This window comes from Bacillota bacterium (assembly GCA_012842395.1).
GTDB lineage: Bacteria > Bacillota > SHA-98 > UBA4971 > UBA4971 > UBA6256.
Genome location: DUSX01000027.1, coordinates 1 through 57,671, shown reverse-complemented (window position 1 = coordinate 57,671; position 57,671 = coordinate 1). Strand labels below are relative to the sequence as shown.

Annotated in this window: 43 protein-coding genes and 1 rRNA gene (1 of these 44 running past the window's edge); 9 read left to right on the top strand and 35 right to left on the bottom strand. The window is 64.3% G+C overall.

Going from position 1 to position 57,671, the window contains the following annotated elements:
* The 4 genes from GX515_08175 to GX515_08160 form a co-directional block, all read left to right on the top strand.
* Window positions 1-640: the end of an ATP-binding cassette domain-containing protein gene (locus GX515_08175; protein HHY32975.1), read on the top strand. It extends 764 nt beyond the left edge of the window; 640 of the gene's 1,404 nt are visible here — the last part of the coding sequence; its start codon lies off the left edge, out of view; it ends in the stop codon at window positions 638-640.
* Entirely contained in the window at window positions 637-1,527 is an 891-nt protein-coding gene (locus GX515_08170; GenBank protein HHY32974.1) for an ABC transporter permease subunit, read from the top strand. Before GX515_08175 ends, GX515_08170 begins: the two co-directional genes overlap by 4 nt.
* Before the next feature lie 819 nt (window positions 1,528-2,346).
* Window positions 2,347-3,009: a SatD gene (locus GX515_08165; protein HHY32973.1), complete on the top strand. Its 663-nt coding sequence runs from the start codon at window positions 2,347-2,349 to the stop codon at window positions 3,007-3,009.
* 72 nt (window positions 3,010-3,081) lie between these two features.
* The gene (locus GX515_08160) at window positions 3,082-3,867 is read left to right on the top strand and encodes a DUF3307 domain-containing protein (GenBank protein ID HHY32972.1); all 786 of its coding nucleotides are present in this window, start codon (window positions 3,082-3,084) and stop codon (window positions 3,865-3,867) included.
* A gap of 246 nt (window positions 3,868-4,113) precedes the next feature.
* On the opposite strand, the gene GX515_08155 is transcribed toward GX515_08160, so the two are convergent.
* The 14 genes from GX515_08155 to GX515_08090 form a co-directional block, all read right to left on the bottom strand.
* The gene (locus tag GX515_08155; GenBank protein ID HHY32971.1) at window positions 4,114-4,827 is read right to left on the bottom strand and encodes an ABC transporter ATP-binding protein; all 714 of its coding nucleotides are present in this window, start codon (window positions 4,825-4,827) and stop codon (window positions 4,114-4,116) included.
* Window positions 4,820-5,587, bottom strand: coding sequence for an ABC transporter ATP-binding protein (locus GX515_08150; GenBank protein ID HHY32970.1), 768 nt, complete (start codon window positions 5,585-5,587; stop codon window positions 4,820-4,822). Before GX515_08150 ends, GX515_08155 begins: the two co-directional genes overlap by 8 nt.
* Complete coding sequence (locus tag GX515_08145; GenBank protein HHY32969.1) at window positions 5,580-6,530, bottom strand: branched-chain amino acid ABC transporter permease; 951 nt, start codon at window positions 6,528-6,530, stop codon at window positions 5,580-5,582. The genes GX515_08150 and GX515_08145 overlap by 8 nt, the downstream gene beginning before the upstream one ends.
* A 106-nt stretch (window positions 6,531-6,636) precedes the next feature.
* On the bottom strand, window positions 6,637-7,512 hold the full coding sequence (locus GX515_08140; protein ID HHY32968.1) for a branched-chain amino acid ABC transporter permease: 876 nt from the start codon (window positions 7,510-7,512) through the stop codon (window positions 6,637-6,639).
* A 299-nt stretch (window positions 7,513-7,811) separates the two neighbouring features.
* Window positions 7,812-8,951, bottom strand: a complete 1,140-nt coding sequence (locus tag GX515_08135) for an ABC transporter substrate-binding protein (protein ID HHY32967.1) — start codon at window positions 8,949-8,951, stop codon at window positions 7,812-7,814.
* Window positions 8,952-9,017: 66 nt separating this feature from the next.
* A complete protein-coding gene (gene aroA, locus GX515_08130) occupies window positions 9,018-10,304 on the bottom strand; it encodes a 3-phosphoshikimate 1-carboxyvinyltransferase (GenBank protein ID HHY32966.1) in 1,287 nt (428 codons plus the stop codon).
* Window positions 10,305-10,429: 125 nt separating this feature from the next.
* Entirely contained in the window at window positions 10,430-11,359 is a 930-nt protein-coding gene (locus GX515_08125) for an IclR family transcriptional regulator (GenBank protein ID HHY32965.1), read from the bottom strand.
* 555 nt (window positions 11,360-11,914) lie between these two features.
* Complete coding sequence (locus GX515_08120; protein HHY32964.1) at window positions 11,915-12,622, bottom strand: hypothetical protein; 708 nt, start codon at window positions 12,620-12,622, stop codon at window positions 11,915-11,917.
* Between the two features lie 177 nt (window positions 12,623-12,799).
* Window positions 12,800-17,128: a hypothetical protein gene (locus GX515_08115; protein ID HHY32963.1), complete on the bottom strand. Its 4,329-nt coding sequence runs from the start codon at window positions 17,126-17,128 to the stop codon at window positions 12,800-12,802.
* Between the two features lie 267 nt (window positions 17,129-17,395).
* Window positions 17,396-18,259, bottom strand: coding sequence for a conjugal transfer protein TraF (locus GX515_08110; protein ID HHY32962.1), 864 nt, complete (start codon window positions 18,257-18,259; stop codon window positions 17,396-17,398).
* 48 nt (window positions 18,260-18,307) lie between these two features.
* Window positions 18,308-22,300 carry a S8 family serine peptidase gene (locus GX515_08105; GenBank protein HHY32961.1) on the bottom strand — a complete coding sequence of 1,331 codons (3,993 nt, stop codon included), beginning with the start codon at window positions 22,298-22,300 and terminating at the stop codon, window positions 18,308-18,310.
* Between the two features lie 980 nt (window positions 22,301-23,280).
* Window positions 23,281-24,069 (bottom strand): TatD family hydrolase, encoded by a 789-nt coding sequence (locus GX515_08100; protein HHY32960.1) that lies wholly within the window; start codon window positions 24,067-24,069, stop codon window positions 23,281-23,283.
* 904 nt (window positions 24,070-24,973) lie between these two features.
* Entirely contained in the window at window positions 24,974-27,058 is a 2,085-nt protein-coding gene (metG, locus tag GX515_08095) for a methionine--tRNA ligase (GenBank protein HHY32959.1), read from the bottom strand.
* A 270-nt stretch (window positions 27,059-27,328) separates the two neighbouring features.
* Entirely contained in the window at window positions 27,329-27,520 is a 192-nt protein-coding gene (locus tag GX515_08090) for a hypothetical protein (GenBank protein HHY32958.1), read from the bottom strand.
* A 450-nt stretch (window positions 27,521-27,970) separates the two neighbouring features.
* Between GX515_08090 and GX515_08085 the strand changes: the two genes are divergently transcribed.
* Window positions 27,971-28,216, top strand: coding sequence for an AbrB/MazE/SpoVT family DNA-binding domain-containing protein (locus GX515_08085; protein HHY32957.1), 246 nt, complete (start codon window positions 27,971-27,973; stop codon window positions 28,214-28,216).
* A gap of 108 nt (window positions 28,217-28,324) precedes the next feature.
* Here the strand turns inward: GX515_08085 and rsmI are convergent, their stop codons facing one another.
* The 7 genes from rsmI to GX515_08050 form a co-directional block, all read right to left on the bottom strand.
* The gene (gene rsmI / locus GX515_08080) at window positions 28,325-29,215 is read right to left on the bottom strand and encodes a 16S rRNA (cytidine(1402)-2'-O)-methyltransferase (GenBank protein ID HHY32956.1); all 891 of its coding nucleotides are present in this window, start codon (window positions 29,213-29,215) and stop codon (window positions 28,325-28,327) included.
* 42 nt (window positions 29,216-29,257) lie between these two features.
* Window positions 29,258-31,309, bottom strand: a complete 2,052-nt coding sequence (locus GX515_08075; protein HHY32955.1) for a hypothetical protein — start codon at window positions 31,307-31,309, stop codon at window positions 29,258-29,260.
* 142 nt (window positions 31,310-31,451) lie between these two features.
* Complete coding sequence (locus GX515_08070) at window positions 31,452-32,762, bottom strand: hypothetical protein (protein ID HHY32954.1); 1,311 nt, start codon at window positions 32,760-32,762, stop codon at window positions 31,452-31,454.
* Window positions 32,763-32,769: 7 nt separating this feature from the next.
* Window positions 32,770-33,099 carry a hypothetical protein gene (locus GX515_08065; GenBank protein HHY32953.1) on the bottom strand — a complete coding sequence of 110 codons (330 nt, stop codon included), beginning with the start codon at window positions 33,097-33,099 and terminating at the stop codon, window positions 32,770-32,772.
* Between the two features lie 74 nt (window positions 33,100-33,173).
* Window positions 33,174-34,943 (bottom strand): AAA family ATPase, encoded by a 1,770-nt coding sequence (locus tag GX515_08060; protein ID HHY32952.1) that lies wholly within the window; start codon window positions 34,941-34,943, stop codon window positions 33,174-33,176.
* Window positions 34,944-35,177: 234 nt separating this feature from the next.
* Window positions 35,178-36,965 (bottom strand): aminotransferase class I/II-fold pyridoxal phosphate-dependent enzyme, encoded by a 1,788-nt coding sequence (locus tag GX515_08055; protein HHY32951.1) that lies wholly within the window; start codon window positions 36,963-36,965, stop codon window positions 35,178-35,180.
* 84 nt (window positions 36,966-37,049) lie between these two features.
* The gene (locus GX515_08050) at window positions 37,050-37,223 is read right to left on the bottom strand and encodes a hypothetical protein (protein HHY32950.1); all 174 of its coding nucleotides are present in this window, start codon (window positions 37,221-37,223) and stop codon (window positions 37,050-37,052) included.
* Between the two features lie 521 nt (window positions 37,224-37,744).
* Here GX515_08050 and GX515_08045 point away from each other — a divergent pair.
* The gene (locus tag GX515_08045) at window positions 37,745-39,088 is read left to right on the top strand and encodes an MFS transporter (GenBank protein ID HHY32949.1); all 1,344 of its coding nucleotides are present in this window, start codon (window positions 37,745-37,747) and stop codon (window positions 39,086-39,088) included.
* A gap of 88 nt (window positions 39,089-39,176) precedes the next feature.
* Here the strand turns inward: GX515_08045 and GX515_08040 are convergent, their stop codons facing one another.
* The 3 genes from GX515_08040 to GX515_08030 all read right to left on the bottom strand — a co-directional run bounded on the left by GX515_08040 (window position 39,177) and on the right by GX515_08030 (window position 40,289).
* The gene (locus GX515_08040) at window positions 39,177-39,749 is read right to left on the bottom strand and encodes a manganese catalase family protein (protein ID HHY32948.1); all 573 of its coding nucleotides are present in this window, start codon (window positions 39,747-39,749) and stop codon (window positions 39,177-39,179) included.
* A gap of 19 nt (window positions 39,750-39,768) precedes the next feature.
* Entirely contained in the window at window positions 39,769-40,029 is a 261-nt protein-coding gene (locus GX515_08035; GenBank protein ID HHY32947.1) for a spore coat protein CotJB, read from the bottom strand.
* Window positions 40,030-40,091: 62 nt separating this feature from the next.
* Window positions 40,092-40,289 (bottom strand): spore coat associated protein CotJA, encoded by a 198-nt coding sequence (locus GX515_08030; protein ID HHY32946.1) that lies wholly within the window; start codon window positions 40,287-40,289, stop codon window positions 40,092-40,094.
* Window positions 40,290-40,523: 234 nt separating this feature from the next.
* Between GX515_08030 and GX515_08025 the strand changes: the two genes are divergently transcribed.
* Complete coding sequence (locus GX515_08025) at window positions 40,524-41,102, top strand: reverse transcriptase-like protein (protein ID HHY32945.1); 579 nt, start codon at window positions 40,524-40,526, stop codon at window positions 41,100-41,102.
* A complete protein-coding gene (locus GX515_08020; GenBank protein HHY32944.1) occupies window positions 41,090-41,524 on the top strand; it encodes a PaaI family thioesterase in 435 nt (144 codons plus the stop codon). Before GX515_08025 ends, GX515_08020 begins: the two co-directional genes overlap by 13 nt.
* Before the next feature lie 50 nt (window positions 41,525-41,574).
* On the opposite strand, the gene GX515_08015 is transcribed toward GX515_08020, so the two are convergent.
* Together GX515_08015 and GX515_08010 are read right to left on the bottom strand one after the other, a co-directional pair.
* A complete protein-coding gene (locus tag GX515_08015) occupies window positions 41,575-42,351 on the bottom strand; it encodes a tRNA 2-thiocytidine biosynthesis protein TtcA (GenBank protein ID HHY32943.1) in 777 nt (258 codons plus the stop codon).
* Window positions 42,352-42,772: 421 nt separating this feature from the next.
* On the bottom strand, window positions 42,773-44,170 hold the full coding sequence (locus GX515_08010; GenBank protein HHY32942.1) for a tryptophanase: 1,398 nt from the start codon (window positions 44,168-44,170) through the stop codon (window positions 42,773-42,775).
* 329 nt (window positions 44,171-44,499) lie between these two features.
* On the opposite strand from GX515_08010, the gene GX515_08005 reads away from it, so the two are divergent.
* Entirely contained in the window at window positions 44,500-46,896 is a 2,397-nt protein-coding gene (locus GX515_08005; protein ID HHY32941.1) for a hypothetical protein, read from the top strand.
* A 141-nt stretch (window positions 46,897-47,037) separates the two neighbouring features.
* On the opposite strand, the gene ruvB is transcribed toward GX515_08005, so the two are convergent.
* The 9 genes from ruvB to rrf all read right to left on the bottom strand — a co-directional run.
* Window positions 47,038-48,063, bottom strand: a complete 1,026-nt coding sequence (ruvB, locus tag GX515_08000; GenBank protein HHY32940.1) for a Holliday junction branch migration DNA helicase RuvB — start codon at window positions 48,061-48,063, stop codon at window positions 47,038-47,040.
* 59 nt (window positions 48,064-48,122) lie between these two features.
* Window positions 48,123-48,815 (bottom strand): Holliday junction branch migration protein RuvA, encoded by a 693-nt coding sequence (locus GX515_07995; GenBank protein HHY32939.1) that lies wholly within the window; start codon window positions 48,813-48,815, stop codon window positions 48,123-48,125.
* Between the two features lie 28 nt (window positions 48,816-48,843).
* Window positions 48,844-49,365 (bottom strand): crossover junction endodeoxyribonuclease RuvC, encoded by a 522-nt coding sequence (gene ruvC / locus GX515_07990; protein ID HHY32938.1) that lies wholly within the window; start codon window positions 49,363-49,365, stop codon window positions 48,844-48,846.
* A 391-nt stretch (window positions 49,366-49,756) separates the two neighbouring features.
* On the bottom strand, window positions 49,757-52,252 hold the full coding sequence (locus GX515_07985; protein HHY32937.1) for a glycosyl transferase: 2,496 nt from the start codon (window positions 52,250-52,252) through the stop codon (window positions 49,757-49,759).
* 114 nt (window positions 52,253-52,366) lie between these two features.
* Window positions 52,367-53,632 carry an extracellular solute-binding protein gene (locus GX515_07980; GenBank protein HHY32936.1) on the bottom strand — a complete coding sequence of 422 codons (1,266 nt, stop codon included), beginning with the start codon at window positions 53,630-53,632 and terminating at the stop codon, window positions 52,367-52,369.
* Between the two features lie 342 nt (window positions 53,633-53,974).
* Window positions 53,975-54,757, bottom strand: a complete 783-nt coding sequence (locus GX515_07975) for a carbohydrate ABC transporter permease (protein ID HHY32935.1) — start codon at window positions 54,755-54,757, stop codon at window positions 53,975-53,977.
* A gap of 148 nt (window positions 54,758-54,905) precedes the next feature.
* Complete coding sequence (locus tag GX515_07970) at window positions 54,906-55,751, bottom strand: sugar ABC transporter permease (protein HHY32934.1); 846 nt, start codon at window positions 55,749-55,751, stop codon at window positions 54,906-54,908.
* 212 nt (window positions 55,752-55,963) lie between these two features.
* Window positions 55,964-56,983 carry a LacI family transcriptional regulator gene (locus GX515_07965; protein ID HHY32933.1) on the bottom strand — a complete coding sequence of 340 codons (1,020 nt, stop codon included), beginning with the start codon at window positions 56,981-56,983 and terminating at the stop codon, window positions 55,964-55,966.
* A gap of 579 nt (window positions 56,984-57,562) precedes the next feature.
* Window positions 57,563-57,671: ribosomal RNA gene (rrf, locus tag GX515_07960) — 5S ribosomal RNA — on the bottom strand; the annotation flags it as partial.

The window sequence follows — 57,671 nt, the reverse complement described above, 5'->3', positions numbered from 1 at the left end:
CGATGAGGCAGAGCGGATCTTGCTGCTGGAGGTCGGTGTCCAGGCAGGCACCGCCGCCAGCGACGCGGCGACTAGAAGCGGTGAGAGCGGCAAGAGCAGCAGCGGCCTTGGCGAGAGCCGCTTGGGTGCCGGGGTCGATGGGACGAGTGCGAGGGGTGCTGAGTGTGTCGGCGAGACCAGCGGCGAACGGCCGACGCCGCGCGTGCGCAGCGTCCGACGCGAGGGAGAGCGGATCATAGTTGAATATGAGCCATGCAACCGCCCCGGGCCGTCCCTGGGCGGAGCGGCAGCCCCGTCCGTCGGCCTGCATGGGCAAGCGGGCCGCAGCGGCGGGAGGGGCGATCCCGAGGGCCTTTTCGCGTACCGGGCCGTGGCGAGCCATCTCAATGCCAAGCTCGCCGCGCATAACCTGTTTGCTTACGAGATCAGGCCACGCCGCGCGGTCCTGGAGGATGTGTTCTTCGACGTGCTAGCAGAGGGCCACGAGGGGGAGAACGACAGCGCACGGGCAGTAGATGACGAGGCCGGGGCTCATGGCAGCAGTGGCCGCGGCGGCACCGTCAGCGAAGGGGAGCGTGCTGCCGGGCGGACGCGCTGCGCGACGGCACGGAACGACATGAAACGAGGTGAACGGCTGTGAGGTGGCTTGCCGTTGAGGTTTTCAAGCTGAGGCGGATGCGCGTCACCTGGGTGCTCCTGCTGATCATGGTGGCTTTCGAAGCCCTCATGATCGCAGCAATGGCCTACTGGGTAGAAACCTCGCCGGACGCGCGCAAGATCGCGGCCGAGGAACGGGAGCAGGCCGTCGCGGCCACGTCGTTCCCAGGGTCTATCCCGTCCACGCTCAGCTTCATCGCCTCGCTCGGGCCGCTGTTCGCCATCATCCTCGCCGCGCGGCTGGCAGGTGACGAGTATGCTTGGGGAACCGCAAAGCAGCTCGTGTCCATGGGCATGGGCAGGCAGGCTTACGTCGCGTCAAAGCTCGCGGGCGCGACGGCAGGATGCCTGTTCCTCCTAGCGGGCGGGCTCCTCGGCGGAGCCGTGGTATCGCTGATAGTCACCGCAGCCCTCGGGCGCGCGGCTGACCTCGACGCGCTCACGTTGAGTTTCCTCGCGCAGGTGGCCCAAGGGGCCGGCATCGCTTGGTTCGTTCTCGTGCTGTACTCCGCGCTCACCGTGTGCGTGGCCGGGGCAGCGCGATCGTCTGCCACCGCGACCGCCATCTGCATCCTGGTCTTCCTGCTCGAAGGCAGCCTGGTGGGCTCGCTCGCCACTCGGTTCGCCGCCGTAGCAAAGATAGCACCTTACACCATTGGGTACAACGTGAACAGGCTCGCGGCAGTGATCGAGCGCGGAGGCTTTTCCCAAGCAGCAGAGGCTACCCAGGCGCAAGGACAGGCGGCCGTGACGTCCGCGGCGTCGGCCGCAGGGGTCGCAGGCGCGTTCGTGGTGCTCGGCGTGTGGCTCGCCGTGTTCGTCTTGTGCTCGTTCCGGATCTTCAGCCGACAGGAGCTCGGCACGGACTAAGTATGGTGCTGTGGTTTTCGTCTCCTTTCTTGACGGCGCCACGGTTGCCGGTGCTTGCACGACGAGGCGTGCAGGATCGGGCTCCCCCGCGCGCCAAATCCGAGCGAGGCGCGCCGCAAGCGCCCCGTCCCCGGAGGGCAACGCCGGCAACCTTGGCCATGGCCCCCCGCGCCCACAAGTAGCGCGGACTCCTGGCGGAGCCTGTTGGATTTCCCCAGTAACTGCCGATCCGCGCAACCCCAGCAACGGTGTTTCGCGGGCTTCAGCGGGGCCGGGATGGCATGTGGACAAGTCGAGCATCCAGCGAAATGCGGGGAAGGCAGAGGAAGGATGGAAGGAGGTCGGGGGAGGAGGAGGCTCGCCACAGAACGTCGAAGATTTAAGTTAGGGGTCGAACATCCGGCTTACGAACGGCGCGGAACTTCTGCCCGCTTGCGACCCCCGGGCATTCGGAGGCCCGGGAGTCCGCGGGGCGGGGAATGGCGCAGGAACCCTATCCCAGGAGGCTCGTAGCTAGTGCGCGGCCGGCGCGCCGCCGGCCCTAAGTATGGCGCCATAAGTTTTCGTCTCCTTTCTTGACGGCGTTAGGGTTGCCGGTGCTTGCACGACGGGGCGTGGAGAATTCGGCTGTCTTAAGCGCCGAATTCGAACGAGGCGCGCCGCAAGCGCGCCGTCCCCGGAGGGCAACACCGGCAACCCTGGGCAGGACCGCCCCGCCGAAATGTAGCGCGAACTTTTGGCGACACACTTAGGTAGGGCTCGCGCCCCGGGAAGCCTCACCGGTGCCAAGGTGAAAGCAGGTCGGTCGCGTCGCTGGGGGTGAAAGAGCTGGAGCTGGTAACCGTCATCACGGCCGACATAATCCGGTCCAGGGGGGCCGGCGATCTCCTCGCTGCCCTGCCGAGCAAGGTCGCAGCGATCACCCATCCCCTCCTGATGACAACGTTCTCGCTGTCTCGCGGCGATGAGATTCAAGCAGTCTGCCGCGGGCCGCTTCAAGCACCCGAGCTGGTGCGGCAGCTCAGGTTCGCATGCCTGCCGCTGCGGCTCCGGATAGGGGTCGGGGTCGGCGAGATTGAAAGCAGCGAGCCCGGCATGCCCGGCGTGGCGGGCGCGCGTGACGGCTCCATCACCTCGTGGGACATGAATGGCTCCGCGTTCACGCGGGCCCGCGAGGCGCTGGAGTCCCTCGGCAAGGGCACCGTGCCACGCACCGCGGCGCGCTGCGGCGACCCGCTGCTCGATGAGGCGGCCAACGCTATCTGGGCTCTCAGCGACGCTATTCAGCGACGGTGGACCCGCGCGCAGTGGGAGGCCATTGACCGCTACGAGCGGCTCGGCACGTACGAGGCCGCAGGCAGGGCGCTCGGGATCGCCCTGCAGAACGTCCAGAAGCGGTGCAAGGCCGCGAGCTGGCCTGCCGTGAGACAGGGCGAGGAGGCGCTCCGGCGACTCGGTCAAGTGGCGTATGCCAAGCAATAGTTCACCTGCGCGAGGGCGAACCGGCGCGTTTCATCCCGGGCGGGGTTAAGCGGGTTAAAGGGGTTGATGTGCGTGACGTTCCTGCTCCTGGGCCTCCTCGCCCATGTGATCGCCGACTTCATGCTTCAGCCGAGCGACATGGTTGAGCGAAAGGAAAGGCGCAGGATCAGCGGATACCTGCGCCACGGCATGGTCGTGCTTGCGTGTGCGGCCGTCGCCTTCCACCCGTACGGCTTGGCCACGGCGGTCTTTCTGGCCGCGGCGGTAGCCGCCGCTCACACCATCATAGATTGGTGCAAGAACGCTGCTGACCGCGGCGCCTCCCCAGGACGCGCGTTAGGCCTCTTTGTGGCCGACCAGTGCGCGCACGTGGCCGTGCTGCTTGCCGTGCTGGAGCTCACGCCTGCGCGCATGATGCGCCCTTCCGAAAAGGTAGTGTGGTTCTATAAGGGCCTGCTCCTCCCCAAGACAGTGGCGGCCCTCGGCGCCGCAGGGCAAGCCGTCGCCATATCGCTTGACCGCGTGCTGATCGTGGCGATCGCGTACGTCGTCGCCGTGTTGGCGGGGGCGGTCTTCGTGCGGCGCGTGCTCGACGCGTTCTCCATCGGCGTGGAGCCACGCCTCGCCACGAGCGCCGGCCGCTACATCGGCATGGTGGAGAGGGCTCTCATGCTCACGCTCGTGCTCGTGGACGCCCTCCCGTCGATAGCGTTCGTGCTCACGGCGAAGTCGCTCGCGCGCTTCCAGGAGCTCAACGACATGAGGTTCGCGGAGTACTACCTCGTGGGCACGCTCACGAGCGCGTGCATCGCCCTCGCTGTAGGCATTGTTACGAAGGCGCTCATACCGGCGCTCTAGTCTCCGTGTACCTCCGTACCGCTGCGAGCTTTGGCTCCGCTTGCGCGCTATTGTGATGCTCGGCAGCAAGCCAAACGCCCGCGCGATCGGCGGGGGCGCCAGGATGTGACGGGATGTCCTAACAACTGGAGGGGAATCGTCCAGCCGGCCAGCGGGCTGCTACCGCCCGGTCTGGACCTCCCAAGCACTGCGACTGACTCGGCCGGCGCGGCGTGGCCTGCATCCCTGTCCGTGCGCTCGGCGTTGCTATTGGGAGGCGGAGACTCCGAGGTAAGCCTCGCGCACCGCTGGATCGTTGGCGAGATCCGCCGCATCGCCCTCCGCCGTAACGCGCCCGGTCTCCACGACATAGCCCCGGTGTGCCACGCTCAGGGCAACATTGGTGTTTTGCTCCGCCAGGAGCACGGCGATGCCGAGTTCGTGGAGCTGCCGCACGATGTCCGCCACCCGGTCCACCATCACGGGCGCGAGACCGAGCATGGGCTCGTCCAGCATCATCAGTTTGGGGCGGCTCATGAGGCCCCGGCCTATGGCGAGCATCTGTTGCTCTCCGCCTGACAGCGTGCCCGCGAGCTGCGATCGGCGCTCCCCCAGGACCGGGAAGTACCCATAGATCCGCTCTATATCCGCTTCGACCTCCCGGTCATTTCGGGTGAAAGCCCCTAGGATGAGGTTTTCTCTGACGGTGAGATCGGGGAAAACGCGGCGTCCCTCTGGCACGTGAGCGATCCCGGCTTTGACTATCTCGTGGGCCGAAAGCCCGTCGATTTTTCGGCCCAGGAAGACGATGCCGCCGCCCGCAGGCCTCACCAAGCCGGAGATGGCCTTCAGAAGGGTGCTCTTCCCGGCGCCGTTCGCGCCCACAAGGGCTACGATCTCCCCTTCCCGCACCGTCAGGCTCAACCTGTCTAGGGCCCGCACGCGTCCGTAATTCACAGTGAGATCGCGAATCTCAAGCATTGGCGCCTCTCCTCCCAAGATACACCTCGATCACGCGCGGATCTCGAGCTACCTGTGCCGGTGGGCCCTCGGCTATCTTGCGCCCGTGCTCGATGACGTGCAGGAAGTCGCACACACCCATCACGAGGCGCATGTTATGCTCCACGAGAAGCACGGTCACGCCCAGACCTCGCAGCCGCTCGATGGTTTCGGTGAGCCGCTGGGCCTCCTCGGGATTCATGCCTGCCGCGGGCTCGTCGAGGAGCAGCAGCCGCGGCTTCACCGCCAGCGCCAGGGCGATCTCGAGCTTCCGCTGTTCCCCGTACGGCAGGCTGGCCGCGGTCTGTTCCGCGCGGTCCCGAAGCTCAAGGAGATCAAGGATCTCGTCGACCTGCCTCTCGATGGATACAGAGCGCCGGGGCAGGCTCGCGAGCACTTTCCATAGAGTGTCGGGCAGCCTTAGGTGCATGGCTGTCCATATATTCTCGCGAACGGTGAGGTCCGGAAAGAGGCTCGTATGCTGAAAGGTTCGAACCATGCCCAGCGCAGCGAGCTGGTGTGGTTTGCGCCGCGTGACGTCCTGTCCTGCGAAGACCACGCGCCCGCCGCTCGGCACAAGGAAACCGGTGAGCGCGTTAAATATGGTCGTCTTCCCCGCTCCGTTGGGACCTATCAACCCGGTGACGCTTCCCTCCGGAACGGAGAAGCTGACGTCGTCGACTGCGACTAGGCCTCCGAACCTGACTGTCAAGCCGGTTACCTGGAGAAGCTGGCTAGGCAAGTTGCTCGCCCCCTCGTTTGCGGAGCGCGGCGCGGGCCAGACCCACCACTCCCGACGGCGCGTAAATGATGGTCAGCAGGAGTATGAGCCCGAATATCACGAGGCGGAAGTTGTCGGCCACTCGCAGGACCTCGGGGAGGAGAGTTACGAGCACGGCCCCGAGGATGGGCCCGATGAGCGTCCCTTCCCCGCCAATGATCACCATCGTTACGACGTTTAGGGTGATATAGGACTCTAGCGCCTTCGGGCTGATGAAATTGGTGTAGTGAGCGTTGAAGGCGCCGGCGACACCCGCGAGGACTGTCCCCAAAACAAAGGCGAGGAGCTTGAAACGGAAAGTGTCGATACCTACGGCTTCGGCCAGGTCGAAGTTCTGGCGCATGGCCACGAACGCCCTCCCTATCCGGGAGCTCGCCAAGCGCCAGGTAAGATACATCGTGAGGGCCAGCAGCGCGAGGGCCACGTAATAGTACGGCCGCTCGTCGCGGAAAACAAAACCGGCGAAGGCCAGAGGCGGAACGCCGGGTATGCCCATGGGCCCTTTGGTGAGAGACGTCCAGTTAGTCGCGACCAGTTGCAGGATGGCACCCAAGCCGAGGGTGGCTATGGCGAAATACGGGCCGCGAAGGCGCAGGGTCGGAAAGCCAACGGCCACCCCGAAGATGCCCGCGACGATCCCCCCGCCCAGGAGGGTGGCCCACGACGGAAATCCCAGGTTCAACGAGAGAAGGGCGGCCGTGTAACCGCCGATCCCGAAGAACGCCGCGTGCCCCAACGATTTCTCCCCCACGTAGCCGAGGATGAAGTTAAGAGAAAGCGCCAGGACAGCGTTGATCATCATGGCGATGCCGGTGTGTAGGTAATACGGGTTAGCAACACCTAGCGGCAACGCCACGGCGACGACTGCGATCGCCAGGATAGCGACGATGTGGGAAAGCTTCATGACGTTTCACCCTCGTTTCTGCCTCAACTGCCTCGAGTTCATTCCTGAACCCCGGTCCGCGTCAGGGTCCGGGCGCAACGCCCTCCCCTCGTCTCCTCGGCCTTGGCTACGCGCGCCTCATCCTGCGGCCCAACAGGCCCTCGGGCCGGAAGAGAAGCACCAACACCATGAGCGCGTAGCCGATGGCGTCCTTGTAGGCTGCGGAGATGAACCCCGCGCCCAGCGCCTCGGCCACGCCCAGCACCAGGCCGCCGAGGATCGCACCGGGGATGTTCCCGAGCCCGCCCAGGATCACCACGGATAGCCCCTTAAGGAGAGCCATGCGCCCCATGAACGGGTCGACCGTGGCCTTCGGTGCCACGAGCGCCCCGGCGAGCCCCGCGAGCGCAGCGGAGAGGCCGAACGTCAGAATGTAAACGCGATCTATATCGATGCCCATCAAGGCAGCGGTCTGCCGGTCTCGCGCCACGGCCCGCATGGCGAGCCCGTATTTCCCGCGCTTGATGAACACGGTAAGCAGCAAGGTTGCAAGGCCGGCCACGACTGCGATGAGGATATCCTGCTTTGTAATCACGAGCCCCGCCAGGACGATAGGCTCGTAAGCGTAAGGGGAGCTGAGGAGGTACGGGTCCGGACCGAACACCGCAAGCGCGCCGTTCTGGACGACGAGTGAGACGGCCAGGGTGGCGAGGAACGGGGCCCAGATGGATGCACGGCGGTTCCTTAGTGGCCGCAGGACCAAGCGGTCTGTCATCACTCCGGCTATGGCCATCGCCACGAGAGCAACCGCTATCCCGCCGAGATAGCCGACCCGTTCAGCTGCGAGATATGTGAAGAACGCACCGAGCATGTACAGCTCCCCATGGGCGAAGTTGATGACGCGCCCAATGCCGAAGCTGATGGTGAGCCCCAGCGCTAGGAGCGCATATACGAGCCCCATGACCAGGCCGTTCAGTGTCTGTTGCGCCAGGAGCCAAAACACAAAGGATCCCTTCTTTCACACTTTCGCATGGTCCGCGCCGCTGCACTGTTGGCACGGAGGCAGCCCGGAAAGAGCGCCGGCCGGGACACGATACGGACCACGATACGGACGAGGACAGCAGCGCCGGGCAGCAGGGGGCGCCGCACCCGCCCGCCGCACCCGCCACGCGGCCCGCCACGCGGATGCGGCCCCCCGCTGCTTCATCCCCTGCCCCCCGCCCGGCAACAACAATGCGGTCCCTTAGATTCGGTGAGGTCGCCTCCAGGCCTTCCCCTTCCCTGAGATCGCCTTCACCGTGTTCACTTGGAGATGACGAACTTACCGTTCTTCACCACGGCGATCCGGCTGTCGATCTGGACCTGACCCTTCTCGTCGAACCAGAGATGACCGCGCGGCCCATCGAAGGTGGCCTTGCTCAGGGCGTCACGCACGCTCGCCGGCGTGTAGTCCTTCGCGCCCTTGAGCGCCTCGATGACGAGCCATGCCGCCTCCCAGCCCTGGACCGCGAACTTGGTCTCGGGCAGTTTCTTGTATTCGGCTTTGTACAGCTTCAGGAACTCCACCGACTTCGCATCGTCGAAGTCCACGGACCAGTCCAGCGGGAAGTATATTCCCTCGGCCGCTGGGCCTGCCAGCCGCAGGAACTCATCGGTGGCGGCCTCAGCGGACGCTACTATATTACCTGTGAGGTTGAGCGCCCGGAGCTGCTTAACTATGATCGACGCCCGCACCGAGTCGGCCACGATGTACACAACGTCGGGCTTGAGAGCCTTGATCTTCACGAGCTCCGCAGAGAAATCGGTGGCCGTGGGCTCAAAGAACGCGGTGTACACGGTCTTCGGGTTTCCGTACTTCGCGTATTCCTGCTGCGCCGCCTCGACCGTGGAACGCCCAAGGTCTTCGTTGCTTGCTATGAAAGCCACCGTCTTGGCGTTGAGCTTGCGGGCCACGAACTCGGCAAACACGGTCTCTCTCATGGCCGCGGTTGCGGTCGCGCGGAACATGTACTTATCGCCGATCTCCGTGAGCTTCGGGGTCATGGAGACTGGCGTTATAAGGGGCACGTGCTCCCGCATTGTGATTTGCTGAACGGCCGCCGTTGGAGAGGACCCGACGGCACCGATGATCACCGGGACCTTGTCGCCCGAGATCAACCTCTTGGCCGCAGAGACGGCCTCTTCGGGCACGTTTCGGTCGTCGTACACCACGAGCTCGAGCTTGTTGCCTTTGACGCCTCCGGAATCGTTCGCGACCTTGACTGCGAGCTTGATGCCTTCGGCCACCGCGTTACCTATGGAAGCCAGGTTACCGGTAAGGGGTGTGATCACGCCGATCTTGATCGTCCCCGCGGCCCATGCGCCGCTGCCCATAGAAAGCGACAGCGAAAGGAGCATCACCAGGAACAAGGGAAGCAACGTCTTCTTCAGCACTCTCGACATCTCCTGCACACCTCCTGCTTTGATTCGAGCCTGCGGCTCTTGCTCGATGACTTGGCATGTTCGGCTTCAGTCTTCGATCTTCTCCAGAGGATGTCCGAGCCCGGTCATGACCTCGTAGAACGTCGGGAACGATATGGCGTAATACTCCGCTGTATCGATCACCGTCTCGCCCTTGGCGACGAGGCCGGCGACGGCCGTCGCCATGATGATACGATGGTCGTGGTTGCCGAATATCTCCGCGCCGTGCAGCTCAGACCGCTCGATGATGATGGCGTCCGCCTCTTCCGTGATGCGCGCCCCCATCTTTCGGAGCTCTCTTGCGATGACACGGCTACGGTCTGTCTCTTTCAGGCGCGAAGCGCCAAGGTTCCGAAGGACGGTCCGTCCGCTGGCTTGGGTGCCAAGGACGGCAAGGATTGGCGGCGCGTCCGGGATGTCGCGGCAGTCGATCTCAACCCCGTGGAGCTCGCGGCCGCCCTTGACACGGATCCCGTCGAGGCCGTAGTTGCGCACCTCAACCTCCGCGCCCATCTCTTGGAGAATGTCGATGATCACCTTGTCACCTTGATAATCACGGGTGTCCATGCCGAGGATCGTAACGTCCGAGTCGGTTATGGCCGCCGCGACCAACGGGAAGCAAGCCGATTCCCAGTCCGCGGGGATTGTCTCGTGGAAGGGGCGGTACCGCTGTCCGCCGTACACCTTGAACCAGCGCATGCCATCCATTTCAAACCGGATGCCCTGCCGTTCGAGCCACCCGAGGGTCATCGCGATGTATGGCCGCTCTTGCAAGTTCTCCACTATCACCTCCGTCGCGCCGTCGGCCAGTGGCCCCGCGAGAAGGAGTGGCGTGAGCCACTGCGAGTTGATCCCGGGAAGCGTGGTGCTACCCCCCTTTATCCTGCCCCTTACCACCAACGGAGCGCTCCCGTTGCCGCGGGTTGAGAACGCCGTCGCGCCGAGGGTGACCAGGCTGCCAAGGAGCGGGCCGGCGGGGCGATAACGGATCTGGTAGTCGCCGGTGATCACCGTGTACCCGTCTGGGATCAAGGCGGCCATGGCCGTCACGATGTACAGGGTGGTGCCTGAGTTGCCGACATCCAGCACATTGGAGGGAAGGCGCGGGGTTCCTACGCCAGTAACGATCCAGCGATCGGGGAGGTTCTCGATCTGGGCTCCAAACCCGCGGCAGACCTCACATGTCGATAGGCAGTCCCGGCTTGGCACCGGGTTCTCGATGACCGAGGTTCCCTCGGCCATTGTGGCGATGGCTACGGCACGGGTGGTGTTGGACTTTGATCCTGGGATTCTTGCAGTGCCTTTAAGATTTCCTGGAGTGACCCGAAGCTTCATCGTACATCCCTTCCTACCTGCGACTCTTTCAACAATCTCTGGGCCGTCCATGTGTGTGAATGTAGCGCGGTTCGAGCGCGGCGTGCGCGGGGTGCACGGAGTGATTGGGACGCAGACAGGCGCCCTCACCGCGCCGGCTGACCGTGATATCCCATGGATTCGGATATCCTCGCAGCAGCCCGGCGGACCGCCTCGAGGTCCCGCTCGGGCGCTTCGCCGGTCCACATCACCGTGGGGACCAGCACCGCGAGCCCGGCTATGACCCTTCCCTCCATTCCAAAGACGGGCGCCGCTGCTCCCGATACCCCGTCCATGGTCTCATCTATCGCCGTGGCGTACCCGTTGCGTCGGATGCGCGCGAGCTCATCCAGAAACTCCTCCTCGGAAACAATGCTCCGGCTGCCCCGCTTTTCGAGGGGGGTCTTTGCAAGCACTCCCCTGACGTATTCCTCGGGCATGTACGCGAGGAGCAGCTTCCCAAGTATGCCGTAAGTAACAGGCCTCACCTGACCGATAGCCGATACAACCCTTAGCTCAGCCCTGCTGTCGCGACGGTCTATGTACACGAGCCGGTCTTCATACACGGCACCCATCAGCACCGTGCCAGACGTTTCGGAGGCCAGAGCGTCAAGGACGGGCTGGGCCTTTTCCCTAAGCGTGAATCCGGATAGAGCAACCGCGCCACCCTCAAGGAGCTTGAGCCCCGGTTGATAGCGGTTGCCCGTTCCAATGCTTCTCACCCACCTGCGCCGTTCCAGTATCTTCACCAGCCTGTACGCGGTAGCCAAGGGCAGGTGGGTGCTTTGGGCGATTTCAGTGAGCGTGAGCTCGCGCCGGTCAAAGTTGAAGCACTCCAAAATGTCGAGAGCGCGTTCAACCGCACGCACCGTCTTCACGCTGTCGTCCCTGTCGCCCTTGCTGGCGTCGCCCCTGGCGACCGTGCCGCCCGTGCCGGCATCGCCGGGTTCGCGGGCCGCTCCGCTCGAAGCACCAGCACGCTCCGCTTCAGCCTGGCGGTTCGCGTGAGCGTCCATCGCATTCACCTCTGCTTTCACGCTGTGAAAGCTGCTCTCATGCCGTGACAATGCTTTGCTTCTACGTGTTTCGGGAAAATCCTCTTTGAATTTTAGTTCCTGCGCAGCCATATGTTCCCATACAAGTCGTCTGTGCCGGCTTGCGCTCGGCGCCATCGAGAGGACGACAATGGCAACGGACTGCTGTTTTCAAAGTAGTTCTCCATGCCGGCCCGCGGGCGGCCTCATCCGACCACATCGAATGGAGAGGATGAAAACGGCAACCACCAACTATTCTCAAGGCAGTCATCCGTGGCGGCCAGCTGCCGCCGCCATCGAGGGGACGAAAACAGCACCCCACTCCCATTCTCGGAGCAGGGAATTAATACCGACGGCGGCCGCTGCAAGAGACTCGACCAAGAGAGCGTTCGGTAAGTGCGGACAGATGACGCAGGCCGGGGGTCCGGGCTGGCTGAACGTGGGTCAAGGGCATGTTGACGAGACGACGCGGCGCGAACGGGCGGGCGCGTTGTCGGCCGACCATGCGCCGACCGCGGAGGCGGCCCGTATTCTGGGGAGGCTAACGTGCGGCGCAGGCTAACGTGTAGAGGCGGGGCGGCGCGCGGGAGCGGACCGAGCTGGACGGGGAGGCCGAGCAGGCTTGGCCGGCTGAGCGGGCTCGGCGGGCTGCGCCGGTTGCGCCGGTTGGGGCGGTCGGGCTGGTTGAGCAGGGTGAGCAGGGTGGGCGGGTTTTGCCGGTCCAGTCGGCTTGGAGGACTTCGCTGGCCTTGAAGGCTTTGCAGACGCCGATCCTGAGGCCTTCGCGGGCTTCGCCGGCCCGGAGGGCTTGGACGCGGGCGAGGGCGATGGCGCGGGCGAAGCCGTCATCGCTACCGCACGCGTTCGGTCAGCCGGCGCCGCGGGCGCCGCCGACACGGGCCGCGCCTGCGCCACGACCCGGTGGACGATCGTCACTTTCCTTGCCTGCTCCACGGCTGCGGCGTCCACCTTGCCCTCGCCGGCGAGCTGGGACAGGATGGAGTCGTTCACCGAGACCTTCGTTACTAGCTCGAAGAGGTGCGGAGGCAGCACCCGTCGCAGCGACGGTATGTCGTACTCAACTCTCTTGGACTCGAGGTAACTGACCGTGCCGCGGTCCGTATCGAGCTGCCTCTCGCCTGTCTCCTCGAAGTACCGGACGAGGACCTCCTTGAGGCTGTCCTCCCTCTTCTCCAATTCTTTCCTGCGCTCGTTGACCTCGATGAACTCCTCCGCCACCACGCGGATGTCAGCGGCATCGTCCATAAGCGCCCGCCTCCGGTCGGCTCGTTCTCGCGGGACTAGTCCGCTACTACATATGAGCCGCCTCGACGGGATATTCCGCCTAGACTTCGAGAGCCCGGGGTTGCCACTTTGCGCGACCCCAGCGACTCTTTGCGAGCGTCGACAGGGCCGAGACAGCTTGCGGCCGCAAGGTTGCGGTCAGAAGGTGGCGATGACCTTCAGCGTGCCGGTGTAGGTATTGAACCCCTCGCTCATATCGCTGCTCACACCGCGGATGTACCCCAGGCTGAGCGAGGCCCGCCACGTGTCGCTGAACCGCCAGTCAACCCTCACGTCGGCTCTGGCCTTCGTCTCGTAGAAGTCCGCGTCGTTTTTCGTGCCGGACGTGCGCTCCAGTGACGAAGTGAGCGTGGTGGAGAGCTTTTTCCCCGGCGAGTATGTGAAGTCGTTGCCCACGCCGTACGTCACGAGGTCCGACCCGGCGTCACGCGTCGCGTTGCGCCAGCCGCTCAACACGTCGGTCGAGGCCTCGCTGACCGACCAGCTCAGCCGCATCGCGGACGCCAGGGACGTCGACCTCCTCTCGCCCAGGGTCGGGCTGGTGTGGGAGGAGTCGCGCCACGTGGTCTCCGCGCTCGGCGTAAGCCTTGGGAGGCCAGTGTACGTCGCGGTCGCCGACACCTCGCTTGCAGTGCTGACCTTCTCTGACTCGCGATAGGCGGTCTCAGTCCGCCTGAGCCTCAAGTCCGTGCGCCAAGCGGCTAGCTCCCCGCGCAATCTTGCGTCGCCCGCGAGCACCGTGCGCGCTTCCCCGCGGATGGGCTCGAGGTAGTCCCAGCTCACGCCCCCAGACGGTGTGAGCTTCAGCGCACGGACCTGGAATGTATCGAAGGTCGCCCGTGCCACGGCGCGCCTCTGAACCCGGGTCTCATCCTGCGGGACGTCGGTGCGCGAGTACTGGGACAGCTGCACGTTCAGCCGTGCGGGCCCCAGCTTGTCGGCCCATGACAGCGTGCCGCCGACGTCGCGACTCCCCTTCTCGCGCCCGTCCGAAGCGACCACACGCACGGGAAACCGATAGTACAGCCTCAGCGTGACCGTCTCAATGGGCGTATAGGTGACGTCGCCTCTGACGCTGTGGGCGACGTACGAGCTCGCGGGCTTCTCGTAATCGTCGTAGATGGTCTTTTCGTACCCGGCGCCGAGGGTGAGCCGCGTCGCGGCGAGGCTCTCACGTACCGTGACGGAGTAGGTCGTCCGCTGGGCCTCCAGCCCCTCCCGGACGGCCCGATCCATCCGCTCAAGGGTGTAAGCCAGGTCCACCTCGGGACCGAAGTCCCAAGAGATGCCCGCCGAGTCCGTCGTTACCGTGAGAAGACCGTCGTCCCCGGCCACGGACCCCGAACCTGCCCCGGATGCGGACCCGGCATCGCCATCGTCATCGTCGCCGGGGGTGATGTCCGCAGGGCGCGTGGCCCGGCTGGCGTGCTCCACGCGTGCGGTGAGATTCGGCCACACCGGGTACGAGCCACCCACCTTGAACTGGGTGAGGTCCTGGCGCCCCCGTCCCCCCACCGGGAGGAACGTGGGCTCCACCCGCTCGTAGCTCGCGTAAGCCTGCCCCACGCCGACGTCGAATGTCGCCCCGAAGGCGCCTGCGAAACCCGTGTAGGTATGCTCGCCCGCAGGGACGTCCGCGTACCTGTGTTGGTCCTCGCCGGAGATGCCCGTAGTGCTTTGGGGATACTCGGCAAAACTCTCGTACGGCCGCGCGGCTCTCCAGATGGAGAGGCGATAGAATTCGTCGGCCTCCTCCCCCGCCCAGACCGCGTCTTCCACGGCGGGCACCCCACCCGCGCCCGTCACGGCCGTGATGACGCGGCCGGCTGTCGCAGCCACGCGCTCCGGCACAGAGCCGCCGTCGTCACCGTTGCCGCCATTGCCGCCGTTGCCATCGTACCGGTAGAGCCCGTCCGCCCCGCCCAGCCACAGCGCACCGCCGGCGGCGCGGACCGCATTCCACTCCATGCCCTCGGTGCCCGCAAGCACCCGCCACTCGCCGTCGGGCTCGCGTCTGAAGCGGACCCCGGAGTCCGTCGCGACGTACACGTCCCCGTCCCCTACGGGGGAGGCCAGCGTCGCGATCTCCATGACGGCCGCACCCTCAAACTCCCTTACAAACCTCCCGGTCGTCACATCGAATGACATGAGGCCTTCAGGGGTGCCCACGTAGAGATCGCCTGTAACCTCGGAGACCGCAAGGTCCGTGATGACCTCGCTTATCATCTCGGGGTTCGACCCCTGGTCGAATACCTCCCAGCTCTCGATGGTCCCTGTCGCGGCGCTCGCCATCGCGAGCCCGGCGTCGGTGCCCACCCACACCCGGCCACGAGCCGCGTCATCGTCCACCGCGACCGATAGCGTGTTCGAGCTGGGCAGGCCATCGCTCTCGTAGTAGCGGCGCCAGTTCTCTACGCGGTCGAAGGGCGCCTCGTGCCCCGGCCCGACCCTGGCGTCGAGCGTCGTCAGCCCCGACTCCGTTGCGAAGAACCATAGCCCGGACGATTCGGATGCGGCCATGTCGAAGACGGTCCAGCCCGCAAGGCCCGACGCGGGCGAGTACTGCCGCCACTTGCCGTCCGCGAGGCTGTACGAAGTAAAACCGTTCTGATGCGCGAAGAGCACGTATTCGCCGCCGGCGTCATCAGTGGCGAAAAGCGCGTCGTTTATGCGGTTGGACGTGTTCCTGCGGCTGTTGTCGTCGTATGGAAAGACCTCGTGGCTGTACGCGAGGTCCGCGTCGACGCTCAGCCGCCCGGCTTTTAAGTCGGCGGACACCCCCGCCACGGTGTGCGTCCCGGGCATGGTGCGCGCCCGGTCCGACCCGACGAGAGGCGTCGCAAGGTCCTGCGCCCGTATGACGTCCGCCGCGAGCTTGAGGCCGGGCGAAGGCTGCCAGGCAACGGACCCGCCGTAGAAGATGCGCTTGTATTCCACGGGCACCCCGAGCCCGCCCACGAAGTACTCATAGTCGACCTTCACGACGTCCTGGGGACCCACCTCGCGGAGCATGAACAAGACCCCGGCCTCGTAGTCGATGGTGTAGTCCACGTCCCTCGTGAGAAGCTCGCCGTTGAGGTAGACCCGCTCGCTGCCCTGGGCTACGGAAATACCGAGGGTGTAGACGTTGCCAGTGACAGAGTAGGAGTATCCAACACGGATCTCATCATAAGCCTCGGGCGCGCCCGCGGGGAAGGAGAACTCCACTACGCCCTGATCGTAGTAGACCGTGTAGGAGAGCCCCGGCACGGCGTCGGCGTCGGTGTACGTCCCAGAGGCGAGGACGTCGACCCGGACGGACTCGATATCTATCCGCTCGTGGCCAAGGAGGTAGAACCTGCCGGTCGAGTAGCCCGCAAGCGCATTATCGAGCACCTTCGTGGCGGACTCGGGGAGCCCCGCGACGAGCCACGAATGGTCGCGGCAAAGCTCTTCGAGGAAGGCTTCCTCGGAGTCGCTGCCCACCACGAAAGGATACACCTTCTGGTCCACCCCGGTGAGGCGGTTCTTCGTGTTGTACTCCCCGATGAGGTCGCGGACCTCGTCGCGAAGCACATCAAGAGCCTCGCGCCTCAGGACCAGGTGGTCGCCGTCAGCGGCGGTCACGACGGTGTACTTGCCTCGGTCGAGCTCCCTCAGATCGCCCGAGGCTACGACGCCGTCGTCGTCATCGGACTCGCGGTAAAGGTAGGCCATGTCATAGTTCGTAAGGAGATCGAGGAGGGTGCGCCGCGCGCCGGGAACCGCGTCGTCCAAGCGCAGCTCGACCTCCATGAAATCGGGATCGAACGAGCCGGACAGGCGGTACGATTCCGCGCCGCCCATGGAGGCCACGAGCACGGCGCCCTCGCGAGTAGGAGCGTAGGGACCGTCGTGCCTGAAGACGGTGGTGTCGCTGCTGGACGCGCCCTTGAACGTCTTCGAGGCCGGGATGCCCTTGACCTGCCCGACGATGGCCCCGAGGGTGAAGTCGTCGAGCTTCGCGGAGACCTGCACGCCACGCAGCGTGAGGCGGCGCGCGACGTAAGGGTTCGCGGTCGCGTAGGCGAAGTCGCCGAATCGCCCGGAGATGGTCTCGTTCGAGAAATCTATGCGCACGAGCTGGAGGTTGCTTGAACTATAGTTGTCGAGGGATGCGGTCACGCTGAAACCGCCAGGAAGCTGGCCTGATATCGAGAGCCGCAGGGTCTGGGACGCGATCAGCGTGTTGATGGCGTATCCCTGCAGGCCCTTGAGGCCCTCCGGATCGCCCGCGGCGTAAGTCGCGGACCAAACGGCTTCGCCGGACACGTCGAGGCCCGCGCCGACCTCGGCCGCCGCCGCACCGCACCCTCCCCAGGCCCACGCGCACGTCCAGGCCCAGGCGGCCGCCGTCATCAGCGTCACCAACACGGCGCGGCACGCCAACGTGCTTAACCCCTTTGTCGCCCCTGACTCCTTCATCGCGGCGCGCTCGATCCACCTCATCCAGCCCCACCCCCACATGAGGCCGCGGTCTCCGCGGCGCCCTCGGTCCGGATCTGCGGTCGCCCGGTCATCCCTGCGTCCCTGGGCTTCACTGGGCGCAAGCCCCGTTTACGGCCCCCGCTCGGTTGAGAGATCGCCGAGCCAAATCGCAGCGCGTCTTCGGTCGCGCAGGAGGACACACCGGCACGCTCTACCTAGGGAAGGCGGGGGCGTCTTGTGTGAGCGCCCCCGCCCGCTGCGGCAGCGGAGACTCAATGCCGCCGCGCGTCAGAACTTGATGCCTATGGACAGCCTGTGCATGTCCTGGAGCGTCTCGTGAGTCTGGTACGCGTAGTCAAACTGGAACATCTGGTACTTGAACCCGAGCCCCGCGGTGAACGACATGTGTCCTTCCTGGAACACCGCCCCGGCCCTCAGCGCGAACGGCGACAGGAGGTATTCTCCTCCCAGGTGGAACGCGCCGCTAGTGTCGTAGTCCGCGGCGACAGTCACGTTTTCTTGGAGCGTGGCAGCCGCCCCGACGGCGAACGTCCTCTCAAAGGCGTCGCTCGTGCTGTTGGAGTACCTGACCGATCCAAGGAGATTGCGGCCGACGGCACCGACGCTGAAGCCGTCCGCCTGGTAGAGAACTCCCACGTCGCACGTCAGCCCCGACCCCGTGAGGTCCGGCAGGGACTGACTGTAGTACTTGACGGTCCCACCCAGGTGAAGGCCGCGATATGTGGTCGCGGCAGAGGCCATGAGCGCGGTCTCGCCCACGGTGTACACCTCGGTGGGGTTTGCATACTCGTCGGTCCCCTGAACGCTCGCCCTCAAGCTGAGTAAGGCGGCGCCGAACTTAGGCTGCGCGTACGCCAACCCCAGGTAGCCTGCGACCCCGAGCTGGTTTGTATAGAAGGAGGTCACGTTCTTGCCGTCCAAAGCGGCAAGGCCTGCGGGGTTGTAGTAGACGCACGTGGCGTCGTCCGCAACTCCGACGAACGCGCCGCCCATGCCCATGGCGCGCGCGCCCAAGCCGATATCCATGAACGCTGCTGTGCCCACAGGCTCGCCCTGGGCCATGGCCCCCGAAGCGGGGACCACGGCCAAGAGGCAAGCGAGGATAACCGTTGCTAGTCGCGATCTTCGCATTTCCTCGCCCCCATTCGGCTGAACTTCTTTACGTGATGTGACTGTGACCTACCGCCTTATGATGAGACGTATGGGGTCTGACTTGAGCCCGCGCTCCGTGACCAGGATCGCGACGTACAGGCCGTTCGCCAGATCCCTCCCTGCATCGTCCACAAGCGACCATTCGGCAGCGCCGGACCCGGCAGCAAGGTCTGCACTGTACACCAGTCTCCCGGCGATGTCGTATATGAAGAGCGTTCCGTCATCCGGGATATTGTAGTAGAACGTCACTTTGCTCGACGCAGGGTTCGGGCCCGCCAGGAGCATGTTTGTTCCTACCACAAGGGTGGTCTCTTCGGCGGCTACGCCTGTGGCCCCCTGCGGGTCGGTCGCGCTCACCCTGATGAGTGCCTTGCCGCCCTTCTTGACCCCGGCGCCATCCCAAGCGTACAAGCCGTCGTTCGCCTCGCCATCGGCTATGAGCGTCCAGGTGGCCCCTTCATCCATCGAGTACTCAATGCGGATCGTGAGCCCATCGTCGGGACCGTCGGGATCATGAGCGGTCCATCCGATGTCGACGCCTCTGCCATCAGCGCATACCGCGCTCTCCGGGACGCTCACCGTGACGACCGGGACCTCGTTCAGGAGGAGCCAGTTGTACGCCCTCGAAAGGAGCGTAGCTGCCACGCTCTGCTCACCGGCATCCTGCCTAGAAGCATCGACGGGTATCAGCGCGCTGCCGGGGACCACCTCCAGCGGGAACGCGAGGAAGACCACCTTGTACCCATCGCCCGTCTGGCGCAGCGCCCTGTAGGTGCCGTCTGGCGCGGTGAATATGCCGACGGCGTCGGCGTCAGGGTATATCTCGTCGATCCAATTGTAGTCGGACGGGATATCAGCAGCTTCGAAGTTCACCTCGAACGACAGGCCGTCGGTGATGGGGTCTCCCTCGACTCCGGTGAACACGTCCTCAGGCTCGCTCTGGACGTCGGAGTTCGCGTCGGCGACGTGGAGGTACTTGATGACGAAGTCGTCCGGATTGGTGAAGTTCATCCCCACTCCGTAGATGAGCTCCTGGCCCGCGATGAAGAGCCTTCCGCCCTTCTTCAGGTACTGCTTGAGGGCCGCAACCTGACCGGGCGACGGGTAGTCGACTAAGCCGCAGTTCCAGACGATCATGAACTGCTCAGCTCCGGGAGCAAGCAAGCCGCCGCTGATGACGTCATCGGGCAGGACGTAACGGTACGGCACCCCCGCCTCCTGCATGACCGGTTCGATATAGTCCCGGGTCGTGTCCAAGTCAAAGGCATTGCCATCGCCGTCCACAAGGAGGACGGTCTCGCGTGACTCAACCGCCACGACGGTGAGCGAACGCGACGCCGACTGGCTGGCGCTGTCGGTTGCCGTGAAGGTAACGGTGTACACTCCCGGCTCGGCGTACACGTGAGTGGCGGACATGCCTGCAGCAGGCGGCGTGCCGTCGCCGAAGTCCCACTCGCCGGCGATATCGCCCTCAGCATCGTGCGCAGCGGCGGTGAAGGTCACCTCGAGAGGCGCCACACCGACCTGGACGTTGGCGGAGACGCTCGTCACGGCCGGCGGGAGGTCCTCGCCGGTATCCTCGGCGGTGAGGAAGCGAAGGATCCTGTCCATCAGAACGGTGGAGTTGTTGGGCTCCGGCGCGTCCGAAGGCACCGCCTCAAACGGGAATCCCAGGAACACCACGCGGTACACGCTGTCCGCGTATCTCACGGCTACGGGGATTGCGGGATCCCCCTCCGCAGCAGGAGGAACCTCGAAAATGCTGACCGCACCGTTGCGGGGTATCACTCCATCGACGAATCTTCTATCGTAGGAGCCTGGATACTCGAGGGTGATATCCATTCCATCGGACACCGGGTCAGCCGCCTTGCCCAGGACCTCATTCACTCCGCCCGCGTAGTACCAGTAATCTAGCAAGTCCTCCGAGGGCTCGACGTGGAGGTATTGGGCCACGAAGTCGGGGCCCTTGTCTCCGGAGATGAGGTCGTAGAGTATGTCGTATCCGGAAAGGAACAGCCGGCCGCCGTTATCAAGGTACTGCGAGAGGAACGCCTGGTCGGCTGCGAGCAGGGTTCCACTGTACGCCTCTCCGCAGTTCCAGATGATGGGGTTCGGAATGTCAGTTGGAAAGCTCGCCACAGTGGACGCGGTCGCCCGCAGAAACGGCCTTTCCAGACCCGCCAATGCCTGCGTGAAGAACTCGTCGTAGTCCATGCCCTCGTCATCGTCCACGAAGAGGACGGTGTCAGGGTTCGCGGCAACGACACCGATGGTAGCCGTGGACTCGTTGCCGCGGCTATCCACCACGTGGAAGGTCGCAGTGTACGAGCCTTCCTCAGTGTACGTGTGCGTCGCGGTCGCCGCATGGACCGGCGCGCTTCCGTCTCCAAAGTCCCACCACTGGTCCGCGATGGGCGCAGCGTCCAGCGTGCCTGGCCTGGAGCTGGCTGAGGCGCTGAACGTCACCGTAAGGGCCCCCGGAGCGCCGTACATCCGGTCCGCGTGCACCTCGTGGATGGCGGGCGGCCAAATGCCCATCAAAGCGTTGTAGGCGTTCAGCCGACCCCCGGTGAGCACCTTGCCCACAAAGGCGGGACGCACGTCTGAGGAATTCAGGATCATGTCCTTGATGGTGATATCGCTCTCATGCCAGCCAACCGCCCCCTTGTACTGAGGAACGTTGGGATACTTCCCCACAAGAAGTGCAACTACTCCTGAGACGTGCGGTGTTGCCATCGACGTTCCACTTAGCCAGACATACGCCGAACTAGCGAGGTCTGCAAGGCTGGGGCTGGTTGAATAAATCAACGAGCCAGGCGCCGCGATGTCGACGGACTCGGCTCCCCAGCAGGAAAATGATGCCATCTCGTCATTCCAGTCAGTGGCAGCCACAGCTATTATGTTCTCGGAAACGTACGAAGACGGGTAATGCGGTGTCACATCATTGTCAGTAGCGGAGTTACCGGCTGCACACACCGCCAATATACCTGATGCCTCGATGGCCTCTCGGAGCGCTTTGCCGTAACCGCCACCGCCCCAGCTGTTGCTGGTCAGACTGGCTCCCATGCGGGCGGCGTAATCGAAGGCTTTGATTGCGTCAGAGTCGTAACCGTACCCGTTCTCCCCGATAAACTTCAGGGCCATGATTTTCACGTTAGCCTTCCATGCAACGCCCACTACCCCTACCCCGTTGTTGCCTAGAGCAGCAACGGTGCCGGAAGTGTGGGTCCCGTGCATGTCAGCAGGATAACCGTATGGATCAACTAGCTCATCATAAACGGTATTGTCATCATGGACGAAGTCCCACCCGTGGATGTCGTCCACAAACCCGTTATTGTCGTCATCCTCGTCATTATTAGGAATCTCTCCCTCATTAACCCACATGTTTTCTGCGAGGTCCGGATGATAGTACTGGACACCTGTGTCAATGATGGCTACAACAACTGGCTGGTCGCTGTCAAATGACGCCCACGCTTCAGGCGCGTCAATATCTGCGTCGGGACGGCCGGCATAGCCGGCTCTGAAAGTCTGCCCAGTGTTGTGTAGACCCCAGAGACGACCGAAGTACTCATCGTTTACTGGTGGCTCGTCGCCCTGATAAGCATAGCGCTTCCAGTTCGGCTCCGCGTACTCGACGCTGGGGTTCTTCTCGTAATACGCAACCGCCTCTTCAACCGAGATTCCCTTCGAGGGGTCGAGCTTGACGCGGTACACAGGCACCTCGTTGGGAAGAGTGATCGTCTCCGCCACGACCGCGCCGATGCCTCGCGTGAGTGTCTCGACGGCTCGAGATGTTGCCTCCAGCCTCATCTTCGAAGGAAAAGCCTCGATCCTCGGGCGCACCAGCACCTCGCCCTCGGCGTACTCAGCCTGAGGCGCGATTTGCTTCACCTCAACCACAGGAAAATCGGGACCCTGCCGGTCTCCTGGCCCCGCCGCTTGGGCGCCCGCTCCCATGACAAAGCAGACGACAAGAGCGCAGACCAGACCCATGTGTGCCAATCTGTCGAACGGTCTCAACACACGTCCCCCCCTTTTCGCTCATTCGACCGGCGCGACGCCAGGCTCCCCACTTGAGACCCCGGTTCTCTCTCGCGTCGCAGGCACTAATGCACCATGCCATGTTTTGCTCAGAGTTCTTACCCGCAGTATCCCGGCGCCGCACATCGGGTCGCGTTGCGGTGGCCCCGCACAGGCATCACTCGGCATCACTCGGCATCACTCGCCCCTTGTAGCATGGACGAGGACGAGCTTAGCGAGCTAGCGCTACGCGAGCTAGCGCCACGCGCGAGGCACGAGATGAAGCTGCCTGTGGTCCATCCGCCTGAGCGCCGTCCGTCCGTTCCGGCACACCTGCACACCTGCGAGAGGGGCTCCGCGGGACGCTCGCGGTACGCGTAGGTCGCACTGGCAGTAAGTGGCCGAAACATTCGGTCGCTGCGGCACACCTCACCCCCTCTCAATGAAGCATGCGCACGTCATCCCGGAGGTGGCTTCCCCTCGGCGGCAGGTTCCCCCCTTGAGGATCCGGGGAGAGGCCACGTGACATGACGCCACGTCGCATGACAGCGTAGGATACACCTAAGCCGCTTGCGCCTCGGGGAACCCTGGCGCCTTGGGGAACATAGGATCGTTGAAAGCTGATTCACTCGGAGTGTTAGGGAAAACTCCTGCGAAAGCAGGTGCAGAAAGGCAGAGTCCACTGGTAGTCTGAGGCGAGACCGTTGACCTTCCCTGGCAGCCGCCAGAATTTGCGACCCCGGTGGCCGCGTCGGTAACCGCGTCGGTAACCGCGTCGGTAACCGCGTCGGTGACCGCGTCGCGGACCCCAGCCGCGCTGCAGCGACATTATGTAGAGCAGTTCAACAGCCTCTTTAGCTGACGCTTACCACCACGACGACGAATCAATCGTTGTCATGTCTGAAAGCCACTATTCGACGCGGCCCGCTCTCTTCCTTCCAATGTACAGAAATTTCCGAAATGCGCAGCTTGGCCCCGGTCTACCGCGAGAGCGGCATCTGGGGTCGTCCGGTTCCGAAGAGCGCTTCCGCGTTCCGGCTGGTGGCAGCGGCGACTTCGCCGACGTCGAGGCGCTTCAGCCTGGCAAGCTCGCGGGCCACGAGCACAACGTACGCAGGCTCGTTTCGCTTACCGCGGTGAGGGACGGGGGCGAGATAGGGGCAGTCGGTTTCAAGAAGGATCCTATCCAGAGGGAGACGGGCGACTAGGTCGCGCAGGGCCGTGGCATTGGGGAAAGTGAGGGTGCCGCCCACTGAGATGTAGAAGCCCATATCGAGGACGGCGCGGGCCAGCTTCCAGTCGCCGGAAAAGCAGTGCATGACTCCACAAGCCTCCTCGGCTCGCTCGGACTTGAGGATGGCAAGGGCGTCCGCGTGGGCCTCGCGGTCGTGGACTACGATCGGAAGGCCGACCTCCTTGGCAATTGATATCTGGGCCGCGAAGGCCCGTCGCTGTTGGTCGCGGGGGGAGAAGTCGTAGTGGTAGTCCAGGCCGATCTCGCCGATGGCGACCACCCCTGGCTCGCGCGCTAAGGTCCGCAGCTCGTCGAGCGCCGCGTCCGAGGCATCTTTAGCCTCGTGGGGGTGGACGCCGACGGCCGCGAGAAGGCCAGGGTATCGCCGCACGAGCTCCAGCGCGGTCCGGGAGGTGGGGAGGTCGGAGCCAACCTCCACGACAGGCCATACGCCCGCGGCTTTCGACCTCGCTATCACAGCGTCGAGGTCATCGCGGAACCGCTCGTGTTCGAGATGGGCGTGAGTATCGATCATCTGGATGACACCGGGTTCATGAGGCAATCACGTCACCTCCACGCCTGTTCTGGACGGCCGCCAGCTCCGAAAAGGGGCGACAAGGGAAAAGGCGGCGATTAGCACCTTCATCCATTGAGTGTGAGTGGTCGGAGTGGTCGCGGCAGCAGGCGTCCGCGGACGACAATGCGGCACGGGTGCGCGGCACCCAGCATCGGGCACACGGCATACTGCATTTAGTGAGGCGCCTCCCGTTCCGGGCGTCACGCGCGCGATGCGGCGCGTGACGTCCATCACTTGTGAAGCCCTTCCCCTTCCCGACGTCACGCATCAGGGAGCCATTGGTGACGGACAACATCCTTCTGGCTTCACACATTCCCAGCGTCACAAGTCTCTCCCGCGGAGTTCTGAGCGTCACGCCTGGCGCCCGATTCGTGACCAGTGTCACCCGGCGGATCGCACTCGCCACCCGTGGCAATCGTCCCCCGCAAGGTGTTCCGCATAGCACCCGTCGACCTGGAAAAGGTGATGAGCATCACGCGCCCGTCCAGAAGTGCGTCCCATACCAACCTTCCGGCCCGTCGCGTGCCGCACATCACGAGTCCAACCTCATCCTTTCCACACATCAGCGGTCCGAGATGACGTGCGCCACAGGTCACACTTTGTGCCGCACCTGTTCTCCACATCACGTCACGCGCCGCTCTTGCGCCTTCCCCTCTCGCCGCCCTGATAGCCCCCTGATAGCCCTCTCACGGCCTTCACTGACCTCAAGCTGCTCCGCGGCCTTCACGGGCCACGGGCGGGCTTGACAGCCCTCGGAACCTCTAGGCCGTCGCCGCCTTGGCGACTGCGCCCGCCAGGGGATAGGGCAGCGATTGACTCACCCTCACATGGCGCCCCAGCGCACCTTCCTCACATACCGACCCTAGCGCACCTTTGAGCCTAGCGGCAACTCCCGGTCGGTTGTGACCACCGCCAGGCGCGATGTGTCGGGCGTGGACCCGGCGAGCAGCATGCCCTGGGAGACTATGCCGCGGATCTTCGCGGGCTTGAGGTTAGCCACCACGACTATTTGTTTGCCTACGAGCTCTTCAGGAGCGTAGTGCTTGGCGATCCCCGCCACGATCTGGCGCTTCTCCGCCCCAAGGTCTATATCGAGCCTGAGAAGCTTGTCTGCGCCCTCCACCCTCTCCGCCGCCAGGACTCTCGCCACGCGCAGGTCGAGCCTGGCGAACTCCTCTATGGACACCAAGTCGCCCGGACCCGCAGGTGGCGCTCCGGCGCCTTTCCCGGTTTCTTGGTGCTGTTGCTGTGGCTGCGGCTGTGGTGCCCTCTGCGATGTCGTCCCAGGCCCTTCGGCTTTCTGTTCTTGTCCGGTCATGCCCGCGACCTCCTTCTCGCCCTCTTTTTTCTTATCCCGGGCAAGCTCCGCGAGGCGGAACTCGCCCCGGCTCAGGTCCGAGGTCTCCACGTCGAGCCTTGGGAAGAGCGGCCCGAGGCGCTTCACCCGCGCGCCCTCCACGAACCGTGCCACGTCCAGCGTGCCCGTCTTCCACCTCACGCTGTGCAGGGGCGCCGCGTCCTCCAGGCCCAGTGACATCCAGATCCGCGCCGCCGCGCCCGGGATGAACGGGCTTGCCATGACCGCCACTCTCGCGAGCGCGTCCGCGAGCCCGAACATGACCGTGGCGAGCCGGCCCCGTCGCCCCTCCCGCGCGAGCGCCCACGGCGCCGCCTCGTCGATGTACTTGTTGGCCCCGCCCACAAGGCTCCATATCTCGCCCAGCGCGCCCGTGAGATCGAGCGACTCCATGAGCTTGTAGGCGCGCTGCGCCGCGCGCGTCGCCAGGTCCGCCAGCTCCCTGTCGTGCGCCTCGTATTCCCCCGGAGCCGGCACGCGGCCCTCGAAGTACTTCTCCACCATGGCGCACGTTCTATTGAGCAGGTTGCCGAGATCGTTGGCCAGGTCTGCATTGTAAGTCTCGGCGAGGCCTTCGTACGAGAAGTCGCCATCCTGCCCGAACGGGACGGCCTTCATGAGGTAGTAGCGAAGCGCATCGGCGCCAAGGCTGTCGGCGAGCCTGACCGGGTCCACCACGACTCCCTCGGACTTGGACATCCGCGCGCCCTTGACCGTCACAAACCCGTGGCCGAAGACCGTCTTCGGGAGCGGGATGCCCGCGGCCATGAGCGTAGCAGGCCATATCACGCAGTGGAACCAGGTGATGTCCTTGCCGATGAGATGGAGGTCGGCGGGCCACCACTTCCCGAAGTGGTCGGTCCCGGGCACGTACCCTGCCCCGGTGAGGTAGTTGATGAGGGCATCGAACCACACGTAGACGACCTGGTTCGGGTCGATCTCCTCAGGGAACGGCACCCCCCATGCCAGGGTTGAGCGGGAGATGCTCACGTCCTGCAGCCCCTCGCGGATCCTGTTCACCACCTCGTTTCGCCTGGTTTCCGGGAGGATGAACTCCGGATGCTCCTCGATATGACGCAGGAGTGGCTCCTGGAACTTCGAGAGGGCGAAGAAGTAGTTCTTCTCTTCAACCCACTCGGGCTCGCGGCTGGGATGGAGGGGACAACGCCCGTCTACAAGGTCCTTCTCCTCCACGAACCTCTCGCAGGACACGCAGTAATGGCCCGAATAAGTGCCCTGGTAGATGTAGCCACGCTCGTTGGCCCGACGCACGATGTCGCGGACCGTGGCGATGTGGTCCTCGTCGGTCGTTCTGATGAAGCGGTCCGGGCGGATATCCAGCTTATGCCAGGCTCTTTCGAAGAGCCCGGCCATCCTGTCGCAGAACGCCTTGGGCGCCATGCCCTGCTTTTCGGCCTGCCGAGCCACGTTGAGGCTGTGTTCGTCGGTGCCGGTGAGGAAGAAGGTATCGTACCCGGCCAGCCTCTTGAAGCGGGATATCACGTCGGCCGCGATCTTCTCGTACGCGTGGCCGAGGTGCGGCTCGCCGTTTACGTAGTCTATGGCTGTGGTAAGATAGAACTTTTCCACGTGGAACACAACACCCCCTATAGCAAAATGCCTCTCGCCCCGTTCGGAAGGCGGATGCCTTCACGTGGGGCGAGAGGATATCATCTCGCGGTACCACCCAACTTCGCCGGGGCCTTGCGGCTCCGACCTCAAGAGGCACGGCGGCAAGCAGGTAACCATGTAAGGAGATCCGCGGTCTTGGCGAGCCGCATGCCCCGGCGCTGTAACGGGCGCCCGTTACGATCCATGGTCTGGCACGATGACCTATTGATCGCCCGGCGATCGGACTACTCAGAGGGATGGGACGCACGCGAAGACGCGCGCTGGAACACGCACGGTGGCCCTGCGCTGGCCTCCCACGCTGGTCACTGCCCTCTTTTCGTCCCGCGGCTCAGGGGCCATGTTCGGCAAGCCCCACGCGCCGGCTTTCACCTTGACCGCCGGCTCTCTACGGCAGAAGGCCTGCTTACTCGTCCCCATCATCGCCTTTGACTTCTTCGCACGCCATCACGGCGCAGTCGGCTTTGTCGAATGGTTAAGGGAATGAAACGTCTTGTCTCATATTATCCTGAGCCCTCACCCCGTGTCAAGCCCAAAGCGATGCCGCCCCAGTGATATGCTTCCCCGCGTCGCATCGAGACAGATCGCAACCTCCTCACTGGACTGGCCAAGGTCAACGACACGTCTCGACCCCGTGATACGACCGTCCCGGGCCCCGGGGACCATGGGAAACGGGCGAGTGACCGAGCCGGCGCGTTACGCTCTCACGTAGCGCCAACTGTGCCAAAATGGCAGCTAATAGAGCTTATTTTGCTAGATAAGGTAAAAACTCTTAAGGGAGCCTTGACTTGCCTTGGAAAATAAAGTATAGTGTGTAAGGAGGTTGTCGAAGCCTGGAGGGAGCTTTCAATACGAAAGAGGGAGCTGACAGACATGAAATCAACGGGGATTGTTCGGAAAGTCGATGAGCTAGGTCGCGTAGTAATTCCAATCGAGCTTCGCAGGACGCTCCAAATCGCAGAGAAGGATGCCCTCGAGATCTACGTTGACGGCGAGAAGATCATACTGAAGAAGTATGAGCCTGCCTGCATTTTCTGCGGGAACGCCGACAACATTAGGGTGTACAAGGACAAGAACATCTGCCGCGATTGTCTGGAGGAAATGAAGGGCCTCATCTAGGAAAGAGGCCCTGCCTTTCTCCCCGAGGACCCCATCTCCCCGTTGCGCCGTCCTCGGGGCGTCGCAAGCTTGACAAGCTTTAGGCGAGGCAAGGAGGGGGGACGGCGTCTATTTCGCGTCGTCGCCCCCTGTCTTTGTGTTCCCGGAACGTCGTCCCGGGGCGTCCGGTGCGTCCAGCACTATAGTTACTTCGCCCTTTACTCGGGCGCCTTCAAACAGGGCGGCAACCTCACCCAGGGCGCCCCGGACGACCTCTTCGTGCACCTTCGTGAGTTCGCGGGCGACCGCGACCCTTCGCTCGCCCCCCACAGCCTCAGCAAGGTCCGAGAGAGTCTCAGCGACCCTGTACGGGGACTCGTACAGGACGACCACCCTATTCTCCCCAGCGAGCCGCTGGAGCGCCTCGCGACGTTTCCGCCCCTTCCTAGGCAGGAACCCCACGAATGTAAACTCCGTCGCGCAGAACCCCGACACCACGAGAGCCGCCACCGCTGCCGACGGCCCAGGGATAGGCACCACAGGGATGCCTTTGGATATCGCCTCCTTGATGAGGTGAGCGCCAGGATCTGACACCACGGGCGTCCCTGCGTCAGATACCAGGGCGACATCACCCCCGCCCAACAGGACCTCGATGATCCGCGCCGCCTGGGCACGCTCGTTGTGTTCGTGGCAGCTCACCATTCTGGCTGCGATGTCATAGTGCGCCAGGAGCTTTCGCGTCTGCCGTGTATCCTCGGCGGCGATCAGGTCCACCGCGCGTAAGATCCTGAGCGCCCTCATCGTTATGTCCTCGAGGTTCCCGATCGGAGTCGCGCACACGTACAAAGTGCCGGTGGCCCGGCCCTCCGGCGCGGTGGCCTCCGGTGTCGCGGTTCCCGGTCCCGGCCGCCCCGTGCCCGTCGCCGCCGCTGCCGATCGCCGCGGGCGCGTCTCTCCAGAGCATCCCGCGTTCGCGTCAGGCCTCTGCCCTGCGGGCCCTGTCATCTCCACGATCCTCACCTGTCAACCACGCCCTCCGGCGGCCTAGCCCCGCCTTTGGCCTCACACATCCTTGCCGTCTTCACCCTGTTCGGACCCGGACGCGTGACGAGCGCCGTCCGGCGCCTGTCCCGCCTGACGCGGCGGCGTCGGCGTCCTTCGACGGCGCCTCGCACCCCGACGCCTCACGCGCGAGCCACCACGCCCCGGCCCCGCCTTCGGGCCCGCCGCCGTCCTCGGGTCCTGCTCGCCTCCCGGCGCGGCATCCTGCCTGTGCGGTGTTCCGGGCACTCCGGCTCCAGAGGACGCGTCCGCGCTTCCGCTCCGGGCCAGCCCTCCGCTTTGGGCCTCGCCTCCGCTCTGGACCGCGCCTCCGTCCTCTTCGCGGCCCGCCCGCCCCCCGCTGCCCGGCCCCGGGTGCGGGTGTGCCGCGTCTGGCCCCGCCGCCGCAGGCGAACGCGGTCGGCCCGTTTCCTGCCCGGGCCGGCTGCCCGACCTCCACCGGCGCCTGGCGGCGCGACGTCTAGGACTCACCGGCTTCACGAAATTCGCGGCTTGCCCGCTAGTGGCACGCGCGATTCCCGCAGCGCTCACCGCCCCAACCTCTACTGAAGCGGACGCAGTGCCGGCTCGTTCCGCGGCGGCCGCGACATCGGCGTGCGCGGAGGGGGGAACCGGCTGCTCGCGCCCGTCCCCCGCCCGGTACCCGGGCGCTGCCGCGCCGCGACGGTGGTCCCTGCCCTCGCGGCGCTCATTACCTTCGCGCCGCCCGCCCCGCTCGCCACGGCGCCTCCGCGGGTCGGCGGAGTCGCTCGCTCCGGGCGCAACCGCCGCGCCGGCTCGAGCGCGGGGCTGGGCTTTAGCGTGCACGTTCGCGCGTGCCTCGGCGGCAGCTCGATCCTGAGCCCCGGTTTCACCGCGGGCCTGAGCTTGACCGCGCGCACGAGCCTCAGGCTGGCCGCCCGCGGGCGGTGCTGCGGCACCGCCCCTCACCCCGGGTGCGTCGACCTCGTGGACCTGGGCCTCAACCTCTCCGCCGACCGCACCGGCCGCACCGGCCACGCCTGCCGTGCCTCCCACGGCTGTCGCGGCTGCCTGTGGGCCGCGTGCCCCGGCACCCGTCTCCATCTCGGCCCATGTCTCGCTCCGAGTCTCGGTCGCCGTCTGAGCCGCCGTCTCAGTCTCAACCTCAATCTCACTCTCAGCCTTAGGCTCAGTCCCGGTCTCCGTCTCGGTCGCCTCAAGCTGCCCGGCTTCCTCGCACGGGACGCACGGGGCACACGGCCCGCTCCACCTGCTCGTCACGACAGGATAGCGAGAGGCGCCGTTTTGTCGGCGGACGTCCACGTGCACTATCTTGCCGTCCTCCATCTTTACGCACGCGATTCCCTTGAGGACGTCGAGCTCCGTGATCTTGCCCCTGCCCACCTCGGTGTCGATCTCACTTCCAACAGGGGGCAGCGCCTGGCGCAACGTCTTGTAGACCTCGTGCTCGTACTTGAGACAGCACATGAGCCGGCCGCATATGCCCGAGATCTTTGTGGGATTCAGCGAAAGGTTCTGGTCTTTGGCCATGCGGATGGAGACCGGCTCGAAATCCCGCAGGAACGTAGCACAGCAGAGCGGCCGGCCGCAGGGGCCGAGGCCGCCGATCATCTTGGCCTCGTCACGCACGCCTATCTGCCGGAGCTCAATGCGGGTTCTGAATACGCCGGCGAGGTCCTTCACGAGCTCGCGGAAATCCACGCGCCCGTCAGCCGTGAAAAAGAAGATGATCTTGCTGCCGTCGAACGTGTACTCCACGTCAACGAGCTTCATCGGCAGCCCGTGGGCCGCGATCTTCTCGAGGCAGATCTTGAACGCCCTGCGCTCTTTCTCGCGGTTCGCGTCCACCACCAACTCATCTTCAGGGGTGGCCTTGCGGATCACCTTCTTGAGCGGCTGGGCCACCTCCTCGTCCGGCACGAGCCTGGGCTCCCCGACCACTTCGCCGCACTCGAGACCACGGACCGTCTCCACTATGACTTTGTCGCCGTCAGAAAGCTCCATGTCACCGGGGTCGAAATAGTACACTTTCCCCGCGTTCTTGAACCTCACGCCGACTACGTTTATCATCGGCAATAATCTCCTTCCGCAAATCCGGCGTGCCACGGAAAACACACCGTCCTGCTGCCGTGCGCGGGGGTGCTCCGTTCGCGCATCGCGCGCCCCCCACGACCGGGACTGGCAGCGTCGCGCGCACCCGCATTGCGCGCCGCTACATGGCACGCCCCTGGGGCCTGCGGCGCCTCTTAAGTGTGAAAAACATCGCCTCGAGGGCGAGGCGCATGTTCGCGTTCTTCCTGACCCGGCGCCGCGTCTCCTCTATTTCGTCGATCGTCTCCACGAGCTCGGGCACGCTGCGCTCGGCGGCGTCCCGCGCCAGCTCGGACAGCCTGCCCGCCGCCCTCCCCCCGCCCGCGAGCCCAACATCGCCCGTGCTCTTGAGGACCAGCGCATCCCTGAACCAAGCCGCCGCCTCCACCAGAGCCGCCTCGAGCCACTGCCTTGGCTCCAGCCTCGCGTCGGGACCGGTCGCGGCGCCCCCGGGCTCGCTCTCCCCTGGTTCGCCTACTGCTCCAGACCCCGCTTCCGCTCCCGCTTCGGCTCCCGGTTCGGCTCCCACTTCCGCTGCCGCTCGCGTCCCCGCGCCTGCACCTATACCTGCACTTGCACTTGCACTTGCACGCGCACTCGTGCCCGTCCCTGCCCCTGTGCGTGCTCCCCCGCCTGCCCGGGCCAGCTTCTCAAAGGCCTCGGCAGCCTCGAGCACCTCGAGCGGGGACATCGCGCCGGCGCGACGGACGGCGTCCACGAAAGCCCGAAACATGTCCCCCTCATCATCGCCTCCGCCCCCGTTCGGGACGCGCACGCGGACGCGGACAAGCTGGCACCTGGATCTCACAGTCGGGAGCAGCCCGGCGAGGTTCGTGCATACCAGGATCAGCACGGCCCGCTCAGGGGGCTCCTCAAGCAGTTTGAGGAGGCTGTTCTGGGCCTCCGTCGTCATCTTCTCCGCGCCCTCGATGATGATCACCCGGAAGCCCCCGTCGCGCCGGGGCTTCAGGCTCATCTCCCTTTTCACGTCGCGGACCTGGTCGATCTTCACAGACAGGCCGTCGGGGGCGATCAATCTCACGTCAGGATGGTTCGCATCGGCAACCAGCCGGCACGAGAGACACTTCCCGCACGCGCTGTCTCCCGAGGGTGCCTCGCAATTGAGCCGGCGGGCGAACGAGAGCGCGGCCGCGGTCGCGAGGTCCCCCCCAGAGCCTGCCCCGCCGCCGTCCACGGGCTCCGCGAAGGCCGGGTTGAACGCCGCGAAAACGTAAGCGTGCGACACCCTGCCCAGCGCCAGCGCCCCCGCGAGCGCGCGGCTCACGCGCCCGACCGAGAGGTCCGCCATCGCGACAAGTCGCTGGACGCGCGACGCCTGTGCCTGTCCGCCGCCGGCGCCCACCCCGCCGGGTAGGTCTCGGGCGGACGTGCCGCCCGTGGTAGTCGCCCGCTTCCGTTTCCCTGAAGCCACCGGTTTCTCACACCTTCTCGAACCTGTCTATGTTGAGGACGAAGATTGTCGCGCCGCCCACCGGCACTTCGACAGGCTGTCCAACATACGAATCCGCGGGCCGACCGACCTCCGGGATGGACGGGATCAGTTGGGTCCGCGAGCGACAGGTGGACCTGACCGCCTCGACCACCGCGTCCACTTGCCCGTTATCCACACCTATCAGCAGGGTCGTGTTCCCCTGCCTCAGGAACCCTCCGGTTGTGGCCAGCTTGGTTGCACGAAAGCCCCGGTCCACCAACGTGTCCATGAGCAAGGACGCGTCCTGGTCTTGAACCACGGCTATGACAAGCTTCATCTGGTCTCCCTCCCTCCCTCCCTCGCGGCCCGGCACACGCCACCGACGCCGGGCTACCCGCCGGGTCGGTGGCCTTACATAGTCTCCTTACGCGACTCGTCGAGATAGTAGACCACTCTTCTGAACGGCTCCACTCCTATGCTCGTTGACTTCACCTTGTTCTTCTCCGCGAGCTGGTGCTGGAGCATCCTCACGTAGGCGTTCTGCGGGTTGAGCTCGACCGGACACTCCATGGACACGACCTTCGCCAGTGCCTCCTCGGCCTCCTTCAGCGCGCTCGCCTCGATCGCGTCGCGGCCCGCGCTGAACGCGTTCCGCAGGAAGTTCGATATCTGAGTTATCGTGTTGCTCCGTATTATGTGCACTGGAAGGCCGCGCCTTTCCGCCTCACGCAGGGTCTTGGGCATCTTGCGGTATTGCCCCTTCAGCGTCAGGACGGCGTCGGCCTGTGTGAGGTCCTTGGAGATGAAGACGGGCAACCCTGTCGTGCGGATGGCCTGCTCGAGGCGATTCCGGCTGACCGCATATGGATACAGCCTCATCACCTTGAGAGACCGCCCTTCCGCAGGCTCTCCCGAGCCCGCCATCGCGGCCCCGGGCGTCGCGAGCCCGCAGCCGGCCTCACGCTCGCGTTCGCGGCCGGAGTCAAGGTCTCGGCGCTGCCCACGATTGCCACGGCCCGCGTCGCGCTTCGACCACGCTTGTTCCGAGTCGTGCCCCCACTCGGGCGCCTCAACGATGCCCGCCAGGTCTGCCAGGGCTCGCGGCCCGCCGCCGCGCTGCGAGGCGTCGCGGGGCACAAAGCCCTCCTCTCGCGCCAGGAGCTCGGCGAGGCCGTTCTCCTGCACCACTTCTATCTCACCCTCGCCGGACCTACGCCTTATCTCGGGCCTGGGCTCCACGCCGCGCAGGAGGAGGTCCACGGTGCGAGCCACGTCGTGGTGGATCGCGAGGCTGTCCCGGTCCTTGATCTCGATGACGATATCGAATGTGGGCGGAGCCTTGCGCTCCAGCACAGTCTTCTGCGTGCCGCGCTTCCTCGCCTCCTCGTCGCTCAAGGTCACAACCTGTATGCCCCCCACGAGGTCCGACAAGGTCGGGTTGAGGACGAGGTTCTCGAGGGTGTTGCCGTGGGCGGTTCCGACGAGCTGCACGCCCCGCTCGGCGATGGTCCGCGCGGCCTGAGCCTCCGCCTCCGTGCCGATCTCGTCTATCACGATGACCTCGGGCATGTGGTTCTCCACAGCCTCGATCATCACGTCCGCCTGCTGCGCGGACGCCGGGACCTGCATCCGCCGCGCCCGCCCGATGGCCGGGTGCGGGATGTCGCCGTCCCCCGCGATCTCGTTGGAGGTGTCCACCACCACGACTCGCTTGTTGAATTCATCGCTGAGCACCCGTGCCACCTCGCGTAGCAAGGTGGTCTTGCCCACCCCGGGCCTGCCCAGCAGCAGTATGCTCTTTCCAAGCTCAACGACATCCCGGACGATGTCAATCGTGCCGTACACCGCCCTGCCGATTCGGCACGTGAGCCCGACGATCTCGCCGTAGCGGTTGCGAATGCCGGATATGCGGTGGAGCGTGCGCTCGATCCCGGCCCGGTTGTCGTGGCCGAACGCGCCGACGCGCTTGGTCAGGAACTCGATGTCCTCGCGCTTCACGGGCTCCTCGCCGAGATAGACGAATTTGCCGCCGGGAAACCGCGCCTCCGGCCGGCGGCCCAGGTCGAGAACGATCTCGAGGAGGTCGTTGAGGTCACCCAGGCTCTCCAGCCTGTCGCGTATCCTCGGAGGCAATACTTCAAGGAGCTCGTCCAGGTTGTCAGTTATCTCCCGTCTTGTCACAAGATCGTCGCGCGACAAGGCTGCGTGCTGCAGCCGTCAAAGGCTGCGCGCTGCGCGCCGGGCGGGCCACCCTTCCCTGCGCGTGCCCTGTCGTCGCGACGCCTCTCCTCCTTTCCTTTGCTTACCTCTCCATTATCCCCGGTCTCTATAGCTTCACCCGTCTCTATCACGTCACTGCCCATATCGTCACACATGGTCACCACTCGTGCGTTATGTGGTCCGCCCTGGCGCGCATCACGCGTCGGGGCCCCGCCCTGGCCGCGCCCGCCCGGCACCGACCACCACGAGCACTGCCCCGTCGCCGCGCACGCCCCGAAGCCGGGGTGCCGTGCCCGACGAAAGCGCGTTGAGGACGAACTCCACGAGCGGCTCCGTGATCTCCTCGCCCGGGCAGACCACCGGCAGGCCCGGCGGGTAAGGCACGATCACGTCCGCCGCCACCCGCCCACACGCCTCCCGGACGGGCATCCATTCTGTGGGCGAAAGCGCAGCCTCCCTGGGGGTCATCCTGAGAGGCGGCGTCGAGCTGAAAAGGCTGCAGGCGCTCACCTCATGACAGGGCCCATAGGCCGCCACAGGGACCCGAACCTCGCCGGCCTCGTCGTCCGCGGCGGCTCGGCAGCGCCTGCGAGCACGTCGGTCGACCTCTCCCCTCCGCTCGCCGGCGTCTCCGTCACTGCAGATGCCGGCTATCTCCGATTCGATAGCCACGACGAGCCTCTCCACGTCAGCCTCGGAGTCAGCCATCGTCAGTATAGCCAGAATATTCCGTGCGTCCGCGAGCTCCACCTCGACCCCATGACGCTCCCGCAGGCGCCGCGCGATCTCGACCCCGGTTATCCCGCGAGAGCGCAAGCCCCAGAACGACACCACGAGCTTGGTGGGATCGTGCGCGAAACCGCGCGCGGCAAGCCTGTCCGCATCAAGGCACATCACGCCGGGAAGGCGGGAGAGCCGCTCCCTCGCCGCAGCCGCCCACCGTATCACCCCGTCGAGAAGCTCGCGCCCCCTCGTGGCCGCCACGCGCCTCGCGGCGTCCAGCGATGCCATCAGCACATACGACGGGCTCGAGGTCTCGACGAGCCGCAACATGCGGCCAACCTTCGCGGCATCCAGCGCGCCTCCCTTGAGGTGCAGGAACGCCGCCTGGGTCATAGCCGGCAGCGACTTGTGCGCGCCCGAGACGACGGCGTCCGCTCCGGCCGCGAGGGCCGAGGGCGGAAGGGCCTCGTGAAAGGGCAGGTGCGCGCCGTGCGCCTCGTCCACCACTGCTATTTTACCATAACCGTGCGCGATGGCCACCAGGGTTTTGACGTCGGGCGCCACCCCGTAGTAGTTGGGGTTCGTGAGCACCACCGCGCGCGCCCGCGGATGACGGCGGAGCGCGGCGTCAAGGCGGTCCGCGGAAGGGCCGAGCGGGATCCCGTACAGCTCGTCCACCTCCGGCGCGACGTACACGGGACGCGCGCCGGACAGCACGAGGCCGCTCGCAACAGCCATATGGGTGTCGCGTGATACGATGATCTCGTCACCCGGCCCGCACGCCGCCATTATCACAGCCTCCAGGCCGCAGGTGGAGCCATTCACTAGGAAAAACGTCCGGTCCGCGCCGTAGGCGAGGGCGGCGAGGCGCTGGGCCTCGTTGATCGGTCCCCCAGGGGCGTGCAGGTCGTCAAGGCCCTCGACCTCCGTCACGTCCGCACGGAGAGGTCCGGCGCCGGTGAGAAAGAGGCTGGCGAGCTCGGGATCGGTGGCACCCGCGCCGCGGACGGCTGTTCCGGCCACCGGCCGAGCGTCAGACCGGGCGCCGCATGTGGCGGCCTCGGCTTCGGGGGCTTTCCCTTTGTGGCCGGGCATGTGAAACCGGGCCCGGTGGAGCGCGACGTAGTCCATCAGCGCCTGCACAAGGGGCGCGGCAGCCTGGTCCGTGGCCCGCGCCCCATTGTTGGCCGTATGACTCATAAAAGGCGTATGCCCGCCGTCTCGGCGAACCCCGCGCCGCCCCGCCCCCGCATGGTCCATACGCTATCGAACTCCTTCTAGCTCGAATTGCGCCTCCCTGGCGCTTGCCCGGTGCGCGAGATCCAGGCGCCCCGGCCGTGCGCCTCACTCACACGCTCCCGGTCTTGCGAGGCGCTGGCGCGCCTCAAGGTATGACCGCCAGGCCTGCCTGATCTTGGCGACGTAAAAATCGTAGTCGCGCGCGCCGGCATCAAGGTTGACGATAGCCCGCTCGCAGTTGGCGCAAAGCCTTTTCCCGAGGACGACGGGCCCGTCCACGCCTCGCTTCCCGCAGACGAGGCACGCTCGACGCGCCGGAGCATCGCCCGCTTTGCGACAGCACGGGTTCTCCCGGACTGGGGATGAAGACTGCACACCAATCACCGCCTAGGCCTGGCCCTGTGATCATTCGCACTTCCGTACAGGGTTCCTGCTTTTGTCCGGCTTCATGGTTCAGAATATGCATGCGACGGCGGGCTGGGAATCTTGTCCAGGCAGTGTCGGACCCACGAAAGGAGTCCCGGGATGACTGACGAATAGTACATTTCGCGCACGTCTCAGGTTAGGCACGGATTCGCCGGGGCTAGCCGGGCCCCGGCCGAGCCCTGCCTGCACAGGCGGCGACCTGGACGAAATCCCGGATTCCATTCGGGAAGGAGGTGTGTATGCGCCCCGAGCCCGCCGAGCGCCCCGCAGCCCTCCGCTCCTGCCCGTCATGGTCGAGGGTCATGGTCGAGGTTCGACGATGTGTAAGGAAGGGCGGCGCGGTGCTTGGACGGCCGAGGGGGCATGCGCGCGATGTGAAGACTTGGGAGAAACTGGCATACAGTTTCGGTGCCCTCGGCTCGAGCTTGTCCTCTCAAGCGGTCCAGACGTACATCGTGTTCTTCTACGCGGATGTCTTGAAAGTCCCGATCGAACTCATAGGTTACAGCATGATGGCATACGGGATCTGGAACGCCATCAACGACCCCCTGTTCGGGTATTTCTCCGACCGCACGCGCACGAGATGGGGACGCAGGATCCCGTACGTCGCCGGGGGCCTCATCCCGCTCACGCTGGCGTTCATATTGCTTTGGACCCCGCCGTCAGGCGTAGTGAACGCAGGTCACTTCTCGCTCTTCATTTACTTCACAGTGATGATGTTCCTCTTCGACGGGATCTTCACCCTGGTCATCCTGAACTGGACGGCGCTCTTCCCGGAGATGTTCCCGAGCCTCAAGGACCGGGCTGCGGTGTCCATGTGGCGCCAGATATTCGGAAATGTCGGGCTCGTCGTGGGCATCGCGCTTGCGCCGGTGGTGTACGGGAGATTGGGCTGGGGCGCCATGGGGATCATCTATGGCGTGGTCACGGGGGTGTCGGTCGGCATCTCGCTCCTCGGGAGCCGCGAGACAGGGGCACGTGCCGGTGAGGAGCCGCTCAACGTGTTCCCTGCACTCAAGCACACTATCGCAAACAAGTCGTTCATGACCTATGTGGTCTCGTCCATGCTCGTGCAGTTCGTCTTCGTCCTCATCATGGCGATCGTGCCGTTCTACTCGAAATACGCCCTGAAGATAGCGGAGGATCAGTCGTCGTTGCTCCTTGGTGCGGTATTCCTCGTGGTGTTCATCATGTTGGCGCCATGGATGCGGTATACGGTGAAGGTCGGGCCGAAACAAGCCATGTTGAGCGCCATCGTATTGTTCGCCCTTGCCCTCATCCCATTCGGGCTCGCTAGGGGCCTCGCGATGGGCATCGTGTGCGGCGCGCTCCTCGGGATCGGCCTCGCCGGCCTCATGCTTCTGTTCGACGTGCTGATCGCCGACGTTATCGATGAGGACGAGGTCCTCACGGGGCGCCGGCGCGAGGGTATGTACTTCGGCGCGAACGCCCTTTTCATCAGGCTCGGCGTTTCGGCCCAGGCTCTCGTGATGAGCCAGGTGCTCAAGGCCAGCGGGTATGACCCGAACCTTGCGGCGCAGCCAGCGTCTGTCGAGACGGGGGTCCGTTTCCTGACGGCGGGCGTGCCGGTGATAGCGCTCATCCTCGCGTTCCTGGTCCTGAGGATGTATCCTCTCCACGGCGACGCCCTGGCGAGGATCAAGCGCGAGCTCGCCGCAAGACACGAGGCTCGTGAGGGGCAAGGGAACGCGGCGTGAGGTTGCGCCTTGCTCTGCCTTGTCGCTGCCGCCCCCTCCTTGGATGGGCGGACGGCGGCAGCGACAGGCAGGCCGGGCGAGCGGGCTCTCAGAAGATCTTCTTTGAGTTCATCCAGTCGTGCACGAGATTCAGCGTCTCCCCGAACCTCTGGAAGTGCACGACCTCGCGTTCCCTCAGGAATCGTAAGGCGTCCGTAACATCCGGATCGTCCGATAGGCGGATGAGATACTCGTACGTAGCTCTCGCCTTTTGCTCAGCGGCCATGTCCTCGTGCAGGTCGGCGACGGGGTCCCCCTTGGACTGAATGTAGCTCGCGACCCACGGCGCGCCGGCGGCGTTGACGAAGTACAGGGCCTTGTCGTGGTCGGCGTAATAGTCATCGAGTCCCGCGGCCTTGATCTCTTGCACGCTGGCGTCTTTGATGAGGTTGTAGACCAGGGACGCGATGATCTCCATGTGAGCAAGTTCCTCGGTGCCGATGTCGGTGAGCACCGCTTTCGCCTGGGATATCGGCATGGTATACCGCTGCGTCAGATAGCGCAAAGACGCCGCCAGTTCGCCGTCGGGTCCCCCGTATTGGGTGATGATCTCCTTGGCCAGCCTCGGGTTGGTGTACGATACCCTGATTGGATACTCGAGCTTCTTCTCATATATCCACATGGATCGCCACTCCCTCCTGTTACCTGTTGAAGGTGATCTCCCACGGCCACGGATCCTCCACCCAACGCCACGTGCCCTGGCTCGTGCTCTGTCCGTAGTTCAGAACGGGTCCGTACCGCGACTCGTACGCCGTCTTCGCCCTCTGAAGTTCCTGTGCCACTGCGTTGAAATCAGCTAGGGCGCGCTGGTCATCCGGATGGGTGTCCAGAAACAGGTTGAGATCTATGGCCGCAAACTCCAGCTCCATGATGCGAAGGAGCTCTCGACGTCTCTGATCCATGTGCTATCCCTCCGTCTCTGGGTTGCTGGGGACGGTCCCGGCCGGGGCCATCGCGGCCGCGGTCACGGCCGCATTCCCGGCTCGTACGGCCGGTACAGCTCCGGGAAGACCGTCCCTTTCATCAAGCCCTCGGCGGGGCTCCAAGTACGCGAGTACGTCTGCGGCGGGACGTAAGCCCGGGCGAGTTCGCCGTAATAACCTGTCGTTTGCCCCTCCGGGAGGCCGGTGCCGCCCGGAATGCTCGCCTTGATATCCGCCATCTGGCATTCCTCCCCGCGTCCATCGTTTCCTGCGCCGGGCTGTGCCGCGCAAGCGCGCCGGCCGCCGTTCCCGGCCGGAGCATGGCTCCTGTGCCATTCTATGCTCGGAGGACAGACGTTGTGCGGTGGGGACGGGTGCGCCGGGGCAGGTGGGGATGTTGAAATCCAGGAGTTGACATACGCGACAAGATATGATAGCATGTGAGTGCGAACATGTGTTCGGAGGTGGAACTCATGAGCGTGCCTGTTACGCGCCCGTTGACGAGGCCGAGGAGATGCCAGCACGCATTCCTCCATCATACAGTGAGGGTTCTCATCAACATGTCCGTGGGTGGGAGCACGCTTCTGCCTCTCACAGCTCGCTTCGTGATCACCAGCGGGAGAGGCGCCCCCTTGGCCGAGGTGGCCTACACGTGGCAGAATGCCGCAGAAGACGAGGCCGCGCTGCGTGCCGTCCTCGAGGCGTTGAGGATAGCCAGGAGGTATCAGGCCGAACGTGTCGTAGTTTACATAGATAACGAGCGCGCGGTCTCGGTCGTCACAGGCACCGGAAAGATCCCTCGCGAGTTTGTCGGGCTTGCTCTTCAGATAAGGGCACTCGCCCATACTTATAGGGCTTTCGATGTACGCTACGGCATGTCCGTGGTGGCTCCCACGCTGCTTGATGTGGGCAGGCCCGCGGTGTCTCGCACGGGCGAGGACGCAGCGTGCGTGGACGGACATGGTGACGATCCGGCGTCACATTATCATCTGGCGAAGGGCCGCAGCCGGACGGGCAGCATGGAGGACGAGGCACAGGAATGGACTTCATAGACGACGGAAAGTGTTTCGCCTGTGGCCCGAGGAACCCTATCGGGCTGAAGCTGAAGTTCCGCATGGACGACAAAGGCCGGGCCGTGGCAGTGTTTGAGCCCGGCGAGGAGTTCCAGGGCTTCGCGGGGGTGGTGCATGGAGGAATCGTGTGCGCCTTGCTGGACGAGGCCATGGCGTGGGCCCTTATCCTCCGCGGGAAGCTCGCGGTCACCGTCACGCTGTCCGCGAGATTCAGGAGGCCCGTTCGCGTGGGGAGCAAGGTAACTGTCTCGGGTGAGCTGGTGAAGAGCGGCTCAGCCAGGCACGTCCTCAGATCCGAGATAAGGGACGCGTCCGGGGAGCTTGCCGCGGAAGCGGAGGGCACGTTCCTCGTTGTATCGGACGTGCAGCCCCGAGAGGTTGGTCACGAGGACCGCACGTGATCGAGGGCCCCCGAACGGAACGCGCGACCGGGCAGGGCCACCCGCAACGGTCAAGACGACGCGGGGCGTTCGGAGTCTTCTTCCGCCTCGCCACGGGCGAGCTTGCCGAAGAAGGCCTTGTGGCGCTCGCGCATCTGTGCGTCGGTGGCGACGGGAGGCCAGAGATCCCCAATGGCGTCCTCATGGATCGCTTTGAAGAGGTTGTCATAGACGATAGGGTTTTCGCGGGTGAGAGCGCGAATGAGCGCTTTCACCTTGGCCCGGTAGCTTACTCCGTGCATCGGACACGGGTCGGGAGGCGGCTCGTAACCGAGCCGTCGAACCGCTCCCGTTACTTCCGACTCCTTGAAATAAACGAGTGGCCGGATGACGGTTATGCCGGTCCGGTCCAGAAACGTGACGGGCCGGAACGTGTGGACCTGTCCGGAGTACAGCACGCTCATCACGAAGGTCTCGACGGCGTCATCACGGTGATGCGCGAGGGCGACCTTGTTAAAGCCATTTTCGCGCGCCAAGCCGTTCAGGGCGCCGCGGCGCAAGTGAGAGCATATGGCGCACGGGTTCTCCTTCCGACCGGGGCTGAACGCGACCCGCGCGATGTTTGTCTCTTTCATGAAGAACGGCACGCCAACCCGTTCCGCGAATTTGACGAGCCTGTCCAGCCCATCGCCGTCCGCGTCCTGTTCGAAGCTCATGCCAACGTGCCCCGCAGCGACGGTAAAACCCACGGGTGAGTATGCGCGGATAGCAGCCAGCGCATAGAGAAGAAAGGCGCTGTCCTTGCCTCCCGAGAAGCCCACCAGGATGCGGTCGCCCTCGGATATCATTTGAAACTCGATGATCGCCCGCCAGACGCGACGTGCGTGGGAGCGGGAGAGCGTTGGGGGCTCCGGCCCCTCAAAACCCGGCAAGAAGGCATCATCGCACGGATCGTCTTTCACGTGTGCGGGACCTCCTAGTAGCTGCCTCACGTTGCGTTCGCTGGATTGAAGCCCACGCCGGCCCTTGCAAGACTCGGGAACGCCTGCCGCGCAAAGCCTAAGTATGGCGCTCGGAGTCTCCGTCTCATTTCTTGACGGTGCAGGGTTGCCAGCGCTTGCACGACGGAGCGCTGAGAATCTGGCTGCCTCGCGCGCCAAATTCGAGCGGGCGCGCCGGGAGAGCGCCGGCCCCGCGGAAGGCAACGCTGGCAACCCGGCGCCACAGACACCCCGCGCCGGAAAACAGCACGGACTTCTCGCGGTACATCTAGAGAGGCTCAAACCGCGCGGTGAAGTGTCTCAGAACCGGGGCCTCATACACCAGCTTCATGCCGCGTATCTTGTCTTTGCGGCCTGCGATCGCACCTAGGGCACGCGCCACCACGTCCATGTGCCTGTCGGTGTACACCCGCCGCGGCACCGCAAGCCGCACGAGCTCGAGCTCGGGGAAGACCTGCTCCCCCGTTTTCTCGTCTTTGCGGCCAAATGCGGCCGTGCCGAGCTCCACCGCGCGCACGCCAGCCTCCAGGTAAAGCTCGGCCACGATGGCCTGGGCGGGGAAGGCGCTCTGCGGCAGGTGCGGAAGGAGCCGCTTAGCGTCCACATAGACCCCGTGCCCGCCCGGCGGCTCGATGATGGGGACGCCTTCCTCCAGGAGACGGGTCCCGAGGTAGCCCACCTGCCCGATGCGGTCTTCAAGGTACGCCTCGTCGACTACCTCGCGGAGACCCCTCGCCATGGCTTCCAGGTCGCGGCCTGCCAGCCCGCCGTAGGTGAGGAAGCCCTCGTAGACGATGCCCCACTGTCCGGCGGTGCGGTAGAGCGCCTCGTCATTCGTGGCGAAGAGGCCACCGATGTTTACGAGGCCGTCTTTCTTGGTGCTCATGGTGCAGCCGTCCGCGTAGGAGAACATTTCCCGGGAAATCTCCGCGATGGTCTTGTTAGCGTAGCCCTCCTCACGCTCTTTGATGAAGTACGCGTTTTCGGCAAAACGCGCGGCGTCGAAGAAGACCTTGATCCCATGCTCCCTCGCTATTGCACTAACCTCGCGGATGTTGGCCATGGAAACCGGTTGGCCGCCGTTGCTGTTGCACGTGATAGTGATGTTGATGAAGGATATGCGATCCCTTCCGTACCGGCGTATCTCTTCCCGGAGCCGCCCGGTATCTATGTTGCCCTTGAACGGATGGCGCGTTGCAGTCTCGTAACCTTCCTTTATCACCAGGTTGACCGGCTCGCCGCCCTTCAGGCGGATGTGCCCCTCGGTGGTATCGAAGTGCATGTTGCCAAGCACCCGATCGCCGGGCTTCACGAGCATCGTCGTGAGAATGTTCTCAGCGCCCCTGCCCTGGTGAGTCGGGAGCACGTATTTGAAGCCCAGCAATTCGCTTACGGTATCACGGAGGTGGTAGAAGTTCTTGCTACCGGCGTAAGCCTCGTCCCCGATCATCAGCCCCGCCCACTGGTTGTCGCTCATCGCGGAGGTCCCGCTGTCGGTAAGGAGATCTATGTACACCTCCTGCGAAGGGATGTTGAAGACGTTGTACCCAGCCTCACGGAGCACTTCCTCCCGCCTCGATCGCGACGTCTGCCTGATCGGCTCGACCATCTTGATGCGGTACGGCTCGGCGTACTCGGACCTCTTTCGCACATGCCTTCCTCCCATTCACGGAGCTATTCGGCTCGCGATCGCCCTCCGCCGCGCTCGCCGGACAAAAACCTGCTACACTGCACAAAACCCACGGTCCCGCACCCTAAGCGCGACAATGGTAATTGTTCTACTCCGACCAGCGCTCTCCTGCCGGGGGCGCCGACGACCCTGGGGCCGTCAAGAACGGAAACGAAAACTTATGGCGCCGTACTTGGAGGAGGTGACGGCGTCCTTGAATAATGACTATTGAGACAATCCAACGCGGAGCCGTCAAGTTTCCCCCAATCCGGTGCGAAGGCGCCGGGGCGGAGTCAGAGGAAGGCTGGGAGAGGGGTCGACCTAGGGTGAGCAGGGTGGCGTGCGTTCAGTTCATGGCAAGACGCAGGGAGTCGCTTGACGACTTCGTGGCACGGGTGGACGACGTGGTGGCCCGGTCCGCGGTGGACCTCGGCGCAGACATGGTAGTTTTTCCTGCGTACACCGGTCTTGCCTATCTCGCTGCTGCATTCCCGGGGGCGAACCTTTTCCTTGGGCCCGGGTTCGGGGCAGCCGTGTCGAAAGTCTTCGCATCATCGCGAGCGAGCGACGCACAGGCCGATTTCCTGCGGCTTTTCTCCCGCCTTGCCGCACGGCACCGGGTGTACATCGCGCCCGGGACCATCCCGGTGCCCGGCCCAGGAGGCGTCCGTAACGAAGCACACCTGATATCCCCGGACGGGGACCTCATCGGAAGGCAGGCCCAGACCCACCTGTCCCGCGACGAGCGAGCCAGCGGTTTTGTGAGGTGTGTCGACGGGCTCGAAGTGTTTCAGACGTCCCTCGGAATGGTCGGATTTGCAGTCTGCGAGGATGCGTGGTATCCAGAGGTCGTGCGAATCCTGGCCCTGCAGGGTGCACAGATAGTGCTAGCGCCAACGGCGGTCCCGGCGCCCTACAGCGAATGGCACCAAGTGCGGGGCATGTGGCAGAACGTCCAGCAGAACCAGGTTTTCGGGGTGGAGGCATGCCTCGTCGGGCTGGCCGGCGGCGTCGAGTTCGAGGGCAGGTCCACCATCTACGCGACGTGCGAGATGACGGAAGGCGATACAGGCGTCCTTGCACGGGCCGCACGCACCACAGCCGAGGAGATCGTCGTCGCGGACCTGTCGTTCCCGTCCATCAGGGGGACCATCGAGCGATTCCCCATCTTCAAGCACCTCAACCCACGGCTCTACAGCACGTGGTTCCCCCAACTGTACCGGGAACACACTATGGGCGGCGTTGCCGCCGCGGCTACGGGCCCGGCCATGGCCGGGCTGGCGTCCGGAATGCCGCACGCCGCTGGCTCGTGCGTAAACGCGCCCGGTGCCCCGCATGGGACGCAGGCTGCCCCCGCATCCGCCATCCCGCCTGCATCCCGGGTCGCGTCCGCGTCATCCGCATCGGCCCCGCCGTCCGCTCACCCGGAGGCCGCCGGCCGAGCGTCAACGCTTCCCACGAGTATCCGCACGGCGCCCACCCCTGCGCGCGCGGACGACAGAACGGCCGCGCGCGAGAGCGCGCCGCGGCCGCCGGCCGGCCAAAGGATAGCCAGCATGTTCCGCGGCCTGGCGCTCAAGGCGCTCCTCTTGTGGGCGTCCAGGCCTGCGATGATCCGGGGTTACCTTGCCAGGAAACGCATAGTTCCGAGTGACGCGTGCGCCGGGCTCCTCCCAGGCCCTAGCCGCGGCCCGCGCGAAGCCGATGATCCTCGCGCAGTCGCAGGCTCTCCTTACGCTGCTCACGAGGGTCAACTGCCGGCCGACGTCAGCCGCCCGTCCCGTCGTCCGTCCAGGGTACGCGTGGCGGCTGTGCAGATGCGGTTGGACATCATCAAGGATGCAAGGAGCTACGCCGAAAGAATCTACGGCCTCACGAAGAACGCGGTCGACAAAGGCGCGCAGCTCGTGGTGTTCCCCGAGGATTCGGGCACGCCGCTCGTGGGCCTGCTCCCCGGCATAGACAAGCTCGCCGCGAAAGGCATAGACGCTGCAGTGGCTGACGTGGCCGGGGAGGACGTCAAGGTATGCGAGGTCTTCCGGGTCATCTCGCCTGCGGTAAAGCGTATCTACGAAACGACCTTCTCGACTCTCGCCCGGGCGTTCCGCGTCTACATCATCACAGGGAGCGCGTTCCTCGAGGACGACGACGGCAAGATGCGCGTGATCGGCTACTTCTACGGCCCAGACGGGGAACTCATCGCGCGCCAGCGCAAGCTCCACCTGGTGCCGATGGAGGCGGCGTGGGGCTTCGAACCAGGCTCAGAGCTCGAGGTCGTTGACACTCCGCTCGGGCGCATCGCCTTTCCCATTTGCATGGACGCGACCTACTTTGAGACCTTCCGCATCGCCCGCCTGCGCGGAGCGGACATCGTGGTGATCCCATCCGCCAACAGCGAGGAGTACCTCTTCTGGCGCACGATGCGCGGCATCTGGCCGAGGGTGCAGGAAAGCCAGGTGCTCGGCGTATCGGCCGCCGCGGTCGGCAACCTGCTGGGAATACCTTTCACGGGGCGAAGTGGGCTTCTGGCACCATTGGAGATGACGCCGTCCGGCGACGGCTGGCTCTCGCGCGCGGCCTCGTTTGACCAGGAAGAGGTAGTGGTGGGCGAGCTGGACCTCGACGCCCTGCGTCGATTCAGGGACGAGAATCCTCTGGATTTCAACGTCCGCTTGTATGAAAGGTACCTGCCGGCACTCTACGGAAGCAGAACCGAAAGGTAAAGCTCAGGTGAGTGACGGAAGGACTCCACGGAGGGATCTCGGATGAACAGGTCGAGAATGGAGTCGATACAAGCCAGGCTAGATGAGGTCTCCGGAAACAGGAAGGACCCTCAGGGACGCCTCCTGGCTAGTGGGACTGAGCTAGAATAACGCAGGGAGGCCTTTCTGCACATTCGGTGCGATGCCCAGGTGTCTGAAAGCGTGCTCCGTGGCGCGACGGCCGCTGGCTGTGCGGACCACGAATCCTATCTTGAGAAGAAATGGCTCCACCATGTCGACGAGGGTGTCCTGCTCCTCGTTGAGCGTGGCGGAGAGCGCCTCGATCCCTACGGGGCCGCCCCCATAGAACTCTATGATGGCCCTGAGATACTTCCTGTCGAGATTGTCGAGGCCCGCATCGTCTATGCCTTCCATGGCGAGGGACGCGGCCACCACGTCCTTCGTGATGACCCCTTCGGCCTTGACCTGGGCGTAGTCGCGCACTCTCTTCAGGAGCCGATTCGCGATCCTCGGCGTGCCGCGCGAGCGCCGCGCGATCTCCGCCCTGGCCTCGTCTTCCACGGAGACCTTCAGTATGGACGCGGATCTCTCGAGGATCTCAGCTAGCTCCTCCGGCGGATAGAAGTCCAGGTGATGGAAGATGCCGAACCGCTCGCGGAGCGGCGCGGAAAGGAGCCCGGCCCTCGTGGTAGCGCCGACGAGCGTGAAACGCTTGAGCGGGACCTTTATCGTCTTCGCGAAGGCTCCCTTGTCCACCACGAAGTCGATCTGGAAGTCTTCCATGGCGGAGTAGATGAACTCCTCGACCACCTTGGGCAGCCTGTGGATCTCGTCGATGAAAAGCACGTCGCCGTCCTCGAGGTTCGTGAGTATGCCCATGAGGTCGCCCGGCCGCTCTATGGCGGGCCCTGACGTCGAGATTATGTTGGATTTCATCTCGTTCGCGATTATGTGCGCGAGCGTAGTCTTGCCGAGGCCGGGCGGGCCATACAGAAGGACGTGGTCAAGGGCCTCGTTGCGCCTTCTCGCCGCCTCCACAGCTATGGCAAGGTTCGCGACCACCTGCTTCTGCCCGGTGAACTCGGCAAGCACCGATGGGCGAAGGCTGCGCTGGTAGGTCTCTTCTTCTGTCTGTTCCTCCGCACTTACAAGCCTCACTCGAGCCATCGTCACGCCCCCATCAAGTTCCTCGAGCGGCGCTCGCGCCCAGCCATGGCCTTCCGGCATCAGGTGCCGCGTCGCTCTCTAGCATGTTCCGAGGACCTATATATCTCTTGTATGACCGCCTCCGCGGTCCGAAGCTCCGGTCGCTTGGCCATCACCTGACGGATCATTTCCTCGGCCTCTTGCCGCTTGTAACCGAGCTGCAAGAGGACCTCGAGGGCCTCCGCCGCCACCTCGTCCACGGGCGGAATCGCGGTCGCGGCGGCCACCCGCCCCGCCACAGCGCCCCCGGCCTGCCTTTCCGCCTCCTCGCCCTCTGCTCTCAGCGCAAACCTGCCGACCTTCCCTCTCAACTCCGCAACGATCCTGGCCGCCCTCTGCTTGCCGATGCCCGGGAGCGAGCTAAGGGTCGCTATGTCGGAGTCCTCGATGGCACGCGCAACGCGCGGCGTCGGCACCGTGAGGGCTTTCAGGGCCGCTTTCGGGCCGATGCCTCCGACGGTGATGAAATGCTCGAAGAACTCCTTGTCGACCTCGCTGAGGAATCCGACGAGCACAGGCACGGTGTTGCCGACACCGCCTGGCACCCCCTGGATGTAGAATATGGTCTCCAGCCTGACCTCCTGCTCTCGCCGGGGCACGAGCGCCCTGGCTGTGGATGGAGATACGAGCACGTCGTAGGAGAGCCCGCCGACCTCTATGCTGACGCGGTCTTCTTGAATGCGGACGAGTTTGCCCGTGATCGCGGAGATCAAGTAAGCTCACTGCCTCCAAAAGGGCGGGCTAACGCTGTCGCGCCCCCGACATCTCGTACGTGGCATGTGTAAGGAAGTTGTGATGGCAAAGCGCAAGAGCGAGCGCGTCGGCCACGTGATCCGGCTCGGGGACTTCCTCGAGGCCCAACCGCACCTGAATCATCCTTTGGATCTGTTCCTTGCTGGCCGTGCCCTGCCCCGTGAGCGCCTTCTTCACGCGCGCCGGCGGGTACGAGACGACTTCGATCCCTCTGGCCCCGGCGGCGAGCAGGATGACGCCGCGGGCGTGACCCATCAGCACGGCGGTCCTGGGGTGCCGGTAGCTCGTGTAAAGGTCTTCAACTATGACCGCGGCCGGAAGGTGCTCGGACAAGATCGACAGCACCCCGTCGAATATCTCCTTGAGCCGTACTTCGAGGCGGGCGGACGCGGTTGTGCGAACGAGCCCCGCCTCGACTAGGCGCACCGAGCAGCGAGACACTTCGACGACGCCGTACCCAGTATCAACGAGGCCGGGATCGATGCCGATGATCCGTTGGCCTTCGGCCATCAGGGCCTCTCCCCTGTTGCGAGGGTCGACATCGCGTGGCACACTGAGCGCCTCCCGTCCACCCGATTATACCATCCGCGCCTGCGGGCGGGCAACTGATGTTCGGGGAATGGGGTTCTGCGTGTGCGCGGGATCGGCGCGGCAAGTACGCGCGAAGGCGCACCCTCTGGATGCCTGGATGCGCCCTCGCACCTGCCTGCCGACACGCCTCGTATCCGGGGTGCCGCGGTGCCACGGTATCGCGGCGGATGGATGCCATAGCTACAAGCTACACATGGATGCTCTACATCGAACGCCGCTACTAAGCCCACTTCCCGCATTAGGAACGCGGCCGAGTTGAGAAATGACCTTTACCTTGGGAGACGTGTCCTCCGTGGAAAACGAGCCAAGATCAGGTCCCACAAACCCTCCCCATCACTACTCTCACAGAGTGCTCGGCGCTCGCGCCGTCCCGGGGTCTTGCCGCTCCGACCGGGATGAACCCCACAAGCTCCCCCGGCGCGCGGTATTCGGGCAAGACCGTCCCGCGGCCGGGCGCAGCAGGCACCGGCTCCAGCTCCTGGCCGTCCAGCTCGATGCGGGCAACGCCCCGGCTCACGTGGTCGGGGTTCTCTACACGGATGACATAGGTGCGGCCGCGGAAGACGCGCCTCACGGTAAACCCGGGCCACTCTTGCGGGATGCACGGGTCTATGACGAGCCCGTCGTATTCAGGCCTCACCCCGAGGATCCACTGTGACGCCGCGACGAACATCCATGACGCCGTGCCCGTGAGCCAGGAGTTCTTGGCCTCACCGAACCTCGGGCAGTCGGGGCCGGCTATCATCTGAGCGTACACGTAGGGCTCAGCCTTGTGGATCTCCGACATCCGCTCACGCGCGGTGGGAAGCAACCTGGAATAGTACGAGTAGGCTCTGTCTCCCCTCCCCAATGCGCACTCGGCAATTATCGCCCATGTATTCGGGTGACAGAATATGCCGGCGTTCTCCTTGACTCCAGGAGGATAGCAGGTACATGCACCGATGGCCTCGGAGTAGCGGGTGAAAGCCGGCTGCTGCAGGACTATGCCGTGTGGCGTTGCAAGGTGCGCCCACACTGAGTCCATGGCGGCGATCCCTCTCTCACGTGGCGCCACCCCGCTCATCACCGCCCAGGGCTGAGTCTCGAGGAAGATTCGTCCCTCTGCGTTGTGGGAGGATCCCACGGGCGCGCCGGAGTCGTCGAAGGCCCTGATGTACCATTCACCGTCCCATGCGTGGGCGTTTATGGCCGCGACCATGTCGCGGGCTGCCGCCGAGTACGCCTCCGCCTCCTCGTCGTTGCCCTTGAGGCGCGCGATGGCCGCCATCTCGGACGCCGCGCATACGAAAAGCTCGCCGATGAGCACGGATTCGGCCACCCTGCCGTCGTGCTGCGTCCTCCAGTTGAGGTTCAGGCAGTCGTTCCAGTCCGCCTCGCCTATAAGCGGTAGCCCATGGGGGCCGAGGTTAGCAAGGATGTATGACATGCACCGCCTGAGGTGCTCCTCCAAGGTGACCGGACGCGGGTCGTCCGCGAACGGTGCCTCCATCGACAAGACCCCAAGGTCGCCGGTCTCCTTTAGGTACTGGGCTGTCGCGATGACCAGCCACATCGGGTCATCGTTGAACCCGCTGCCGATGTCGTTGTTACCCTGCTTGGTCAGGGGCGAATACTGGTGATAGGTGTTCCCCGCGGCAAACTGAATCGCCGCGAGTTCCCGAAGGCGCGTCGCCGCGCTCGATGGGACCTGGTGCAGGGCACCAAGGATGTCCTGGCTCCCGTCGCGGAACCCAATGCCCCTGCTGATGCCGGACTCGTAATAGGATGCGGACCGCGCAAGCTTCAGCGTGGTCAAACACTGATATTGGTTCCACACATTGATCTCCCGGGCCATGTTGGAATCGGGTGTCTTGGCCTGGAACCCCGCCAGGAGGAGGTCCCAGTGCCGCGCGAGCTCCTCCCGCGCCGCCGCGACCGTGCGCGGGTCGAGGTAGCGCGATATGACCTCACGCGCTCCCGCCTTGTTGACTCGCCCGTCCGCTGTGAATTTCGCCCCTGGTTTGTTCCAGGCAAGCCCCAAAACGAACAAAACGTGTTGCCGCCCGCCCGGGCCGAGAGACACACGCACGCAGTGCGACCCGATGGGCGCCCAACCATACGCCAACGAACCGGACGCCTTCCCTTCTATCACGGCCCGCGGCGCCGAGAGCGTGCCGTACGGGCCGAGGAAGGCCTCGCGATCCGTGTCGAATCCTACTACTTCGCCGCTGGTGGCGAAGAACGCGAAGTGGTCCCTTCTCTCGCGGTACTCCGTGGTGTGGTATATGACGCCGTCCTCGACCTCGACCTCACCGATATTCAGGTTTCTCTGGAAGTTCGTCTGGTCATCAAGCGCGTCCCATAGGCAGAACTCCACGAACGAGAAGAGGGTGATGTCCTCACGGTGATCATTGCGGTTCTCAATCACGACCTCCCACACTTCGAGAGGCTCATCAACCGGGACGAAGTAGGTCACATCAACGGCGAGCCCTCGGCGCGACGACTTGATGGAGGTGTACCCGAGCCCATGGCGGCACTCATAAAAGTCGAGGGGCTTCCGCACAGGTTGCCACGTGGGAGACCAGAAGTCCCCATCGGAGTGGCGAATGAAAAGGTACCTGCCGCCTTCGTCGGTTGGAATATTGTTGTACCGGTAACGCAAGATGCGCCTGAGCCTCGCGTCAGAGTAAAAGCTATAGCCTCCACCGGTGTTTGAGACGATCGCGATGTACTCGCGCGTGCCGAGGTAGTTTATCCACGGGGACGGCGTGTCCGGACGTTCTATGACATACTCGCGCCGTTCGTCGTCAAAGTGCCCGTACCTCATCCCTGACGGTCCCTCCTTGGCCTTGTCGGCGTGGGTAGCCTTTCATTTACCGGTGGCGGGGACGCCAGGAAGGCATCCCCGCCACCATCTGTCCCGGGCCTGGGCGGTCCAGACCTACTTCTCGCGCTGCAGTGCCTCGTCAACCTTCTTTGCAGCTGCGTCTAGATAGCGCTTGACGTCATCGGCTTTGTACTTGCCGACGATGTAGTCGCTTAGGACGTTCTTGAACTCAGAAACGATGGCGTTCTCAATGTCGCCCCAGACCGCCAAAGGCGGGTAAGCCGTGGCATAGCCAAGAGCGGTCTTGAACGTCTTCCAGACTCCCGTTGAGTAGTAAGGATCATCGTATGCGGCCAGGGTCGCTGGGAGCATGTGGGAGAGGTGCTGAGTGTAATCCACCATCTTCTCCTTCTCAAGCAGGAACTTTATCCATGCCTTGGCTGCGTCCTTGTTCTTGCTGGCCTTGAATATCACGAGGTTGCTTCCGCCAGAGAAGGCTGCCCGGCCTTTCGAGCCCTTCGGCGGCTCCACCACGCCATAGTTCAAGGTCGGGTTCTCCTGCTCGATGTTGGCTATGTTCCACGGGCCCATGAAGCACATGGCGACGTTGCCGTTTATGAAGGCCGCGTCAGCCTGCGGCTGGTTGTACTCGGCGCAGGCCTTGTCCGCAAGCCCGTTCTCGACCAGGCTCACATACCACCGCATGGCCTGCACACCGGCCTCGCTGTTGAAGATGGCCTTCTTCGCCGCGACATCGACGAGATCTCCACCGTTAGCCCAGAGGATGATCGCCCAGTTGTGGATGAGGTCCCACGCGTTCGTGCCAGCCATGGCGAACGCCTTGCCAGGCCCAAGCGCCTTCGTTATAGCCTTGCCGACCGTTATGACCTCGTCATAGGTCTGCGGCGGGTTCACCTTCGCCGCAGCGAACATGTCCTTGTTGTAGAACAGGCACCTGGTCTCGGCGAACCAGGGCACGCCGTAGTAGCGGCCCTTGTAAGTCGTGGAGTCCAGGTTCGCCTTCATGAACGCCGAGGCGCCGCCGAACTCCGCGATGTTGATCTCCTCAAGGCCGCCCGTCGCTGCGAACTGGGGGTTCCACGTCGTGCCCACCTGCGACACGTCAGCCCCCTCGCCGGTGGCGATCGCAGCTGCGATGCGTGACCAGGCAGTATCCCATCCTACGATCTCCCAATTGACCTTGACGCCTGTCTGGGCCTGGAACTCTTGCGCCACCTTGTTCAGCCACACGGTGTGCGTCTCGTCGGGGGCGTTGGGCATGACCCAGAACGTTATCTCCTTGGGAGCCGCGGACGCCGTCACTACGCTGAGCAATGCGAAGAGAACGGCGCAGACAAGAATCCACCTTCTCAGTGTCATCTGAATTCGCCTCCCATTGAGGATGAGTTGTGTTTGGTTACCCTGGAACCCGGAGAACCCTCTAGTCGCTGAACTCCACTAGGCCTCACTCCGAGTCGCCTGGACTCGCGCACGACCACACTCAAGTCACACCCAAACTCCAGAACTCCAGACACTCCACGCCCTGCCAGGCCATCGGCGGCCCGCCGGCCCTTGCCCGTCCATCCGGGCCAGACGCGGGTCTCGCGATAACGGCCCGCCCCGTCCGTGGCCTCACCTCCCTTCCGTCGTCGGCCAATGATACCTCGTTTGTTCTTGCGCTGCTCCCTGCGATGTCGATGCGCGGTCGTTGCCCCTAGCCCGTCACCCTTTGACAGAACCAGACACGAGGCCCTCCACGATATGCCTCTGAATGAGCGTGAAGAGCACCAGGACGGGTATGGTCACAATGATGCACGCCGCCATCATCCCTGCCCATCGGGCTTCCTGGTTCGTTATGTACTCGAGGATACCGACGGCCACCGTCTTTGTCGCTCGCCCCGTGAGAAGCGAGGCGAAAAGGATCTCGTTCCAGCTCATGATGAACGCGTATATGCCGACTGCCGCTATGCCGGGTCGCGCAATGGGGATGATCACCCGGAAGAGGGCACCCACAGGGGTGCATCCGTCTATCTGAGCCTGTTCGTCTATCTCCCTCGGTATGTTGGCAAAGAAACTGCGCAACATGAGGATGCTGAAGGGAAGGGCAAACGACGAATACGTGATTATGAGCCCTTGGTACGTGTTCTTGAGCTGAATCCCCGTCCATTTGTTGATGTAGACGAACAGGATGAAGTACGGGATCAGGAATAGTATCCCGGGAAACATCTGGGTCACGAGGAGCGAGAGCACGTACGGTCCTTTGCCCTTGAACTCGAACCGGGCGAGGGCATAGCCTGCAAGAATGCTGAGGGCCAGGCAGAGCACCATTGTCCCGACGGATATGATCATGCTGTTCCTGAAATAGTCCAAGATCCTCACGGTGCGGTTGACGTTCCTGTAATTATCCAGGGTGAACGTACGCGGGATCCACCTTGGAGCAAGGTTCGGATCGGTTATGTCGGCCGACTGTATCTCAAGGCTTGTCTTGAAAGAGCCGGACACCATCCACAGGTACGGAATGAGCACAACGACGAGCACAAGGATCACCGCGGCGTAAAGCCCCACCCGCTCCGCGATTCGGATCGCCTTCACCCGGGGCGACCTCATGCTTCGATACGCTTTTTTCTCGGGATTCGCGGGGTTCATTGTCGTATCAGTCCTCCACCGATGTGCCGGGCTTGAGAGTCCGGAGATAGATGATAGCCACCACAGTCATCATCAGCACCAGGACCACCGACATGGCCGCACCCATGCCGTACCTCAGGTTATCGAAGGCCTGCCTGACAACGAAGGTCGATGGCACTTCCGCGTAGATCCCGGGGTCGTCCCCGAGCATCACCTTAAACTGGTTGTACGCGTTGAAGTTCCAGAGGATGTTCAGCAGAAGCAGCGTCTTTGTGACCGGTAGGATGTGCGGCCAGGTAACGTAGCGGAACCTCTGCCACCAGTTCGCCCCATCGATCGATGCGCACTCCAGGAGCTCGCGGGGAACCGATTGCAGGCCCGCCAAAAGGAGCAGGCTCGCAAACGGCCAACCCTTCCATATGCTCGCCACCATCACTGAGAACATCGTCCTCGTCCCAACGAGCCACACGAGGGGCTCCTTGATGAGGCCCAGGGACATTAAGAAGCTATTCACAATGCCTACCCTCGCCTGGAAGATGAACCGCCACACGCTGTAGGCAACGGAATCGGGCATGATGTACGGCAGGAGCACGAGGCCTCGCACAATGGTCCTCCCATAGAACCGCTGATTGAGAAGGAGAGCGACGGCGAGACCTATGACGTATCCGATGGTGATGGTCACCACGCCATAGTAAAGCACGTTGGCCACGGACCTCAGGAACAGGACCCCGTCCGGGTCGCTGAGATCGAGGGCTTCCAGATAGTTCGCAAGCCCCACGAAGGGGGCGGCACGCCAATTAGCGATCGTGTAGATGTCAAGGTTCCGGAAGCTAATAAACACGCCCCAGACGATGGGGATCACATGAACGAAGATCGTGCCGAGAAGAGCGGGGGCAATCAGCAGATAAGGCAGCGTCCGTCTCCAGGCGAGAGCCCTCGATGCCCTTCCCACTGCGGCACTTGCGCGCGAGCGAACCTGCGCCTCCAACTCCTCACCCCCCCCTTTGTTCCACAGGAGACAGACCCCCGCTCGGTAAGCGAATTGTGGCTGTCCATCGATGTCATTCCATCGGTCAAAAAACCCCGTCACGCGGGTACCAGCATGGTCGGCTTCAGCACGATCCCAGGCACATCGCGCCCCTCAGATATCACGGACACAAGCATGTCGGCGGCGAGGCGCCCCTGCTCGTATAGGGGCGCTTGTATGCCGCCCAACGACGGCTCGATGAATCTCGTGGAGGGAAGGCAGTCGCCGGCCAAGAGCAGGAAACCGTTTTGTGTTCCAGACGCCGGGACCAGGCCTCTCTCACGGAGCGCACGGAGGGCACCCAGCGCGGTCGGGTCGCTGCTGCAGATGATGGCCGATACCCTGGCGTGCTCATCGTGGTCGAGGAGGCGAAGCGCGGCCCAGTACCCTCCGCTAACCGTATAGTCCCCTTCCCGGACCAGACGCTCATCATACGGGATACCTGCCTGCTCCAACGCGGTCTTGTAGCCTTCGGCGATGCTCCGCTTGTTGGGCAATAGGAAATTGCTGGGCTCCTTGATGAGCCCGATACGCGTGTGGCCGAGGGAGATCGCGTACCGGGTGGCGGCGATGCCCCCGGCCACCGCGTCGATCTCCACGAAATTGTGGGTTTGCTCGGGGTAACAGTAGCCCAGCGACACGAAGTGGAACCCCTTCTCTGAAAGCTCCTTCACTATGCTATCGGCTCCTGTCATCCCGTACAATATGGCCCCGTCGACGTTGCGCCGCTTCGTCAGCCGAACGACCTCTCTAAGAGCATCGTCCCGATTCGTCGGCACTGACAGCACCATGTCGTAGCCGCGCTCGTTGAGGAGATCAAGGGCCCCTTTGATCTGTTCGATCATGCCGGGATCGTGGAACACGAAATCCGACCCGAATGGAACCACGAACCCGATCGCGCCGGTCCGCTTCTGCCTGAGACTGCGGGCCGCCGAGTTGGGGTGGAAGTCGAGATCCGCCATAGCCGCTAGAACGCGCGAGCGCGTCTCTTGCCTGACCAGCTGACTCCTGTTCAGCACGCGCGACACGGTCTTCACGGAAACGTTTGCCTTCTTGGCGACATCGTATATGGTTGCCATGTCTTGAGCTCCCACTGCCGGAATGCGGCTGGCGAGAAGATGTTGTGTCTATCGGTGTCATATCATTGATTCAACGCATGTGGCGGAATTCCTTCTTTCAGCGCGGGTATTTTCTTTTGTGTGGGCTGGTCTTTGTCTACTGATGTCACTCGCCTGGGGATACATGGATATGGATATGGGTATCGTCTTGGCCCGGTCCGCCTCAAGCACACCACACCGTCCACAAGGGGCGAGACAGGTAGCATCAGGCAAGGACGCGGCGAGGCCGACAGGTGGGCGCTTCGTTGTCTCGCTTCCCTGTCTGTAGTAGGCGCAAAGGCTGGCGTGGGCACGAGGCGGGGCGCCCCGCCTGGCGCGGCGCTCGTAAACGAAGCGCGCCCGGAGCGCACCCGGAGGGCGTTCGGGCACACAAGTGCGGTGCGCACGGTGCGACGCAAGGCGCAACGGCGACCGGGACGGGACGCGGCCGCGCGCAAGCCGTTTCAGGCAGGCCGCGATTGGGTCGCGGCTGGGTCCTGACCCTGACCGTCTGACCGTCTCGGCCGCCGCGCACACGGCCGCTGCGTACATAAAAAAGCCTTCCGGCAGCGACCTACTCTCCCGCACCGTTGCCAGTGCAGTACCATCGGCGCTGGAGGGCTTAACTTCTGTGTTCGGAATGGGAACAGGTGTTTCCCCTCCGCTATTG

Coding starts and splice junctions, on each gene's coding strand:
- GX515_08155 (HHY32971.1), bottom strand. CDS start 4,827: ATGCTTGAGATTCGCGATCTCACTGTGAATTACGGACGCGTGCGGGCC.
- GX515_08030 (HHY32946.1), bottom strand. CDS start 40,289: ATGGCGGATATCAAGGCGAGCATTCCGGGCGGCACCGGCCTCCCGGAG.
- aroA (HHY32966.1), bottom strand. CDS start 10,304: ATGAAGCTTCGGGTCACTCCAGGAAATCTTAAAGGCACTGCAAGAATC.
- GX515_08145 (HHY32969.1), bottom strand. CDS start 6,530: ATGAAGCTTTCCCACATCGTCGCTATCCTGGCGATCGCAGTCGTCGCC.
- GX515_08100 (HHY32960.1), bottom strand. CDS start 24,069: ATGATCGATACTCACGCCCATCTCGAACACGAGCGGTTCCGCGATGAC.
- GX515_08120 (HHY32964.1), bottom strand. CDS start 12,622: ATGGACGATGCCGCTGACATCCGCGTGGTGGCGGAGGAGTTCATCGAG.
- GX515_08075 (HHY32955.1), bottom strand. CDS start 31,309: ATGATAAACGTAGTCGGCGTGAGGTTCAAGAACGCGGGGAAAGTGTAC.
- GX515_08115 (HHY32963.1), bottom strand. CDS start 17,128: ATGAGGTGGATCGAGCGCGCCGCGATGAAGGAGTCAGGGGCGACAAAG.
- GX515_08055 (HHY32951.1), bottom strand. CDS start 36,965: ATGGACCATGCGGGGGCGGGGCGGCGCGGGGTTCGCCGAGACGGCGGG.
- GX515_08135 (HHY32967.1), bottom strand. CDS start 8,951: ATGTCGAGAGTGCTGAAGAAGACGTTGCTTCCCTTGTTCCTGGTGATG.
- GX515_08020 (HHY32944.1), top strand. CDS start 41,090: ATGGACTTCATAGACGACGGAAAGTGTTTCGCCTGTGGCCCGAGGAAC.
- GX515_07980 (HHY32936.1), bottom strand. CDS start 53,632: ATGACACTGAGAAGGTGGATTCTTGTCTGCGCCGTTCTCTTCGCATTG.
- ruvB (HHY32940.1), bottom strand. CDS start 48,063: ATGGCTCGAGTGAGGCTTGTAAGTGCGGAGGAACAGACAGAAGAAGAG.
- GX515_08040 (HHY32948.1), bottom strand. CDS start 39,749: ATGTGGATATATGAGAAGAAGCTCGAGTATCCAATCAGGGTATCGTAC.
- GX515_08065 (HHY32953.1), bottom strand. CDS start 33,099: ATGAAGCTTGTCATAGCCGTGGTTCAAGACCAGGACGCGTCCTTGCTC.
- ruvC (HHY32938.1), bottom strand. CDS start 49,365: ATGGCCGAAGGCCAACGGATCATCGGCATCGATCCCGGCCTCGTTGAT.
- GX515_08085 (HHY32957.1), top strand. CDS start 27,971: ATGAAATCAACGGGGATTGTTCGGAAAGTCGATGAGCTAGGTCGCGTA.
- GX515_08010 (HHY32942.1), bottom strand. CDS start 44,170: ATGGGAGGAAGGCATGTGCGAAAGAGGTCCGAGTACGCCGAGCCGTAC.
- GX515_08035 (HHY32947.1), bottom strand. CDS start 40,029: ATGGATCAGAGACGTCGAGAGCTCCTTCGCATCATGGAGCTGGAGTTT.
- GX515_07965 (HHY32933.1), bottom strand. CDS start 56,983: ATGGCAACCATATACGATGTCGCCAAGAAGGCAAACGTTTCCGTGAAG.
- GX515_07985 (HHY32937.1), bottom strand. CDS start 52,252: ATGAGGTACGGGCACTTTGACGACGAACGGCGCGAGTATGTCATAGAA.
- GX515_08025 (HHY32945.1), top strand. CDS start 40,524: ATGAGCGTGCCTGTTACGCGCCCGTTGACGAGGCCGAGGAGATGCCAG.
- GX515_08110 (HHY32962.1), bottom strand. CDS start 18,259: ATGCGAAGATCGCGACTAGCAACGGTTATCCTCGCTTGCCTCTTGGCC.
- GX515_07975 (HHY32935.1), bottom strand. CDS start 54,757: ATGGTGTCCGGCTCTTTCAAGACAAGCCTTGAGATACAGTCGGCCGAC.
- GX515_08015 (HHY32943.1), bottom strand. CDS start 42,351: ATGATATCCGAGGGCGACCGCATCCTGGTGGGCTTCTCGGGAGGCAAG.
- GX515_08090 (HHY32958.1), bottom strand. CDS start 27,520: ATGATGGGGACGAGTAAGCAGGCCTTCTGCCGTAGAGAGCCGGCGGTC.